Origin of the sequence: Paenibacillus macquariensis, assembly GCF_900156375.1 — a bacterium.
Lineage (GTDB): Bacteria > Bacillota > Bacilli > Paenibacillales > Paenibacillaceae > Paenibacillus_AQ > Paenibacillus_AQ macquariensis.
In genome coordinates, this window is the sequence record NZ_FTNK01000025.1 from 1 (window position 1) to 46,283 (window position 46,283).

The 46,283-nt window shown below is 41.8% G+C and carries 45 protein-coding genes, 1 tRNA gene, 3 rRNA genes, 1 other RNA gene and 2 riboswitches; of the genes, 15 read left to right on the plus strand and 35 right to left on the minus strand.

Annotation, left to right across the window (positions count from 1 at the left end; all coding sequences use genetic code 11):
• From BW961_RS26170 to rpoE, 15 genes are all read right to left on the minus strand, one after another.
• Nucleotides 1–178 (minus strand): 16S ribosomal RNA (locus tag BW961_RS26170); the annotation flags it as partial.
• Between the two features lie 315 nt (nt 179–493).
• Nucleotides 494–763, minus strand: a complete 270-nt coding sequence (locus BW961_RS26175; protein ID WP_068590971.1) for a pro-sigmaK processing inhibitor BofA family protein — start codon at nt 761–763, stop codon at nt 494–496.
• 6 nt (nt 764–769) lie between these two features.
• Nucleotides 770–1,105 (minus strand): DUF2508 family protein, encoded by a 336-nt coding sequence (locus tag BW961_RS26180; RefSeq protein WP_068590969.1) that lies wholly within the window; start codon nt 1,103–1,105, stop codon nt 770–772.
• A 128-nt stretch (nt 1,106–1,233) separates the two neighbouring features.
• The gene (gene recR / locus BW961_RS26185) at nt 1,234–1,833 is read right to left on the minus strand and encodes a recombination mediator RecR (RefSeq protein ID WP_068590967.1); all 600 of its coding nucleotides are present in this window, start codon (nt 1,831–1,833) and stop codon (nt 1,234–1,236) included.
• Between the two features lie 27 nt (nt 1,834–1,860).
• Complete coding sequence (locus BW961_RS26190; protein ID WP_068531547.1) at nt 1,861–2,172, minus strand: YbaB/EbfC family nucleoid-associated protein; 312 nt, start codon at nt 2,170–2,172, stop codon at nt 1,861–1,863.
• A 34-nt stretch (nt 2,173–2,206) separates the two neighbouring features.
• Complete coding sequence (gene dnaX, locus BW961_RS26195; protein ID WP_068590965.1) at nt 2,207–3,967, minus strand: DNA polymerase III subunit gamma/tau; 1,761 nt, start codon at nt 3,965–3,967, stop codon at nt 2,207–2,209.
• Between the two features lie 179 nt (nt 3,968–4,146).
• Nucleotides 4,147–4,414, minus strand: an RNA gene (ffs, locus tag BW961_RS26200) — signal recognition particle sRNA large type.
• A 301-nt stretch (nt 4,415–4,715) separates the two neighbouring features.
• Nucleotides 4,716–4,913: a 50S ribosomal protein L31 gene (rpmE, locus tag BW961_RS26205; RefSeq protein WP_068531551.1), complete on the minus strand. Its 198-nt coding sequence runs from the start codon at nt 4,911–4,913 to the stop codon at nt 4,716–4,718.
• A 132-nt stretch (nt 4,914–5,045) separates the two neighbouring features.
• On the minus strand, nt 5,046–6,320 hold the full coding sequence (locus tag BW961_RS26210) for a radical SAM family protein (protein WP_068590963.1): 1,275 nt from the start codon (nt 6,318–6,320) through the stop codon (nt 5,046–5,048).
• A gap of 96 nt (nt 6,321–6,416) precedes the next feature.
• Nucleotides 6,417–7,769 carry a transcription termination factor Rho gene (rho, locus tag BW961_RS26215; RefSeq protein WP_068590961.1) on the minus strand — a complete coding sequence of 451 codons (1,353 nt, stop codon included), beginning with the start codon at nt 7,767–7,769 and terminating at the stop codon, nt 6,417–6,419.
• A 170-nt stretch (nt 7,770–7,939) separates the two neighbouring features.
• On the minus strand, nt 7,940–9,193 hold the full coding sequence (locus tag BW961_RS26220) for a UDP-N-acetylglucosamine 1-carboxyvinyltransferase (protein ID WP_068590958.1): 1,254 nt from the start codon (nt 9,191–9,193) through the stop codon (nt 7,940–7,942).
• Nucleotides 9,194–9,360: 167 nt separating this feature from the next.
• Nucleotides 9,361–10,215, minus strand: a complete 855-nt coding sequence (gene fba, locus BW961_RS26225) for a class II fructose-1,6-bisphosphate aldolase (RefSeq protein ID WP_068590956.1) — start codon at nt 10,213–10,215, stop codon at nt 9,361–9,363.
• Nucleotides 10,216–10,539: 324 nt separating this feature from the next.
• Entirely contained in the window at nt 10,540–10,926 is a 387-nt protein-coding gene (locus BW961_RS26230; RefSeq protein WP_068590953.1) for a response regulator, read from the minus strand.
• Between the two features lie 222 nt (nt 10,927–11,148).
• Entirely contained in the window at nt 11,149–12,750 is a 1,602-nt protein-coding gene (locus tag BW961_RS26235; RefSeq protein ID WP_068590951.1) for a CTP synthase, read from the minus strand.
• Between the two features lie 423 nt (nt 12,751–13,173).
• Nucleotides 13,174–13,725, minus strand: coding sequence for a DNA-directed RNA polymerase subunit delta (gene rpoE, locus BW961_RS26240; RefSeq protein WP_068591011.1), 552 nt, complete (start codon nt 13,723–13,725; stop codon nt 13,174–13,176).
• 408 nt (nt 13,726–14,133) lie between these two features.
• On the opposite strand from rpoE, the gene BW961_RS26245 reads away from it, so the two are divergent.
• Complete coding sequence (locus tag BW961_RS26245; RefSeq protein ID WP_068591012.1) at nt 14,134–15,345, plus strand: S8 family peptidase; 1,212 nt, start codon at nt 14,134–14,136, stop codon at nt 15,343–15,345.
• A gap of 40 nt (nt 15,346–15,385) precedes the next feature.
• Here BW961_RS26245 and argS read toward each other — a convergent pair whose 3' ends face one another.
• The 5 genes from argS to speE form a co-directional block, all read right to left on the minus strand.
• Nucleotides 15,386–17,065 carry an arginine--tRNA ligase gene (argS, locus tag BW961_RS26250; RefSeq protein ID WP_068591014.1) on the minus strand — a complete coding sequence of 560 codons (1,680 nt, stop codon included), beginning with the start codon at nt 17,063–17,065 and terminating at the stop codon, nt 15,386–15,388.
• Nucleotides 17,062–17,487 (minus strand): YwiB family protein, encoded by a 426-nt coding sequence (locus BW961_RS26255; RefSeq protein WP_068591016.1) that lies wholly within the window; start codon nt 17,485–17,487, stop codon nt 17,062–17,064. The genes argS and BW961_RS26255 overlap by 4 nt, the downstream gene beginning before the upstream one ends.
• 265 nt (nt 17,488–17,752) lie before the next feature.
• Nucleotides 17,753–18,934 carry a beta propeller repeat protein gene (locus BW961_RS26260; RefSeq protein WP_068591018.1) on the minus strand — a complete coding sequence of 394 codons (1,182 nt, stop codon included), beginning with the start codon at nt 18,932–18,934 and terminating at the stop codon, nt 17,753–17,755.
• A gap of 157 nt (nt 18,935–19,091) precedes the next feature.
• Entirely contained in the window at nt 19,092–19,961 is an 870-nt protein-coding gene (gene speB, locus BW961_RS26265) for an agmatinase (RefSeq protein ID WP_068591020.1), read from the minus strand.
• A gap of 18 nt (nt 19,962–19,979) precedes the next feature.
• Nucleotides 19,980–20,807 (minus strand): polyamine aminopropyltransferase, encoded by an 828-nt coding sequence (speE, locus tag BW961_RS26270; RefSeq protein ID WP_068591022.1) that lies wholly within the window; start codon nt 20,805–20,807, stop codon nt 19,980–19,982.
• A gap of 250 nt (nt 20,808–21,057) precedes the next feature.
• Between speE and BW961_RS26275 the strand changes: the two genes are divergently transcribed.
• The 3 genes from BW961_RS26275 (at nt 21,058) to BW961_RS26285 (ending at nt 25,901) form a co-directional block, all read left to right on the plus strand.
• On the plus strand, nt 21,058–23,106 hold the full coding sequence (locus BW961_RS26275; RefSeq protein WP_068591024.1) for a transglycosylase domain-containing protein: 2,049 nt from the start codon (nt 21,058–21,060) through the stop codon (nt 23,104–23,106).
• Nucleotides 23,107–23,341: 235 nt separating this feature from the next.
• Nucleotides 23,342–23,740: an ArsR/SmtB family transcription factor gene (locus BW961_RS26280; RefSeq protein ID WP_068591027.1), complete on the plus strand. Its 399-nt coding sequence runs from the start codon at nt 23,342–23,344 to the stop codon at nt 23,738–23,740.
• The gene (locus BW961_RS26285) at nt 23,727–25,901 is read left to right on the plus strand and encodes a heavy metal translocating P-type ATPase (protein ID WP_068591029.1); all 2,175 of its coding nucleotides are present in this window, start codon (nt 23,727–23,729) and stop codon (nt 25,899–25,901) included. Before BW961_RS26280 ends, BW961_RS26285 begins: the two co-directional genes overlap by 14 nt.
• A 101-nt stretch (nt 25,902–26,002) precedes the next feature.
• Here the strand turns inward: BW961_RS26285 and BW961_RS26290 are convergent, their stop codons facing one another.
• Nucleotides 26,003–26,509: a YwhD family protein gene (locus BW961_RS26290; protein WP_068591031.1), complete on the minus strand. Its 507-nt coding sequence runs from the start codon at nt 26,507–26,509 to the stop codon at nt 26,003–26,005.
• A 153-nt stretch (nt 26,510–26,662) separates the two neighbouring features.
• On the opposite strand from BW961_RS26290, the gene BW961_RS26295 reads away from it, so the two are divergent.
• The 6 genes from BW961_RS26295 to BW961_RS26320 all read left to right on the plus strand — a co-directional run bounded on the left by BW961_RS26295 (nt 26,663) and on the right by BW961_RS26320 (nt 32,301).
• Nucleotides 26,663–28,645: a M1 family metallopeptidase gene (locus tag BW961_RS26295; RefSeq protein ID WP_068591034.1), complete on the plus strand. Its 1,983-nt coding sequence runs from the start codon at nt 26,663–26,665 to the stop codon at nt 28,643–28,645.
• Nucleotides 28,646–28,656: 11 nt separating this feature from the next.
• Nucleotides 28,657–29,487 carry a hypothetical protein gene (locus tag BW961_RS26300; RefSeq protein WP_068591036.1) on the plus strand — a complete coding sequence of 277 codons (831 nt, stop codon included), beginning with the start codon at nt 28,657–28,659 and terminating at the stop codon, nt 29,485–29,487.
• Nucleotides 29,488–29,684: 197 nt separating this feature from the next.
• A riboswitch (cyclic di-AMP (ydaO/yuaA leader) is annotated at nt 29,685–29,823 on the plus strand.
• A gap of 4 nt (nt 29,824–29,827) precedes the next feature.
• On the plus strand, nt 29,828–30,295 hold the full coding sequence (locus tag BW961_RS26305) for a C40 family peptidase (RefSeq protein ID WP_068591040.1): 468 nt from the start codon (nt 29,828–29,830) through the stop codon (nt 30,293–30,295).
• 265 nt (nt 30,296–30,560) lie between these two features.
• A riboswitch (cyclic di-AMP (ydaO/yuaA leader) is annotated at nt 30,561–30,695 on the plus strand.
• A 4-nt stretch (nt 30,696–30,699) separates the two neighbouring features.
• Nucleotides 30,700–31,170, plus strand: coding sequence for a C40 family peptidase (locus BW961_RS26310; RefSeq protein WP_068591042.1), 471 nt, complete (start codon nt 30,700–30,702; stop codon nt 31,168–31,170).
• 147 nt (nt 31,171–31,317) lie between these two features.
• Complete coding sequence (locus BW961_RS26315; RefSeq protein WP_068591044.1) at nt 31,318–31,818, plus strand: GNAT family N-acetyltransferase; 501 nt, start codon at nt 31,318–31,320, stop codon at nt 31,816–31,818.
• 126 nt (nt 31,819–31,944) lie between these two features.
• Nucleotides 31,945–32,301: a c-type cytochrome gene (locus BW961_RS26320; protein WP_068591046.1), complete on the plus strand. Its 357-nt coding sequence runs from the start codon at nt 31,945–31,947 to the stop codon at nt 32,299–32,301.
• 143 nt (nt 32,302–32,444) lie between these two features.
• Here BW961_RS26320 and BW961_RS26325 read toward each other — a convergent pair whose 3' ends face one another.
• Both BW961_RS26325 and BW961_RS26330 read right to left on the minus strand, forming a co-directional pair.
• The gene (locus BW961_RS26325; RefSeq protein ID WP_068591048.1) at nt 32,445–32,768 is read right to left on the minus strand and encodes a 4a-hydroxytetrahydrobiopterin dehydratase; all 324 of its coding nucleotides are present in this window, start codon (nt 32,766–32,768) and stop codon (nt 32,445–32,447) included.
• 105 nt (nt 32,769–32,873) lie between these two features.
• Nucleotides 32,874–33,167 carry a hypothetical protein gene (locus tag BW961_RS26330; RefSeq protein ID WP_068591050.1) on the minus strand — a complete coding sequence of 98 codons (294 nt, stop codon included), beginning with the start codon at nt 33,165–33,167 and terminating at the stop codon, nt 32,874–32,876.
• Between the two features lie 192 nt (nt 33,168–33,359).
• Here BW961_RS26330 and motA point away from each other — a divergent pair, with 192 nt between their 5' ends.
• Together motA and motB are read left to right on the plus strand one after the other, a co-directional pair.
• Entirely contained in the window at nt 33,360–34,160 is an 801-nt protein-coding gene (gene motA, locus BW961_RS26335) for a flagellar motor stator protein MotA (RefSeq protein WP_068591052.1), read from the plus strand.
• Nucleotides 34,144–34,965, plus strand: a complete 822-nt coding sequence (gene motB, locus BW961_RS26340; RefSeq protein ID WP_068591054.1) for a flagellar motor protein MotB — start codon at nt 34,144–34,146, stop codon at nt 34,963–34,965. Before motA ends, motB begins: the two co-directional genes overlap by 17 nt.
• A 79-nt stretch (nt 34,966–35,044) precedes the next feature.
• On the opposite strand, the gene rluF is transcribed toward motB, so the two are convergent.
• Nucleotides 35,045–35,746: a 23S rRNA pseudouridine(2604) synthase RluF gene (rluF, locus tag BW961_RS26345; RefSeq protein ID WP_068591057.1), complete on the minus strand. Its 702-nt coding sequence runs from the start codon at nt 35,744–35,746 to the stop codon at nt 35,045–35,047.
• A 403-nt stretch (nt 35,747–36,149) separates the two neighbouring features.
• Here rluF and tadA point away from each other — a divergent pair, with 403 nt between their 5' ends.
• The 3 genes from tadA (at nt 36,150) to BW961_RS31405 (ending at nt 37,112) form a co-directional block, all read left to right on the plus strand.
• The gene (gene tadA, locus BW961_RS26350; RefSeq protein ID WP_068591059.1) at nt 36,150–36,650 is read left to right on the plus strand and encodes a tRNA adenosine(34) deaminase TadA; all 501 of its coding nucleotides are present in this window, start codon (nt 36,150–36,152) and stop codon (nt 36,648–36,650) included.
• 42 nt (nt 36,651–36,692) lie between these two features.
• On the plus strand, nt 36,693–36,854 hold the full coding sequence (locus BW961_RS31400) for a hypothetical protein (protein WP_244556067.1): 162 nt from the start codon (nt 36,693–36,695) through the stop codon (nt 36,852–36,854).
• A 66-nt stretch (nt 36,855–36,920) separates the two neighbouring features.
• A complete protein-coding gene (locus BW961_RS31405) occupies nt 36,921–37,112 on the plus strand; it encodes a GNAT family N-acetyltransferase (RefSeq protein WP_326112441.1) in 192 nt (63 codons plus the stop codon).
• A gap of 235 nt (nt 37,113–37,347) precedes the next feature.
• On the opposite strand, the gene BW961_RS26360 is transcribed toward BW961_RS31405, so the two are convergent.
• The 11 genes from BW961_RS26360 to BW961_RS26410 all read right to left on the minus strand — a co-directional run.
• Nucleotides 37,348–38,418, minus strand: a complete 1,071-nt coding sequence (locus BW961_RS26360) for a hypothetical protein (RefSeq protein WP_068591061.1) — start codon at nt 38,416–38,418, stop codon at nt 37,348–37,350.
• 229 nt (nt 38,419–38,647) lie between these two features.
• Nucleotides 38,648–38,797, minus strand: coding sequence for a small acid-soluble spore protein P (locus BW961_RS26365; protein WP_068591063.1), 150 nt, complete (start codon nt 38,795–38,797; stop codon nt 38,648–38,650).
• 33 nt (nt 38,798–38,830) lie between these two features.
• Complete coding sequence (locus BW961_RS26370; protein WP_068591065.1) at nt 38,831–39,175, minus strand: hypothetical protein; 345 nt, start codon at nt 39,173–39,175, stop codon at nt 38,831–38,833.
• 101 nt (nt 39,176–39,276) lie between these two features.
• Nucleotides 39,277–39,365: transfer RNA gene (locus BW961_RS26375), tRNA-Ser, on the minus strand.
• Nucleotides 39,366–39,461: 96 nt separating this feature from the next.
• The gene (gene serS, locus BW961_RS26380; protein ID WP_068591067.1) at nt 39,462–40,745 is read right to left on the minus strand and encodes a serine--tRNA ligase; all 1,284 of its coding nucleotides are present in this window, start codon (nt 40,743–40,745) and stop codon (nt 39,462–39,464) included.
• Nucleotides 40,746–40,931: 186 nt separating this feature from the next.
• A complete protein-coding gene (pdxT, locus tag BW961_RS26385) occupies nt 40,932–41,516 on the minus strand; it encodes a pyridoxal 5'-phosphate synthase glutaminase subunit PdxT (protein WP_068591069.1) in 585 nt (194 codons plus the stop codon).
• A 20-nt stretch (nt 41,517–41,536) separates the two neighbouring features.
• Nucleotides 41,537–42,418 (minus strand): pyridoxal 5'-phosphate synthase lyase subunit PdxS, encoded by an 882-nt coding sequence (pdxS, locus tag BW961_RS26390; protein ID WP_068591071.1) that lies wholly within the window; start codon nt 42,416–42,418, stop codon nt 41,537–41,539.
• A gap of 114 nt (nt 42,419–42,532) precedes the next feature.
• Nucleotides 42,533–43,870: a D-alanyl-D-alanine carboxypeptidase family protein gene (locus BW961_RS26395; protein ID WP_082867662.1), complete on the minus strand. Its 1,338-nt coding sequence runs from the start codon at nt 43,868–43,870 to the stop codon at nt 42,533–42,535.
• Between the two features lie 203 nt (nt 43,871–44,073).
• Nucleotides 44,074–45,531 carry an IMP dehydrogenase gene (gene guaB, locus BW961_RS26400; protein WP_068591076.1) on the minus strand — a complete coding sequence of 486 codons (1,458 nt, stop codon included), beginning with the start codon at nt 45,529–45,531 and terminating at the stop codon, nt 44,074–44,076.
• Nucleotides 45,532–45,972: 441 nt separating this feature from the next.
• Nucleotides 45,973–46,089, minus strand: a 5S ribosomal RNA gene (gene rrf / locus BW961_RS26405).
• Between the two features lie 110 nt (nt 46,090–46,199).
• Nucleotides 46,200–46,283, minus strand: a 23S ribosomal RNA gene (locus BW961_RS26410); the annotation flags it as partial.

Genomic DNA, 46,283 nt, shown 5'->3' on the forward strand with positions numbered 1-46,283 from the left:
GTATTAGCTACCGTTTCCGGTAGTTATCCCAGTCTTACAGGCAGGTTACCTACGTGTTACTCACCCGTCCGCCGCTAAGTTGTTTTGAAAGCAAGCTTTCAAAACAACTCCGCTCGACTTGCATGTATTAGGCATGCCGCCAGCGTTCGTCCTGAGCCAGGATCAAACTCTCCAAATTGGTATTTAGAAAGAGCGAAATGCTCATTTTGAAACAAACTGGCGAGAATTTTCATTCTCTATCAAATGATTTCTCATTTGTTTTGATTTCACTTTCGTGAAATCTACTCACTCGTTGTTCAGTTTTCAAAGACCAATTTTTCTTTTTCGTCGACACCAGATGTTCTCGGCGACAACTTCTATATCTTATCATGCTACCCAGCATTTCGTCAAGCTCTTTTTTTGAGAAAGTTTATTTTCTCATTTTCGCCTTTCGGCAAGCTGTAATGCCTTTTCAAGGGGCGAGAAATAATATAACACGGTTTAATATCCCACGTCAACTCCCTATTAAATATATTTTCAATCCATACAGGAGTACGACTCCAGGAAGGCCTAATACCGTGACAGTTCCTATTGTTATAGGATTCAATGGAATATATACCGAAGCCATAAGTCCTGAATAATTAACTACGTATATCCCTAACGTCGCTAACACCAAATGCGTTCCAAACACAGTTAGCCACCCAAAGCCTAATTTCTTCTTAAGCACAATAAACAACAGAGTAAATAAAGATACAATAAGCACACCCGTTACAACCCATTTCATCAATGTTCACTCTCCTTTCATATGAGTACTTTTAAAACTGCCTAATACTGTTTCATTCACGAAGCTACCCTTTTGATTATTCGCTCCTAGATAATGATTCGCAACGACCCCTAGTTTCTTTGCTTGTTTCAGAAGCATTTGATATTTACGCTCGGCGGCTTCCAGCATGTAAATAGCATAGTCCACTTGATCCTCACCTAAAGCTTCTTCAAAATACATATACGCTTCTTCCCAATGCGCCTTTGACTGAAGAATTTCTTCAAAGAGCCCCCCGTGTAATTCTTGCTCTCTTCCCTTAAGCCTTTTGAGTGTAGTATCCGATGGTTTGTTTAATCTCCTCATAAGTAGCTCCTCCTTTATCTCGTATCTCCCACTTCCATACATATCGAGAAAAGGACAAACTTAGAACAAAAAAAAGAAGCCCTTCGCAGGACTTCTCTTTTTCATATAAAGATTATACAACCCTAGGATCAGCGAAGCTCTCTACGGCCTTCCAACGCTTTGGACAATGTAACCTCATCCGCATATTCCAAATCACCACCAACAGGTAGGCCATGGGCAATACGGGTCACTTTAATGTCAAAGTGGCGGATCAATCTAGAAACGTACATCGCTGTCGCTTCTCCCTCAATATTAGCATTGGTAGCCAGTATAAGTTCTTTCACACGTTCATCCGTAAGTCTATTCAATAATTCCTTTAGGCGAATATCATCAGGACCAATCCCCTCCATAGGTGAAATCGCACCTTGAAGAACGTGAAAGTACCCATTAAACTCCTTAGTACGTTCAATGGCCACGACATCCTTATGATCTTGAACGACACAGATCACAGATGAATCGCGGGTCTTATCCTGACAAATACGACAAGGGTCGGTATCCGTAATATTGCAGCAGACAGAGCAGTAGTGGAGATTTCTCTTCACACTAACGAGCGCCTTAGCAAAATCTATGACATCGTCCTCTTTCATCGTAATGACATGAAACGCCAATCGACTTGCTGTCTTAGGACCAATACCCGGTAATCGAGTAAATGATTCAATCAATTTTGCAATAGGTTCGGGATAATACAAAACTAAAAATCTCCTTCTGCTGAAAAATTAGAACAGGCCAGGGATTTTCATTCCGCCTGTGAATTTACCCATATCATCGTTGGCAAGCTCATCCGCTTTAGTCAGGGCATCATTCACCGCTGTCATCACCAGATCCTGCAGCATTTCTACATCTTCTGGATCTACCGCTTCTGGCTTAATCGTAATCGAGAGCAATTTCTTGTGTCCGTTAACTTCAACAGTAACTACACCGCCACCAGAACTTCCTTCTACTGACTTCGTAGCAAGACCTTCCTGTGCCTTTAACATTTGTTCCTGCATTTTCTTCACTTGTTTCATCATTTGGTTCATATTATTCATGAGTACCGCTCCTTTTTGGATGCACTTCTAAGTGCTATTCTTTTATGACTACAAGGTCTTCTCCAAACAATTGAAGCGCCTCGTCAATCCACGGCTCTGACTTCTCTTCACTATCTTCATGTTCGTGCTCTAACTTTAGTTCTTCTTTCGCCTTTTGTGTAGACCCTTCAATAGCCGACATCCAGTCTCGTTGCATAATGGTAACCAAATAATAAGCTTTCCCAAGCTTCGATTGCATCACATGCTCGATGACTTGTTTGTTAGCCGGTTTCTCCGTGGTCTCTCGGTGAATATTATTCTTAAAGGCCACAAGTACAGAATCCTCTAATACTGATACCGGCTCTCCATCCATAAACCAAGCATGGACGGTCACCTTCTCTTCTTTGACTCCTTGAAGCACTGGACCCCATTGCTTTTGAATAGCCGTAAACGTCTCACTATCCTTATGCGACAAGTATTGATCCAAATGTGGAGGAAGCTTGGTAGTCGAAGACACACGTGGTGCCGGCATCCCATTTCCTGAAGGTCTTGAGTTTGCATTGCCATCTCGACCATTCCCCGGAGCTGCACCTGATTGCATGAATTTTTCTATCTTCTTCTCAAGAGCCAATACCTGTTGCTTAAGTAAAGTTATCTCCCCTGAATCCGCAGGCGCTGCAGCGTTAGACCTTTCATTTGAAAGTCCTATCTTCGCAACCTCTTGCGACCCACCTGGTAAGTTACATAACTTAAGCAATGCCACTTCAAATAGCGTCTGTGGTTGTGAAGCATATTTCATCTCACTTTGGTAGTGATTCAAAATATCAATCATTTGGAACAACTGTTCACGAGAGAATGTGTCTGCCATCTCTTTGTATTCTTCCGGATTTAACACCCTGTCCGTCAGCTTGTCCGCGTGTGGAACCATTTTGATCATAAGTAGATCTCGGAAATAATACAACAGGTTCTCCATACATTTATCTGCACTTTTCCCCTCTTGCATGAAATCCTCAACCATTTGTAATACCAATCCTATATTTCCATCAAGCAAGCCTTGGGCTAATCTCCCGAACTGTTCAGAGGCAATACCCCCGGTCATGTTTAAAACCTGTTGGTAAGAAACAATATCCTCTGTAAAAGATGCGATTTGATCTAAAATGCTAAGTGCATCCCTCATACCGCCATCTGACAATCGTGCAATATATTGAAGTGCTTCGTCCTCAGCCTTAATGCCTTCTTCGTCGCAAATACGACGCAAACGTTCTGTCTGTTCATCTAGTGACACTCTACGGAAATCAAAACGCTGACACCTCGAAATAATCGTGGCTGGTAGCTTATGAGGCTCCGTTGTCGCAAGAATAAACATTACATGAGGAGGTGGCTCCTCTAACGTCTTCAATAAGGCATTAAACGCTTCTGTCGTCAGCATATGCACTTCATCAATGATGTAAACCTTCTGTCTGACTTCCGTTGGCGCGTATTTAACTTTCTCACGTAAATCTCGAATTTCATCTACACCACGGTTAGATGCAGCATCAATTTCTTGAACATCCATCACTGCTCCAGCCGTTATACGTCGGCAAGATTCACACTCATTACAAGGTTCCGGTTCAGGTCCCCGCTCACAGTTAACGGCTTTCGCCAGTATTTTTGCAGCGCTTGTCTTCCCGGTTCCCCGTGGGCCACTGAACAGGTAGGCATGAGAAACCCGCTGTTCGCGTATTGCGTTTTGCAACGTTTGAATAATATGCTGTTGTCCCACCATGTCCTGAAAAGACTGTGGCCGCCAAGCACGGTACAGCGCTATATGTTCCACTTTGCGTTACCCTCTTTCAACTTCCACTTCATGACGATTAGTCGCATCATCATTATACTATATTCACGTGTTCTGCAAAACTTGAATTCATAATTACACCAAATATTATTTTAAAAAGCAAAAACATCTTCGCCGAGTGGCAAAGATGCAGAATAGAAATACTCATATAAATAACAAGACCGTGCACCTGTTATTGATAATTGCGATCCAAGCGGCAATCCTGCGCAGCTACTCAGGCTAGGCTTCCCTTCGGCACAAGAGTAACTTGCTTATGGCTGCTTCCTTCCGGACCTGACCAGGTTCACAAGCACTCATTGCGAAGGACCCAACCGTCAACATAGCACACAGGGACCAAGACCTTACATCGACAATACCTCTAACAGGAATTCAACCTCGCTACAGCGGATTGCGAGTTACAGGGCACCGCTACCTCCCCGTCTAGCACGATGAGATAAAGTATATATCATGGATGTACATAAATCAACTACCTAATATTCCTTCGTCTTCAATTTGCTAATTCTCTTCATCATAATATCGATTCTGCACTCCTAATATAGAACAAATAGTATTCCAGTTTCTTTTATCTATGGGTATTTATCCCTTTATTTATTAGAAGCAAAACATCACTAAACGTCATAATGAGGTCTCACTCGGCATGTACTACGGTAATAAAAAAACCCCTAACTCTTTACAGAGTAGGGGTTTTCGTATGTTCGGTGCCTCATGCGGTCAAGCCGCACAGGTCCAATTAAACGCCGTATTTTTTCTTAAATTTATCAACGCGACCACCAGCATCCAGGAATTTTTGTTTCCCAGTGTAAAACGGATGACAGTTGGAGCAAATTTCTACGCGAAGGTTTTCTTTAACAGAACCTGTCTCGAATACATTACCACAAGCACAAGTAGCTGTAGTGATGTGAAATTTCGGTTGGATTGATTCTTGCATGACTTTCACCTCTTTCCGCCCTGAGCCTCATGTGGACACAGAGTTTTGTGGACATATAATAGCATTGTATCAGGTTACCTTAGCATGTGCAATATTTTATTTAATCATACTGACTTTCTAAAGTGCTACACGTTACAACGTAATTATTTTTTTAGGACGAGCCATTCCCTCTGGGGGAACATGTGTGAAGGAACCAATAACGACTTCCGGTAACTCCGCCTTAAATATATCAATCATCTGCTTCATACCTAATATTTCACCCTGAGCTTTCGGAATTAAACCTAGATAACTCTCTGGATCGATATTAAGATTTCGCATTTGAATCAATTTCAACCCGGTACGTCGGCAGAATTCAACCATCGCTTCAATCTCTTCTTCGCGATCCGTTACACCAGGGAATATCAAGTAGTTAATCGAGGTGTAGACACCTTGATCTGTTGCATAACGCAGTGACTTCTCTACATTAGCCAAATTATATCCTCTAGGCTTATAGTACGCATTATAATGATCATCGAGTGCACTTATCGTACTAACACGCATAAGATCTAGACCTGCATCTACAATTCCACGCATGTGATCGTTCAGTCCAGCATTTGTATTAATATTAATGTAACCCATATCTGTAACCGATCTAACCTCACGGATAGCATCGATAATGATCTTCGCCTGTGTCGAAGGCTCACCCTCGCATCCTTGTCCGAAGCTAATAATGGATTCCGGTGTCTTAAGATGCTCCAGCATCACTTCCACTAATTCATCTACTCTCGGACGGAAGTTCATACGAGTCTGCGGCGAAACAAATCCACTATCATCCGGTTGCTCAGAAATACAACCGAAACAGCCCGCATTACAAGAATGAGATACCGGAACGCCACCTTCCCATCGATTAAGGAACGTATTCGAAGATGTTAGACACTCATACCCCAAAGCACAATTGGATAAATGGGAATACAGTCTATTATCTGGGTATTTCTCCGTTAGACGCTTCACGCCTTCATTCAGATCATCCGTATCGCAATTCATCGGATTCCACTTCTCAGGATCATCCGTTAGTTGTGCAGCCACATAAAATTGACCATCTTTCCACACAACTGCGGAATACCCAAATAAAGGAAGCTTGTATTCTTTATCGGTCTTCACATAACCCGGAAGATATAATCTTGTAAATCCTTGTGGAAGAAGCGCTCCAACGGCTTGCGCGTTGTTAGGGAGTGGCTTCATCTCGCCACTGTCCGGATCCATTCCTACTGCACGAGTACTTGGTAGGCCTACTAGTGTAGCACCTTCAGGTAGTGGAATGAGCTCATCTTCCATCATTTCAACAATCATCTCTCCACTACGGGCAAGCCCGTAGAGCGAAGGGTGATCAAATACATTTCCTTGTTCATCTGCATATACCAGATACATGATGTTCCCCTCTTTGTAAATAAGCTTTATTTTGCCACGTGGGACTTTATATTTATACATTTTGTGTACATTAAGAAATCCTTTGTACATTAAGAATTATGACGACGAGACAGAAGATGTTGAAGGACGGGATGTTCTACGTGCTGGACTTGGCTTACTGCTACCACTACTATTGCTGCTACTGCTATTCGTGACCGGTTTTGTAGAAGCAACATCAAACGAAGCAATAAATTCATCATTCGTCTTACAGTCACGTAGTTTCTTGAGGAATCCATCCACAAATTCAAATGAATCATTCATGTTCTTACGAACAGCCCAGATCGTATCCAACTCTTCTTTACTCAGGAGAACTTCCTCACGACGCGTGCCGGAACGGCGTATATCAATCGCTGGAAATATACGACGCTCTGCCAACTTACGATCAAGATGCAGTTCCATATTTCCAGTACCTTTGAATTCTTCATAGATAATGTCATCCATCCGAGAACCTGTATCCACTAAGGCTGTTGCAAGGATCGTCAAGCTACCGCCCTCTTCCACATTACGTGCCGCACCAAAGAATCGTTTCGGGCGATGAAATGCTGCTGGATCTATCCCTCCACTAAGCGTACGACCGGAAGGCGGAATAACTAAGTTATAAGCACGCGCTAACCGAGTAATACTGTCCATCAAGATGACAACGTCCTTCTTGTGTTCAACTAATCGTAATGCACGCTCCAACACAAGCTCAGCCACTTTAATATGATTCTCTGGTAATTCATCAAATGTAGACGCAATGACTTCCCCTTTTACAGAACGTTGCATATCTGTGACTTCTTCTGGGCGTTCATCAATAAGCAATACAAAAAGTGAAATTTCAGGATTATTAGTGGAAATGCTGTTGGCAATTTCTTTTAAGAGGAGCGTCTTTCCGGCTTTTGGAGGTGCTACTATGAGTCCCCGTTGTCCCAATCCTACGGGTGCAAGTAAATCCATAATTCGTGTAGATAAATGCGTTGGGGATGTTTCAAGCACAAGTTTCTTTTGTGGGTATAGAGGAGTTAGTGCTGGAAAATGTAATCGTTCTGATGCTGTCTGAGGATTTTCTCCATTTACGGCGTTAACCTGAAGTAATCCAAAGTAACGTTCATTCTCTTTCGGTGTTCTACATTTACCTGATACCAAATCCCCAGTTCTCAAATCAAATTTACGAATTTGTGAAGCCGAGATATAAATATCTTGTGTACTCGGTAAATAATTTATAGGTCTAAGAAATCCATAACCTTCAGATAGAATCTCTAATACACCTTCCATGAACATCAATCCGCTCTGCTCCGCTTGCGCACGCAAAATAGCAAAAATCAATTCTCTCTTCTTTAGCTGCCCATAATACGCAATCTGGTATTGTTTCGCCAGTTTGTATAAATCGGTTAGCTTCATTTCTTCCAGATCAGAAATTTGAAGATCCATTTAATAACCACCTATTCAATTTTATAAGTCCATATATCTTATTCAACAATCTATAAAACTATGAAAGCTCTTCATTTAAGATAGCATTACCCAATTAACAAAGAGATATGCAAAATTTACCGAATTATTCCTCGGAAAAATTGCATCTCCTTGTGATTGGATTACAGAAATCACTCTGTTTCACGCCATATCTCTGCTCCCAAATGACGGAAATTCTCAACAATGTTATCATAACCACGGTCAATGAACTCTACACCACTTACTTCCGTAATTCCTTCTTCTACCGTAAGTCCCGCAATAACAAGTGCTGCCCCAGCACGTAAATCAGTTGCCTTGACCTTAGCAGCGTTCAATCTGCTTCCTTCAATAATGGCAGATCGTCCTTCTACACGAATCTTAGCTCCCATTCGAACCAGTTCAGGAACATGTTTGAAGCGACTACTATAAACAAAATCGCTAAGTACGCTAACACCCTCAGCTTGTGTAAGAAGACTCGTCATAGGCGATTGTAAATCTGTTGGAAATCCAGGATACACAAGTGCTTTTACATCGACAGCTTCATAGTTCGCCCGCCCAACAACTCGGATGCTTTCATCAAGCTCTTCAATGTGTACACCCATTTCCAGTAGCTTAGCAGTCATAGCTTCCATGTGTTTAGGGATAACATTGTCTATCAAAACATCTCCGCGTGTAGCAGCGGCAGCTATCATATACGTACCTGCTTGGATTCGATCGGGAATAATGGAGTGGCGACAGCCGTGAAGTTCAGATACGCCTTCGATACGAATAGTCTCTGTACCTGCGCCTTTAATTACGGCTCCCATGGAATTGAGGAGTGTTGCAACATCTATGATCTCAGGCTCTTTAGCCGCGTTTTCAATGGTAGTGGAACCTTTTGCACGAGCAGCAGCTAACATAATATTAATAGTAGCTCCAACGCTAGAAACATCCAGGTAAATCTTAGCTCCCCGTAGTTCCTTGGCATGCAAATAAATAGATCCGTGCTCATTCGTTACTGTTGCGCCTAGCGCTTCAAAACCTTTAATGTGTTGGTCAATAGGTCGGGGTTCAAAATTACAGCCTCCCGGTAGGCCAATCGATGCTTCATTGAATCTGCCTAACATAGCACCCATCATGTAATAAGAAGCTCTTAGCTTCTTAACAGGGCCATTTGGCATAGGAATAGATTTAATAGAGGAAGGGTCTATCTTCATTTGGCTGCCTTCCCTAGAAACGCTCGCACCAAGTTCCTCGAGTATTTCAGCATATACAGCTACATCACTTAAAATCGGCAGATTATCCAAAATAACTTCCGATTCTGCCAAGATGGCAGCAGGTATCAAGGCAATAGCGCTATTCTTGGCGCCACTAATGGATACTGTACCATGTAGCGGACGTCCGCCAGTGATCATCAATTTTTCCATAAGCTTAAGGGTCCCCCTACGTGTTTTGCAGCCGGCAAACGATACGCGCTGTTGGCTTTATATGATAAAAGTGGAAAGACACCGACTAAGCGGTGCTCTCCATATCAAACTATTCAACTGGACACCCCAAAGGACTTGTCCTGATTCATATATATTGTAGAAAGGTATTAAGCTTGGTTACTGGAACCGAACTCACGCATTTTACCGATAACAGTTTGTTTGATTGCTTCGCGACCTGGTACGATGAATGTACGTGGGTCATATGCTTCTGGTTTCGCAGCAAGCACTTCACGAACTGTTTTAGCAAATACGATTTGGTTCTCTGTATTTACGTTGATCTTGGAAGTACCCAAGGAAATTGATTTCTTGATGTCAGCTTCAGGAATACCTGTACCACCATGAAGAACCATAGGAATATTCGTAGCGTCACGAATTTCTTCCATTTCTTTGAACCCAAGGTTAGGCTCGCCAAGGTAAGGTCCATGAACGGAACCAAGTGCAGGAGCTAGTGTATCGATGCCTGTTTCTTTAACGATACGGATACACTCATCCAACTTAGCATACATAATTCCACCGATAACGTCGTCTTCTTGTCCGCCAACAGTTCCAACTTCAGCTTCTACAGAAACACCTTTTGCATGTGCATATTCAACGACTTTTTTAGTCATTTCGATGTTCTCATCGATCGGGTGGTGGGAACCATCGATCATAACAGATGAAAATCCAGCGTCAATCGCTTCTTTACATTTGTCAAAGCTAGAACCATGATCAAGATGGATTGCAACAGGTACAGTGATTTTCATATCGTACAATAGGCCTTCAACCATTTTAACAACAGTCGTGAAACCGCCCATATGACGTGCTGCTCCCTCAGAAACTCCAAGAATTACTGGTGATTTCTCTTGTTCAGCTGCACCAAGAATCGCTTGAGTCCACTCCAAGTTATTAATGTTGTATTGACCAACTGCATATTTCCCTTTAAGTGCTTTGTTCAACATGTCTGTCATAGATACTAATGGCATGGTCCAATCCTCCTAAAAAATGTTGTTTTTGTCTATATTATTATGCCGACACCTCATACAAACTATAGTATACCACATCAGATCAAAAATACTAACCAAGCATTTCAAAGTATATGTGGTACGTCTATGGTCAGAAGCCGCTAATATAGTATAAGTCAATATTACTAATCCCGCTATGCAAGATGACACAATCCCTATACGCAAGGATGAACGCATCCGTCCATTATGGACAAATGCGTTCATCTAGATGATTCAGAGAATAAAGTATGCAAATATACACTTTCTAATCATAAAAAAATTCTGCATTAAGCAGAATTTCATTCCTTAGGTACGCTTTTCAAGTACGTTCTTCTTCAGCTGTGTGTTAACGGCTACTCTCATTTCATCAATATCAAATGGTTTCGTAAAATGCATAAGTGCTCCGAGGTCAGTCGCCTCTTTTATCATATCAAGCTCACCGTATGCGGTCATCATAATGACTTTGATATCCGTATTGAGTTCTTTGATCCTTTTCAGAATCTCAAGTCCATCCATACCCGGGATTTTCATATCAAGTAACACTAAATCCGGTGACTCATTCACAACCAGCTCTAAGGCCAGTTTGCCGTTCGCTGCCTGAAATGTATCATACCCCTCACTACCAAATACTTCCGTCAAAAGAATTCGAATACCGTTTTGGTCATCCACGATTAATAATTTCTTCTTATCCACCCGTTAACAACCCCCAGACAATCAACTTAAAGTTCATTAAAGCGAGACAATCCCTCATTTCTGAAGGTAATCCATATTATGTTATTCTTCCTCTACAAACCAAATTCCTTCTATATGTTTAATTTAACATAAAAAAGGCCTCTCTAGGGAGAGCTACAAGAAGTCCTCTTTCTCAACTTCATGTCTATAGCTCTATTCTAAAGAGACCTTAACTAAAAGGGTTTACCCTTGATATTTCACAGTTGCTTTAACGAATTCACGGAACAATGGTTGTGGACGATTCGGACGAGATGTGAACTCCGGATGGAATTGCACAGATAAGAACCATGGATGTCCTGGAAGCTCAATAATTTCTGCAAGACGTCCATCAGGAGAAGTTCCTGATATAATCATTCCAGCTTTTTCAAGCGCTTCACGGTACTGATTGTTAAACTCATAACGATGACGATGTCTTTCATACACTAATTCATCATCATAGCAACTCATAGCTAATGAACCTGGTTGCAACTTACATGGATATAGCCCTAGACGCATTGTACCACCTAGATCTTCAATATCCTTTTGTTCTGGCAATAGATCAATAACAGGATACTCTGTCGAAGGATTAATCTCCGAGCTATTCGCACCTTCAAGACCTAGAATCGAACGAGCATACTCAATAACGGATACTTGCATACCTAGGCAAATACCGAAGAAAGGAATGTTGTTCTCACGTACGTATTTGATAGCCGAAATCTTACCTTCAATACCGCGATCACCAAATCCACCAGGAACTAGAATACCGCTAATGCCATGTAACATATCTGCTACGTTCTCAGGTGTAATCTCTTCTGCATTAACCCAACGGATCTTCACATCAACATCAGCTTCAAATCCAGCATGTGAAAGGGATTCTACAACACTTAAGTAAGCATCATGTAATGCCACATATTTACCTACAATGGCAATTTCCACTGTTTTGTCTAGCTTTTCAATACGGTGTACAAGACTTTCCCACTCTGTCATATCTGGTAATGGCGTAGTCAATTTCAAATGATTAACTACGATCTCATCAAGACCTTCATCACGCAAATTAAGCGGCACTCTATATAGCGTAGCAGCATCACGACATTCAACGACTGCATTTTCATCAATATCACAGAATAATGCAATTTTAGCTTTCATATCTGCGGATAGCTCATACTCCGTACGACATACAATCACATTTGGTTGAATACCAATGCTACGTAATTCCTTCACACTATGTTGTGTCGGCTTCGTCTTCACTTCACCGGCTGCCTTAATATATGGAATCAATGTCACGTGAATGTACATCACATTATCGCGACCGATCTCACTCTTGATTTGACGAATAGCTTCAAGGAATGGAAGACTCTCGATGTCCCCTACAGTTCCGCCAATCTCCGTAATAACAACATCGGAACCAGCTTCACGACCTGCACGGTATACACGTTCTTTAATTTCATTTGTAATATGAGGAATAACCTGAACCGTTCCCCCTAGATACTCACCGCGACGTTCTTTGCTGATAACTGAAGAATAAATCTTCCCTGTTGTAACGTTACTGTTCTTAGACAAATTGATATCAATAAATCTTTCGTAATGGCCAAGGTCCAAATCGGTCTCAGCGCCATCGTCTGTCACAAATACTTCACCGTGCTGATAAGGACTCATTGTTCCGGGATCCACATTCAAATACGGATCGAACTTCTGGATCGTTACTTTTAGTCCTCTATTTTTGAGCAGCCTGCCAAGTGAAGCAGCGGTAATCCCTTTACCTAAAGAAGACACAACTCCGCCCGTCACAAAAATATACTTTGTCACTGTAAAAAAACCTCCTATTATAAAGTCCAGAAATGCAGGCGACATATGATGTTATCGTAACCTATAAACGTTTCCTTACTCTTGATGGCCAATAACAATATGCGATTTATGTCCAAATGGCACAGTTTTTAACCCTATTCAAGTAGAAACCGCTATGCCGTCCTTTTTTCAAAGACGGCACCGTTTCAGCGGAAATATAAGGAATAGAGTATCAATTGAAAATAATACTTTCTTATATTTTAAAAAACAAAAAAGTGACACCCGTAGTACGGGGGCACTTTTTATCAATTCAAAATTATTCAAGTTCAATCATAAGCCCATGCAATAGTTTACTCTGTGCCATGTTCTGTGTCAAGTCGCGAATACATTATTCTCAACTTCAACATATTAAACTCTGATTCGTTCTCTGCAATAAATTAGTTATTACTTTTCGTCGGTATCTTCGGAGTCATCTGCGTCATCATCATCTGTTGAATCATCATCTGCGTCATCCAAATCTTCGTCTTCTAGCACAACTTCTTCTTCAGCTTCTTCCTCAGAATCGTCATCGCTATAAACATCGTCATGATCTTCATCAATTCTGTCGAATTCTTCTGCTTCATCGCCAACATATGTTTCTTCTTCATCAGCGAAGTCATCATCTTCCAAATCGTCATCGTCATCATTAATGATACGTGGGCGCTTGGCATTAGAAATTGGATCTTCAGCACGATCTACAGGATACCACCGTTTCAATCCCCACAGATTAGTTCCAACACAAGCAAACCGTCCGTCGATATTAATCTCGGTATATAGCTGTGCAATCAAATCATTCATTTCTTTTTCATTTAGACCACGCTGTTTAGCTACCTCTGACATTAGATCAAGATAATAGTACGGCGTATTCACGGTCTTTAAAATAGCAAAAGCAAGATCAACCATAGGCATTTCCTTGATTCTTTCAGGATCAAGTTTTAAATGGAGTGGGGCACTCACTTATGAACACTTCCTCTCACGCAATGTGCATATTTACACGTAATATCAATCAACATATCCATTAACACAAATAAGTAAAACCTATTTGGGATTAAATTGCAAGTTTTTATGTTCGCGGATTGTTAACTCAGGTACAAGGAGATTTAATAATTACTCTTCACGATTATCACGATAAAAAAGGCAGGGGGTTCCCTGCCTTTATGACTGTATCCATTCCCCGAGGAAGAAACTCCTAAATGGGAGTGTCGTAAGAGCCATCTCGGTCTCTTCTGTCTATATTATGTACGCCGCTTCACTTTGACAACAAATCAGTGCCCATTTACAAAAATAAGGGCAAGTTCCCACTCCCACAGGACTCCATGTTCATAGAATACCTCAGCATGGTTCTCAAGAGGGGGAAGGCTCAACATGGACTACACTCGATTTATCCAGATGTTGCTCGAAGAAACCGATCGTCGCAACCCAGTCGAAGAGAAACGTATTATGACCTTTCTCAATCCCCGACACTATTTTGCCTACCATCGGGAATTAAATAGGCTAAAAGCAAGCGGCATTAAATTACCCCATGTGCATTCTTCCCATTTAATTAAGTCCATTATCGCCCCCGTCTCAGCTCGAAGTAAGTTCGCCCTTAGATATAAAGATCTTCTGTTACTAGAAGACAATAGGTCAATAAAAGTTCACGCTGTTCAGAGTAAAATCGATACCAATCCAGGAATCCCTTATGGTGTGAAGCAGATTCATGCTCCCCGAGCTTGGTCCACATCAACCGGACATCGTATTAAAATCGGAGTCATTGATACCGGGGTAGATTTCCAACATCCTGATCTCCGACATTCGCTCTCCGGAGGTATTAATTTGTTGAACCGTAACATGTTACCCCTTGACGACAACGGTCATGGTACACATATTGCCGGAACCATTGCAGCAGCAAATAGCACAGAAGGAATGATAGGTGTTGCTCCACGGTCTATCATCTATCCTGTTAAGGCATTTGACCACAATGGATCGGCCTATGTATCTGATATCATATTAGGCATTGATTGGTGTGTTCGTAATCATGTCCATCTGATTAATATGAGCTTTGGAATGAAGACACGTAGCCGCGCCTTACAGGAAATTGTCAATAAAGCCTACCTCTCTGGCATTTCAATTGTCGCTTCTTCAGGAAACGACGGCAAACGACGAACCATTGACTATCCTGCTCGCTATTCACAGACCATATCCGTAGGCGCAACGGATCAGAACAGACGGATAGCACCATTCAGTAATCGAGGACAGTATATTGATATCTATGCTCCTGGAGATAAAATTATATCCTCATGGACACATGGTAAATATCATGAAATGAGTGGCACCTCTATGGCTACCTCTCATGTAAGTGGGGCCATCGCGCTTCTACTTGCACAAAACAGCAGTCTCCAACCGGCAGAAATCAAAACACTTCTTCAGCGCACTTCTACGCCTTTACGCTTACGTAAAGACCAACGCCTGGAACGAGACTCAGGAGAAGTTAACGCACTCCAATTACTAAGAGAAGGAATGAAATTGACTACCACGGGTGCAGAACCTGTAACTGCTAGCCTTAAAGCAAAGAAAAACCGCCCTTCCAAAATATAGAAGGGCAGTTTTTGTCGTTATTCAAGGGTTTAAGTTGTGATTACATTTTTTCTGGAGCCGTTACACCAATCATCTTCAGAACGTTAACAATAACCACACGAACTGCACCTAGCAAGGCAAGACGAGCTTGTGTTTGCATAACATCCTCAGTGATAACACGCTCTGCTTTGTAGTAGCTATGCAACATAGAAGAAAGTTCATAGACATAACGAACCATTCTGTGAGGTGCATAGTTTTCCGCTGCAGTTGCAATCTCTTCAGGCAATTCCCCTATTTTACGAAGAAGATCATACTCACGATCATTATTAAGCTTAGTCAAATCAATGTCTGACAGTGCCAACAACGTAATGTTCTGTTCTTCTGCTTGACGGAAAATGCTGCAAATACGCGCATGCGCATATTGAACATAGAATACAGGATTCTCATTAGACGTTGAAATCGCTAGATCCATGTCGAAATCTAGATGTGAATCCATGCTACGCATCGTAAAGAAATAACGAATAGCATCCACACCAACTTCGTCCATCAGATCTATCATCGTTACTGCTTTACCTGTTCGCTTGGACATTTTCACTTTTTCGCCGTCTTGGAATAAGCTCACCATTTGAGCAATCAATACGGTCAATTTCCTAGAATCATAACCTAATGAATCCATAGCAGCCTTCACACGTGGAATATATCCATGATGATCCGCTCCCCAAATGTTGATCATTTGGTCATATCCTCTACTATATTTATTGCGATGGTAGGCGATATCTGGTGTCAGGTAAGTATAGGTTCCGTCATTTTTCACCAATACGCGGTCTTTGTCGTCTCCGTAATCCGTTGTACGTAGCCATGTCGCTTCATCCAACTCATAGACTTCTCCTCTTGCTTTCAATTCGGAGAGTGCTACCTCTACTTGGCCGTTCTCATATAGTGACGTTTCACTAAACCATTCATCAAAGTGCACTCTAAACCTTGAAAGGTCACGTTTGATTTTAGCCAATTCTTTCTCCAAACCATACGTACGCAAGAAAGCAGTGCGCTCCTCTGGGCTCATAGACAGTAAGGATTCGCCCTTCTCTGCTACCAGTTCTTTCGCAAAGCCCTTTATATCTGCACCGTGATAGCCATCCTCAGGCATTTCCACGTCTTGACCTAATTCTTGAAGATATCGAGCCTCAATTGATTTACACAAATTAACGATTTGATTACCAGCATCATTAATATAATATTCCCGAGTCACTTGATATCCTGCAAAATCCAGTACATTACACAATGAATCACCTACTGCTGCTCCACGAGCATGTCCTAAATGTAGCGTTCCTGTTGGATTAGCACTAACGAACTCGATTTGCACTCTTTTACCTTGGCCTACGTTACTCCGACCATAGTCACTGCCATGTTCCTGAACCTGATGCAATACAGGATATAAGTAAGTCTTAACTAAGGTGAAGTTAATAAATCCTGGTCCAGCAATCTCTGCCTTCTCAATGTTCGCTTTCTTCAAATCTAAGTGAGCTATAATGCTCTCCGCAATTTGACGTGGGTTCCTTTTCGCAATCTTTGTGAGTTGCATTGCGATGTTCGTAGCTAGATCTCCATGAGTCTTATCCTTTGGCACTTCAAGTGTAATCGCTGGAAGTTCTTCAAGGGTGACTAATCCAGCAGCAATCACAGCAGCAGCAATCGACTCCGATACCAACTGATTAATCTGCTCTAATGGGTTTTGTGTCATAATTTAATTTCCTCCTGTATATGTAAATCTATTGCAAATTGTCCTGATAGATCATCGAATACATATAAATCATATGCAAATCTCACATGCCCGTACATTCCCTCAATCTTTATATCCATATCCGTGGTATAGGTTGAGAGGTTAAATGTCGTATATGGCGAGCGGTAAAAGCCAGGCAATCTCTTCTCTTGCTCAAAAGAGTGTTCTGACTGAACTTCGCCGTGGCGAATTATTTTGACTTCATTAGGTGTGATCTTGATTGTGGTTCTAGTGGCTCCGCCCTGTGGACTTGCCTCTGGCTCCTCATATCTCACATACAGTACCGTGCCCTTCTGAATCAATTCAGCAGGCAGTTCCTGAACCACTTCTTCCCCATCTACGCGGCTGACTAGCCGTATCTGGGCTTGTGTTTTGTCTGACATATATCTAACAATCTCCAATCTGTACATTCCTATTGTACTACTATAGCCAGTTCGCCGATTCAATTCAAATAAAAATAATGACTACGTATGACCGCTACGGTAACGGATTGTCCTTCCTATCGCTGTCACCCTCTGATTTCCTGATTGTACTGCACAACCCGTTATGTTCTGCAAACACTGAGAACTTAAACTTATAGCTTCTTAAATTAGTTCAATAAAACGGCTACCCGCTCCGTGTATAGGGGTAGCCATCTTATAGTCATTACTATTTCTTCAATGAGAACTTCACATTCCAGCTAACGCCGCCATCTTTAGTCATATAGACTGCTGATTTGTCAGAACTGTTTACGACAGCTAGCCAGCCTTTTTTACTATCCGCAAAAGAAATTCTTGCATCATATCCTTCAATGGATGGTGTAATATTGGTCCATGACTGTGCCCCATTAAATGAACGCCCTACAGATACTACTTCTCCAGCAGGTGAACCACCCGCTAAGAATGCAGTTCTGTCTCCGATAAGTTGCATGTTGCCTGGATGTCCACCAGGGGAAGCTGGACCTTTTTGTGTTATGGCCTTACCGCTGCCTGGGGCAGGGCCCCCTCCCGCCGTATCCTGTGCGATAACACGATTCCAATGCGATCCCCCATCTGTACTACCATAGAGGGAATAGGATACTTGTGACATCCCTGCCTCTCCGTATAGTAAAGCCCAGACTTGATTACCATTGCTGTATATCTCTCCGCCATTATTACTGTCCGCAGCCACCTTCAACTTAAGCGACCAGTGTTCACCTCCATCTACCGTCTTCATGACCTTATAGCCTCCGCTTGGAATAACTATGATAGACCAGCCCGTTTTCATATTACTAAATGAAGCGTATCGGTTATTCACAGGCGTTGGAATTGGGGCGAAACTTTTACCTCCATCAACGGTTTTGTAGGCCGAAGTGGCTGTATAGCCGAGCCCTTCTTTGTCATTCAGTATATCTATCCGATCAAATGTAATGGCTGTGTCGACGTTCTTCCAGTGGGCTCCCCCATCGGATGTCTGAATTAAATGTTTCTTTTGTTCAGAAGGCAACGTCGCTAGCGCCCACCCATTTTTATTATCGGAGAAGTCTATTTGGGCAATTTGCCATTGCCCTGTATATATTTCCTGCCAGTGACATCCCGCATCGGAAGTGCCTATGATAAAGCCATTACCAGAAACTCTACCTATCCGATCATTCAGAAACTGAATATCCGTAAAAGAGAGTACACTCTGATGACCCTCCCCCTGATGTTGCTTCTGTAACTGTTGCAGCAGTCCATGGTCCCCTTTTCCACAGCTTGTGTCAGATGTAGCGGTTGCTAGAGAACCTGACCCGATACCCCCTAAAGGAAGAAGTAATACCATTATTACAAGGATCCGTAGTGAACGATTAATACTCTTTTTCTTCAAATTCATAGATCACACCCCCTGATCTTAGTTATATACCCTTAACTCATGATTCATCCCCATTTGCAATTCCCTATTTGCTATAGAGAAAAGAAACCTTTAGAAGCTCTACAGAGGCATATGCTCTTGAAGCGATTCTAAAGGTATCTATGTGTTGAGCTTTATATTATTTTACAAATCCTAGCAGCATTTCACGAATAAGTTTAGCGGCTACAATCTGTGTTTGTTCGGACTGATCATAAATAGGTGCAACTTCTACTAGATCGCAACCCACAACGTTGACTTCGGAATTTGCAATAAGATGTACAGCTTCCAGCAATTCCTTGGAAGTGATTCCTCCCGCTTCTGCTGTTCCTGTACCTGGTGCTGCAGAAGGATCCAATACGTCAATGTCGATCGTAACATAAACAGGGCGGTTACCCATCTTAGGCAAGGCTTCCTTGAGGGGAGCCGCTACTTCAAATGGATAGAAATTAATGTTCTTATGCCCGAATTGGAATTCTTCACGTGATCCAGAACGGATACCGAATTGATAGATATTACTTCCGCCCATAAGCGCTGCTGCCTTACGTACAGGTGTAGAGTGGGACAATGGTTCTCCCTCATAATTCTCTCTAAGGTCAGCATGTGCATCGATATGAATGAGTATAAGATCAGGATATTTAGCAAATACCTGTTGAATAACTGGCCATGTCACTAAATGTTCCCCACCAAGACCAATTGGAAATTTATCATCTGCTAGCAACTTACCTACATATTCGCTGATGACTTCAAGACTACGTCCTGCGTTTCCGAAAGGTAGCATGAGATCGCCTGCATCAAAGTAAGTCATGTCATCAATACTTTTGTCTAGATAAGGACTGTACTCTTCCAAACCAACGGAAGCTTGACGTATATGGGAAGGGCCGAAGCGAGAACCCGGACGGTAACTAACGGTGTAATCCATTGGCATCCCGTAGATAACGGCTTTAGAACCTTCGTAATCTTCAGAGCTACAAATAAATACATTTCCTGAGTAAGATTGATCTAGTTTCATCGTCTATTTATGTCCCCTTTATTTCGTAAGATCTTCAACGAATTTCGGCAATACAAATGCAGCCTTATGCAGACGGGATGAATAATACTTTGTATCCATTTCTGGAATAGCTGTTTCATCTACTGCTAGCGGATCGTGAACTTTACTTCCCATTGTAAATGTCCAAAGACCACTTGGGTACGTAGGAATGTTCGCAGCATATACGCGCACAATTGGGAAAATTTCTTTCACATCACGGTTAACTTGTTGGATAAGATCTGCCTTAAACCAAGGGTTGTCCGTCTGAGCGACAAAAATTCCGTCATCTTTCAAAGCTTCAAAGATACCTTGGTAGAATCCACGTTCAAACAATGGCGCAGCAGGACCTACAGGTTCTGTGGAATCAACCATGATTACATCATATTCATTCTTGTGTTCTAGAATATGCATGTATCCATCGTTCACCAAAACTTCCACACGAGGATCTTCTAATTTACCTGCGATAGACGGCAAATACTTCTTAGAGTATTCAATAACTTTACCATCGATCTCAACCAATACAGCCTTCTCTACGCCTGGGTGCTTGAGCACTTCACGAATTACGCCACCATCTCCACCACCTACAACCAATACATGCTTAGGATTAGGATGCGTATTTAATGCCGGATGGGCAACCATTTCATGATATACGAACTCATCCTTCACGGTAGTCATAACCATACCGTCAAGTACGAGCATCGTTCCGAATTCTTCAGTCTCAATCATCGCTAGATCTTGAAACTCAGTTTTTTCTGTTACATATGTTTCTTTTATCTTTGCTGTAATTCCAAATACAGGGGTTTGTTTCTCTGTGTACCATAATTCCATGGAGTGATCCCTTCTTTCGCTAGTTTATATGTAAATCTTATCATTTCGAAAGCGTTACACGAAACAATTGCCTCGTTTGTTTAATTGTAACAGACAAATCACATTATAATAAATCAACATGAAAATGCAACTACTTTCATAATACATTACCCTTTTTTCAATATTTGTACCCTATCCCCGTGAATATCTAATCCCTTCTATTCCCATAATGGAAAGAAAAGAAACGTAAAAGAAAGGGAGCTCCTCTGTCATGTCACATGCATCCCACAAATCACCTAAGCGAAAAAGACGCTTCATCACTATCGTCAAGCTGCTATCTGGCATGGCAGTACTCGTCCTTCTGGCCTGTGCTACTCTGCTCATATACTTATACAATACAAACCTACCTGTAGCCGACACGGACCATAATTCACGTATTTTGGACAACCAGGAAGGAATCATGTCTACTTTTTCAGTTAGTGGACGTAGTTACGATCCTGTAACGTTAGACGAAATCTCACCCTACCTGATTCAAGCTACGCTATCGGTGGAGGATCGGAAGTTCTACGACCATTTGGGATTCGATATCAAAGGCATGGGGCGAGCCATACTCGTCAATATTGAGAAAATGAATCGTTCACAAGGTGCCAGCACTCTCACACAACAACTCGCTCGGAACTTGTATCTTTCTCATGCCAAGACCTGGACACGTAAATTACAAGAAGCCTTTTACACGACACAATTAGAAATGAAATACACCAAACAGGAAATTCTTCAAATGTATCTGAACGAAATTTACTATGGACATGGAGCCTATGGCATCGAAGCGGCATCTCGTATGTATTTCGGCAAATCTGCCAAAGATCTGGACCTAGCAGAAAGTGCATTGCTTGCAGGGATTCCTAAAGGACCGACCTATTATTCACCCTATAACCATTTAGACAGCGCATTACAAAGGCAAAAAATTGTTCTTTCAACCATGATCGAGACTAACAATATTACGAAGCAAGAAGCGAATACCGCCGCGCGAGAGAAGCTTGTATTTCAGCCTCAAGGTGAACAAAAAACAGTCGCTGTTGCACCCTATTTCCGAGATTATGTTCGCCAAATTGTAACGAGTCAACTTGGCATTACCGAAGAGCAATTGGATCATGGTGGATTGAACATCTATACCACATTAGATCCCCATGCCCAACAAGCAGCCGAAGATGCAGTAGCAACAGGAATGGACCCAAACAGTGATCTTGAGACAGCGCTCATCTCTGTCGATCCACGAACAGGATATATTAAAGCCATGGTCGGTGGCAAAAATTATCAAGCCAATCAATATAACCATACACTAGCAACAACTCGCCAACCTGGTTCAGCATTTAAGCCTATTATGTATCTGAGTGCTCTTTCTTCTTTAAAGATGACCGCGCTTAGTACGTTCAAAAGCGAACCAACGCTGTTTCACTATGATGATAACCGCAAAACGTATCAGCCAAGTAACTTTGGTGATAAATATTTAGGTGAAATTGATATGCGCAAAGCAATTGCAGCCAGTGATAACATTTATGCGGTCAATACCATTATGAAGGTAGGCCCTGAACAAGTCCTGGAAACGGCACGAAAGATGGGCATCCTAAGTCCACTCCAAGCGGTTCCTTCTCTCGCTCTAGGTACATCTCCCATTAGTCCAATAGAAATGGCCTCTGCCTTTGGTGTGATAAGTAATGCCGGTATGCGCATGGCTCCTGTAGCCGTGTTGAAAATAACCGATGCATCAGGAGAGTTAATATATGAAGCAACGCCAAGTCCAGGCGAACAAGTCGTGGACCCCGCTGCTGCTTATGTTCTAACACATCTTATGGAAAGTGTCTTTGAGACAGGCGGTACGGGTAATCGGGTATCCTCTATGATCAAACGGCCCGTCGCTGGTAAGACAGGCACAACCAACACGGATGCATGGCTCGTAGGATTCACGCCCGAGTTAGCAACCGCAGTCTGGGTCGGCTACGACAAAGGGCGTAATATTGAGAGCGCCGATGGACGTCGAGCTGCACCTATTTTTGCCCAATATACAGAAAAAGCACTGGAGAATGTTCCACCCAAAATTTTCCCCATTCCAGATGGTGTCGTCAGCGCCTACATTAATCCAGAATCAGGATTACTGGCAACGAAGGACTGCCCGAATAAAACCTTAGAGGTGTTCATTAAGGGTACAGAACCCACCGTATACTGCACACTACATGGCGGTGGACCTGAAGAGCCTTCTAAAGAAATTCAGACCAAGGATCAATCCTGGTGGTCCAATCTTCGACAATGGTGGATGGATTAATTGATTGAGTGTACATGATTACATTAAAGAGATGCATCAAAAAGAGCTGATCATCAGCTCTTTTTTCTATGAGATCATGTTGCCCATTACAGCCTTCATTTTTTTATTAAAAAACAATCAAACATTTGTTTGATTATTATAGTGTGCGGGTGTATATTTGAGTAACAATCAAACACTTGTTTGAATATGAATGTTTATACCCTCATCAAACGGTGTAAGAGAGAGGAGCGTACAAATGAAGAAATTAATAGATAAACCTACATCTAGCGACGATATATGCGAAGTTACCTGCGTCAACCCAGACACCATCACTCACCTTCAAACTGTCATACAAGAGGATGAAATCCTTGGAATGGTTGATATTTTCAAAGCGCTCGCCGATCCAACACGCATGAAAATCGCCTTCATGTTAGATCGAGCTCATGAACTATGTGTATGTGATGTAGCCGCTGTCCTTGGCAGTAGTATGGCAACAACCTCACATCATTTACGCACGTTGAAAACCATGAATATTGCAGCATCACGTAAAGAAGGTAAAAATGTGATCTATTCTTTAAAGGACGATCATATCAGAACTCTTATTCAGATGACTTTAGAACATCAGAGGGAGAAGATAGAAGATGAGCACAAATAACAATACCCCTAAAGTTCCCGCTCCATCTTACGTTGAATACCCTGTCAAAGGCTTGTCTTGTGCCAACTGCACGAGAGAAATGCAAGAAGAGATTCAGAAATTGGCGCATGGTTCCGATGCGAAGCTGAACTATGTGAGTAGTAAATTGACCCTAAACCCCGATGTCGATATGGTACGTGTTGAACGTATTCTGAAGAATGATGGAGCAAGTCTCGTACAGAAGAAGGCCGACCATCACGGGCATGATCACGAAAATGGTGTTGGCCATCAGCACGACCATAGTCATGAAGGCAATCGTCTAATCAAGTGGCTACTTGGAATAGCAGCTGTAGTCTATTTATTTACTTTCGTCTTGAATGGCATCATACCTCAACCGATACTGATTACCTTATATGTCATTGCTATCGCACTTAGTGGTTACTCTACCTTTTGGCGTGGACTGAACAATCTTATCAATTTGAAGTTCAACATGGATACACTGATGACCGTAGCACTCACAGGTGCCGTCGTTATTGGTGAATGGAAGGAAGCCACACTTGTTGCCATTCTGTTTGGTGTCAATGAGTTGCTTGAAGGGTATGGTATGGGACGTGCGCGCAAATCGATGGAGGCGTTGCTAGCTAATGCACCTAAAGAAGCTTCATTAGTACGTAATGGAGAGGTTACAAGCGTTCCTATTGCCAGTCTTCGTGTAGGAGACCTCGTACGTGTTAGATCAGGAGAGAAAATCCCTTCGGATGGCATTATATATGAAGGTAGTAGTGCAGTGAACGAGGCCGCCATTACAGGCGAATCCTTACCGGTTACCAAAGGCAAAGGTGATTCTGTCTACGGCGGCAGTGTAAATGCAGAAGGATTACTGGATATTAGAATAGAGAAAGCTTACGAGGATTCTTCATTATCTAAAATCATGCATTTGGTACAGGAAGCCCAAGAAAGTAAAACACCTACAGAGTTATTTATAGATAAATTCGCTAAATACTATACTCCTGCCATTATGATTATTGCTCTCCTAGTCATCGTTGTGCCTCCATTACTATTTGGGGAGACGTGGATGAAATGGGTATACCAAGGCCTCGCCATTCTTATCGTTGGATGCCCCTGCTCACTCGTACTCTCCTCGCCAATTGCTTTGGTAAGCGGAATGACACGGAGTGCTCGTAACGGCATTCTAATCAAAGGTGGCGTACATCTGGAGCAGTTAGGCAAGATAGATGCAATCGCCTTTGACAAGACCGGTACCTTAACCCAAGGTGTACCTTCTGTTAAGGAGGAAGTCATCTATGATGAGAAGCGATTCTATGATGTTGCAGGCTCTTTAGAGCAATCCTCTCTTCATCCCTTGGCTAAAGCAGTCGTAAGTCATATCACGAATCAACGGAAATCGAATATCTTTCCAGATTCACTTCATTTAACAACCTTACCGGGTTCAGGAATACAAGGCGAAGTAGAAGGTACGACCTTCTGGATGGGTAACGAGGAGATATTAACGCGTGTCGTAGCATCCCATTCAGAACATATGGACAACGTGAAACGTGACGTTCTCCGTATGAAGGAGCAAGGCCTCACATTGATCATTACTGTAGATGAGAACCACGTACTTGGTCTGCTTGGACTTGCGGATAAGATTCGACCAGAGACGAAGGAAGTCATCCACCAGCTTCATCAAGCAGGCATTAAGCAGACAGTCATGCTGACAGGCGATCATGAGCAATCAGCGAAATTAATTGCCACCGAAGCAGGCGTCTCAAGTTATAATGCTGGTCTCCTACCAGAACAGAAAGTAGACCAGATTAAGCGTCTCGCTTCGCAATGGAATGTCGCGATGGTTGGTGATGGGATCAACGATGCCCCTGCGCTTGCTACTGCACAATTAGGAATAGCCATGGGTAAAGGAACTGACAGCGCGATGGAGACAGCTGACATCGTTCTTATGCAAGATCATCTTGGCAAGCTACCAAGTGCCATTCATATGGCGCGTCGTGTAAATCGTGTCATTGGTTGGAATATCGGCATATCGCTTACGCTAAAAGCCATTGCACTTCTACTCACGATTCCCGGCTGGCTGACCCTTTGGATCGCCATATTATCCGACATGGGTGCCACCATTATTGTGACGCTACTCGGGATGTCCATTCTACTAGGCAAAGATAAATCATAATAGAAATTTATCAGTATATGAAAAAGGCATTCTAAGACCTCTTATTGAGATCTTAGAATGCCTTTTTTCAATTTTACAAGAAGGATGCATTTCGAATTACCCTAAACCTCTAACGCCTTCTTCAATTCCTCAGGTGTAGCTGCCCACCATTCCTCATTACGAGTCATCAGTAGATTCTTAAGAGCTGTCTTATCTTCCGCGTTCATTCCATCTAATATAATCTTGCGCTTCAATGCACCATCCAGCTTATTTACATGATCAGCTAGAATCTTATACCCTCTGCGAGCTTCCGTATCAATCCACATCTCGGATGCTGTAGCTCCTCCGTAGAATTGCCCTTCCGCTGTGCGATCCACGGCTACCCATACTACCCATACTTGACGCCCATTCGGCACATCTTCGCGATTGGCAGAGAACTTAATACCTTTCTCCACTTTACTCTTCGCATGCATTGCACCGACATCGACCTTGGCTTCCCCTTGGTCAACGATAATAGGCGATACATTATTCAGATCAATCGAACCCGATCCAAACCCCGTATGTTTACTTTTGCTACTTACAATATTAAGGGCAATTTGTTTCTTGCCGCCTTGTTCTTTGTTATCCATTTCTTCATTGTCCTCCCACTACAAAACAGAAATAAAAACCCATATTTCTGACTCCAGTTATAAATAACTGTTATTCATTTTATTTTAACTAATAATTGGCGAATTGCAAACATATACATGCTGTAGATGCTTGTCAACGGGAGGTATTCATGTATGGCCCCAACTCGATCCAAAATGATTGTAATAACGATTGTCGCCCTATTTCTCCTTAGTGGAACCTGGTGGACACTACTTCGGGTTTCACCAGAATCAGAATCCGTGTATGCGCCTAATAAGGCCAAGCCTTCAGACAGCATCGCTCAGCTCCCTCAGAAAGAAAGCGTGCAGAACCCCACGGCAGAAGTACTGAGTAAACGCGTTGTAGAGTATCACCTGGATGTTTCATTAGACCCTAATGAAAAGGTGCTTAAAGGTTCTGAGACCCTAACTTGGACTCATCCTGGAAAAAACACCGTCACCGAACTTTATTTCCACCTTTATCCGAACGCATTCTCTTCCACGGACACCACCTTTATGAAGGAGTCTGGTGGTAAACTACGGAACGACGTTATGCCTACGGATGGTTTCGGCTCCATGACCCTCACAGGACTTGAAACAACAGATGGACTCTCATTGATGCACCGTATCCAATATGTACAACCTGATGATGGCAATAGCAAGGATACAAGCCTAGTCAAAGTAAGACTCCCACGACCTGTCAAAGGTGGCGAGAGCATCACCCTTAATATGAAGTTCGAAGTGAAGCTCCCTCAAATATTTGCCCGAATGGGAACCGCTGGTAACTTCGTGATGGCTGGACAATGGTTTCCCAAGATCAGTGTCTATGAACCCGCTGGCTTAAGAGGTAGAACGACGGAAGGTTGGAATCTTCATCAATACCATGGTAATTCTGAGTTCTACGCTGATTTCGGCATCTACAATGTTCGTATTCATGTGCCAGAGAACTATATTGTCGCTGCGACAGGATTTCCAATTAAGTCTGCTCAGATTGTCAAAGGTCAGAAAATCTATCAGTTCTACGCGGATGATGTACACGACTTCGCTTGGTCAGCATCTCCTGATTTCATTGTAGCTGAGAAGCCATTCTCATCGCAGGAGGTACCCGGTGTACGAATCAAGCTATATCTAGATCCTGTCCATAAGGATATGAAGGAACGGTATTTCTATGCCGCTGAAGTCGCGCTCAAAAACTTCAGTAAATGGTATGGTCCCTATCCTTACTCCACTCTTTCTATTGTTGTTCCTCCGGAAGCAGGAAATGGGGCGGGGGGAATGGAGTATCCGAACCTGATTACAGCGTTTGGAGCTAAGAACGATTCACCGGGGTATGAACTAGAGCGGACCGTCATACATGAAATTGGTCACCAATACTTCTATGGCATGATCGCGAGCAATGAATTTGAAGAGGCTTGGCTTGATGAAGGGTTTACTTCTTACGCCGAAGATAAGTTAATGGAGCAGGAATTTGGAATCATTCCTAACCTACCGGTACAAGCAGCGATCATATCACCCGCTACACTCACACAAGAAGCATGGAAATACGGTTCTCAGGATCAGTATGCGCAGAATGTGTATTACCGTGGCAAACTCGTGTTGAAAGGCATTGAGCGGCAGGTAGGCAACCAGATGATGAATAAAATCATGGCAGCCTATACCAAGAAATATCGGTTCGGACATCCTACAACACACGATTTCCAAAAAGTTGTGGAGCAGGTCACACACACCTCATGGAAAACCTATTTCAATCAATATGTATATGGCAAGCAGATGACGGACTTCTCCATTGATAATATTACTGTACAGGAAAAAATCAGTAGTTCGGGGACCGTATTTGAATCCAACGTAACCGTAAGTCGAAAAGACGGTAATTACCCCAATATCCCGCTGTTATTTACATTTGCGGACGGTCATACCCTCCAAAAAGTATGGAATGGCGCCGGAGATAGCACACAATTTAGACTCCAATATAAATCTCCATTATCATGGGCCATGATTGATCCACAATACAGCCTTGTGCTCGAGAACAAATATATCAACAACTATTTAAAGGCGGATCTCGACGTCAAGAAGGTATCCCGCTGGAATATAAGTGTCACCAAGCTGATGGAAACACTGCTTGGAAGTCTATCCTGGTGAGGTGAGAGACGGTGAGGAGCAATATCGCCCAAGGTTGGAAAAGTCTAAAGAATCAATTTTATGTCGTCATCATTCTATTTCTGTACCACCTGTTGTTTGGTTACTTTCTATATCGTTTGGTGAACTCAGCGGTAGTGCCGTTACTTCAGCGCTATCCTGATCCACCTCCCACTGAATTAAGTCAGATCCTATTCTATATTGAAGGGCAATTGGATCTAGCCCATAGTAGTACCGTTCACAACTATCTATGGATTCTGCTCGGTATGCTACTTTTGCGTATGCTTATTACCCCATTTATTCATTCAGGCATATTCTACGGCCTTCACCAAGAACGTAAAGGAGAGATGGGGGCTTTCTTCTTCCAAGGCATGAGACGTTGCTGGAAACCAGTTATGTTATGCTACTGGATCGAAACACTCTTTGTTCTTGCTCCCGCTTATTGGTTACTACCTAAGCTATATACGATTGCCATGAACGGATTTATGTCTCCTTCTACATTAATACAAGCCATTCCCTGGATAGTCGGATGGTTTCTATACCGTTATGTTATCCACCAGATCATTCTTTACATGCAGTTTGGCATAACCGATGATGAATCCCTCTTCTCTTCTACTTGGATATGTTTACGTCATGTTCTATCTGTTATAGGAATTTCTCTCATCTTAGGTGCGTTAAGCCTACTGCTATTCTGTCTATTCACTGGCCTATCACTCTTCTGGACTGGAATACTTGCACTCATCTTGCAACAGGCGTACCCACTGATTACTTGTCTATTCAAAATGTGGAACATCACATCACAATTTAATGTGTGGGCTACCAAGCTATCAAAAAATAAAAAATAGTGGTCATTTATCTCTTTAACCCCTTGATACAAGAAGAACCCTACCCCTTTCGAACGAAAAGGGCGGGGTTCTTCTTGTTCTACTATGCTTTTGTGGTTTGCCAAAGTGTAAAACCTCTGTTAAAATAAATTAGTAACAACTTTGTAATATCTATGATCTAGTCTTTTCATAAAGCATTGTCGATTGTCACTTTCAGGTGTACGAAACGGCCTAATTCCTAAACACCAGGAAGCGGGGGATCCATTACATGGGTGAATTGATCTCGCAACAAAGAGATCATAGGGGACCTTCAACCGAATCCTTAAGCTAACCTCGCAGGCATTGGAAGGGGAAAACGTATTTGAAGAAGAAACTAACTGCTACAGCCTTGAGCATGGCTCTTGCGCTGACCATAGGAACAGGTAGCGTATTTGCCGACTCAAAGATGAATTCCGTGATTGACCGTACCATTGGCGTCACTTATAAAACCGGTGGAACAACCACTAATGGATTCGATTGCTCTGGATTCACTAGATATGTATTCTTGAAATTGGGCGTAAACTTACCACGTCAATCTGGATCTCAGTACAATATGGGTACTGCCGTATCCAAAAGTCAGCTACGACCTGGCGACCTCGTGTTCTTTAACACATTAGGTAAAGGCGTATCTCATGTTGGAATATCCGTCGGTAATGGAAAATTCGCACACGCTTCTACTTCGCGTGGTGTCATCGTTAGTTCGCTTTCAGAAAGCTACTATGCTAAACGCTACGTTGGTGCTAAACGAGTAATGAGTACTTCAAAATACCAAGCAGCAGCTTACAACTAAAATTAAATATGGTAATGAATTTTAACCCGAAGTTGAGCCCCAATCTCACTGCGGGTTTCTTATATATATAGACGTACGAAATTAGAAAAAAGTTGACTGTTTGGAAAAATAAATTCGGTTATTCTATGATTCTAGCTATCTCCCAAAAAAATATACGTATTTCTCATTAAAAATGATAGAAATAATTGCCAAATGGCTATTCCTTTTGCTATAATAATCCCAGTGAGTTCTTAGTAACAACTTTGTCATAAGTATAACTATTCGTTAATCATATCTGCCGAATTCCCGAAAGGGAAGTGGGGGAACCAGTCATGGGTGAATTGATCTTGCAACAGAGGGATCATAGGGAACCTTCAACCGAATCCTTAAGCTAACCTCGCAGGCAACGGAAGGAGTTAACTTTTTTGAAGAAGAAATTAACGACCACAGTATTAGGATTAGCATTATTATTTAGCATTGGCACTGGAAGCGCTTTCGCAGACTCTGCACTGGACAAGGCAATCGCTCCAGCGATTGGTTCGCCTTATGTGGCATCTGGAAACGATACGAGTGGATTTGATTGTTCTGGATTTACAACGTACGTGTTCAACAAACTAAGTATTGATTTACCTCGCCAATCAGGTTCACAGTACAGTATGGGAACAGCCGTTAGCCGTAATGATTTAAGAGAAGGCGATTTGGTATTTTTCAATACTACGGGTAAGGGTGTTTCACACGTTGGGATATTTGTAGGTAATGGTAAGTTTGCACATGCCTCTTCATCTAATGGTGTCATCATCAACTCTCTTAGTGAATCTTATTATGTTAGCCGCTACGTTGGTGCTAAAAGAATTATGAGTAACGATACATATGAATCTGTCGCAATCGATAAATAGATTATTCATTACCGACCTGCATCTGAGATTGTATAAATCTCAAATGCAGGTTTTTTCATCTGTGCGATCGTCCATACTGATTATTACCCTCCCTACTGAAAATTAATCAATGCTTTAGACATATACCCAACAGAAAGGATCCTCTATATGATAACTCCACGCTTTATCGTTACACCTATGACAGTTGAACATGCGCGTACTATATCTGAATGGGATTACCCCGCTCCTTATAACATATACGGATGGATGCCATGGAAGCAGATGGAGGATCTTCGAGTTGAATTTGGCGATCCCACCCTTCGTGCGGAGCAGTATGCTTCTATTACCAATGAACATGGAGAATTATGCGGTTTCACACAATTTTTCCCCTTAGTCGGTGTAACTCGCCTCGGCATTGGTATGCGCCCTGATTTATGCGGACAAGGAATGGGTAAATCTTTTGTGCAATCTATCGTTTGCGAAGCAGTAAGACGAAAGCCACAGGATGAAATCGATCTAGAGGTCCTCACATGGAACAAGCGTGCTATCCAGGTATATCAAAAATCTGGATTTGAGATTACAGATCATTATGAGCGAATGACTCCAGATGGTAACCAACCCTTTTATTGTATGGTTTTTAGAAAAATCTCTGATTTCCATGATAAATAGCATAAAATTATCTATTTTTCGGAACAAATATTGGAATATATATCTCTTTTTTGACACAAATACTATGCTGTGCGTTCAGCATCCGTTATAATATAATCATCAGCTTACATAGAAAGGAAGAAAAAGATGCAAAAATATATCATGAGTGGGTTATTTTTTACTGCGTGTATTGTAGCTATTGTCCTAATGTTTACATTACCTGGTAAAGACCAAGTAGCAGAGGAAGCAAAACCTAGCATGCCAGAAGTTGTATTAGATGCTGCTTCAGCTGAGACAGTGGTTACAGCAAATTGTATTACTTGTCATGGTGATCAGCTACAAGGTGGCGTAGGTCCAAATCTACAAAAGGTAGGTAGCGAGATGACTCCTGAAGAGATCTATTCTCTCGTTAGTAAGGGTAAAGCCATCATGCCTTCATTTAAAGGAAAATTAAAAGAAGAAGAGATTGCCAACGTAGCACAATGGTTAGCAGCAAAAAAATAAATCCATAACCAAGGGTAACTGTTGTTACCGAACATCAAGGATGAATGCATTTACCTATCAATGAAAGTAAAAAGGGTACCCTCCATATGGAAGGTACCCTTTTCTATGAGGAATATATCATCGCCCATTCCTCTGTTGGTTCTTTAAGACCGCTGCCTTACATTCTTTCTCTCACTTGAACACATTTTTTCAAATGCTTCGTTATACTGTTGTGCTTCTTTCATATCAATTGCAGTAAGGTACCCCGCATCCCAAGAGGTTAGACGAAGAGTAACCGTCTTATAGTTAATGGTAATCAGAGGATGATGGTTAAATGCTTCGGAAATCGTTGCAACTTCGTCGACGAAAGAAATACCCTTCATAAAACTATAAAAGACATATTTACGTTCTATAAAGCGCTCCTCAACCAATGTCCATCCCTTTAGCAGATTCAAATGTGCGTCCACTTGCTCTTTTGTATATGACACTCTTGATTGCTGCCCCCTTTCCACAACTACAATGTTTGCCTCTGGATTTACAGATATGACTCATTGTATTCTTACACTAATATAATCATGCGCACCGTTTAACTTTTAGACTAACGCTACAAATGCAAGTTCTGTATCCCCAATAAGAATATTGATACGGTGAGTTTCAGGATCATGCATGACAATCCCACTTCCTACCGTTATAACAGGATTTGTACCCAGTCCGTAGAACACATCCTCCGCTAAGGCTTCCATAACCTCGTTCTTATCCTCTTGCGGTAACTGAATCCATTCCTCTTCTTCCATCTCAAAAAAAACATAACTATCTGAAATTTGACCTACAGCCACCGTTAATTCTTTATGAATTTCACTATACTCACGACCATGTTTAACGCCCATCTTGTACCCCTCCATTTCTTATGTTAAGTGAACTTTTACGATTCATTTCATTATACAGGAAAATAGCCCTTAAATAAAAAGCCCAATCTGACGATAAATACTATAATGCTTCTCTTGTGCGACAGTCCATCTTTAATTTTCATCTGGTAGCATGAAAGGATTCAATTCTATTTCTCATGGATGAGGTGTACAATGGAAATTTCAACGATTATTGGATTAATTCTAGGTATTGTCTCTGTACTGGTAGGTATGATTCTCAAGGGATCACCATTGAGTAGCCTTATGGTACCCGCTGCTTATGTCATTATTTTGGGGGGTACTGCAGCAACGCTCTTCATTGGATTTCCCATGTCGGAGCTCAAAAAAATACCTAAACTGATTAAAATGATTTTTATTAAGCAGAAACTCATGAATAGAACAGAAATGATTACTCTCTTTATGGAATGGGCCTCCATTACAAGACGTGAGGGACTACTTGCACTAGAATCCAAGGTTGAGGAAATCAATGATGATTTCTTGCGCAATGGTATGCGGATGATTATCGACGGTAATGATCAAGATTTCGTTCGTGATGTCTTAATGGAAGATATCAATGCGACGGAAGATCGCCATAAAGTGGGAGCTCTTATTTTCTCCCAAGCCGGTATGTATGCTCCTTCACTTGGGGTGTTAGGTGCTGTTATTGGTCTTATTGCTGCATTGTCCCACATGGAAGACATGGCGGAACTTGCTAAAGCGATCGGGGCAGCCTTTATCGCTACTATGCTTGGTATCTTTTCTGGTTATGTATTATTTCACCCCATTTCTAACAAGCTCAAACGTCTGTCTAAGACCGAAGTAGAACTTAGACTTATGATGCTTGAAGGACTATTGTCCATTCAATCTGGTGTATCTACCATTGCTATTAACCAGAAGTTGTCCGTCTTCTTAACCCCTGCTGAACGTGCACAGATGAAACCGAAGGAGGATGGTTCAGGTGAGCAAAAAGAGTAGACGACATGAGCACGAAGAACATGCGGACGAGTCATGGCTACTCCCTTATGCAGACCTTCTCACTCTCCTTCTAGCTCTTTTTATTGTTCTATATTCAATGAGCGCATCCGATGCCAAGAAGTTTGATGAGATGAGTGAAGCCTTCAATGCTGCTTTCACTTCTGGAACAGGTGTCCTAGACTACCAATCACCCGTTTCAACTAATCAGGTTACTTCTAAAGATGAAACCGTGAAGAATAAAGACGATGTTACTTCCAAGAAGGACAAACGCAATGAACAACAAGCGCTCCTTAGCAAGCAGGAACAGATCGATTTAGAAAAGCTAAAAAAACAAATTGATCAATATATCCAAAAGAGTGGGCTAACAAATCAACTCGAAACCAAGCTCAATCAGTCTCAGTTAATGATCACCATTAGTGATACTGCATTGTTCGCATCTGGTAAAGCTACTGTAAAGCCTGAATCCAAACAATTGGCTGCTGCCATATCAGACATGTTACAGAAGTTCCCTGACTATGATATTGTCGTCTCCGGACACACAGACAATATTCCGATCTATAACATGGATTATGAATCGAACTGGGATCTAAGCTCTGCTCGGGCACTAGAATTTTTAAAAATATTACTGCTGAACACCAATCTTGATCCTAAGAAATTCACGCCTGTTGGTTATGGTGAATATCATCCGATTGTAGATAATAGTACAGCCGTAAATCGAGCTAAGAATCGCCGTGTAGAAGTTTCCCTTATTCGTAAATACCAAGATAGTACCCAACTCCTGAATGTAACTGATGTTAAGGAGTAATAACAATAAAACGCCCATTCACATGGGCGTTTTTGTTCTTCTATGAGGACTAACAGAATCTGTTCACTTGGATGATCGCTTATTCCAACTTATAATCCAGCAAAGTTCCTAGACCCTGCTTCTCTTCAGCTGTTAAGTCCCACCAAGTTCCGACTGGATGATCTCCTAGTTCAATATTCATAATTCGTACACGTTGCAGATCCGTAACTTCAAATCCAAACGCTTGACACATCCGACGAATCTGACGATTCTTGCCTTCGGTTAGAATGATACGAAATCTCCGTTCTGATAATTGCGTTACTTCGCAAGGTTGCGTCATCTCACCTAGTATTCTTACACCAGATGACATCCCTCTTAGGAACGACTCCGTAACTGGCCGATCTACACTCACCAAATACTCTTTCTCATGTTTGCCTTCTGCGCGCAATATTTTGTTTACGATGTCTCCATCATTCGTTAAAAGAATTAAACCCTCCGAGTCCTTATCCAATCTTCCTATCGGGAAAATCCGTTCTGAATGGTTTACAAAATCAACAATATTACCTCTAATATGCAGCTCTGTCGTACAAGTAATACCAATAGGCTTATTTAGGGCAATATATATATGACTCTTCTTAGAAGCTAAAGGCTCGCCGTTAATACGAACGTCATCACCTTCTTCGGCTTGACTACCGAGTACTGCTAACTCTCCATTAATGGTAACTTCGCCATTCTCTACTCTTTTGTCCGCTTCTCTACGAGAGCAGAACCCAGTCTCACTGATGTATTTATTAATCCGCACAGTTCCATTCACCTCTATGTTTAGTTATACTAATCGATGACTTTTGCTTAATCCTTGATAAACGTATTATACATATATGGGTTTATGATATAATTTCGTTTGCGGTCATCATCATATCCCCACTTATTCATGTTAACCGGATATGAGGAAGAATAATCAAATGGCTAGTCCAGAAAATGATCAAGCATATGATCTCATTCATATATCATACCGCTAACCTATGATTTTGAAAAGCGTATAGAATTCTTGCGAAGTTATGCACATATTAACAAACGCTTATCATTTATGTGTATAACTTTGTTGATACTTTATAACTTATGCACAATGTTATGCACATCATGTTAACAACCGAATATTTGTTCGATGAATAAACCATTATTTATGTAAGGAGGTCATTCCGAAAATGAGTTATCCACACAATAATCCCCCATTTGATTTATCTATAGATCAAAGCGTACATGAACAATGGATGCGCGAGGCCATCCTCTTAGCAAAAGAAGCTGAAAAGATAGGTGAGGTTCCGATCGGAGCTATCATTGTCCGAGGTGATGAGATCATCGGGCGCGGTTATAACTTAAGAGAACAGACAATGGATCCTACTGCACACGCAGAAATGATTGCGATACGTGATGCTAGCAAACAGCTTGATGCTTGGCGACTTCTAGAGTGCAGATTGTATGTTACGCTTGAACCTTGCCCTATGTGTGCAGGAGCAATCGTACAATCCCGCGTCCCCCAGGTTATCTATGGTACAACAGATCCCAAAGCCGGATGCGCTGGTACACTAATGAATCTTCTTCAAGAACCACGCTTTAACCATAGAACAGAAGTCATTTCTGATGTATTGCAGGAAGAGTGCTCTCAACTGCTAACGAATTTCTTCCGCCGGCTTCGTAATAAATAATATATTTAATCATCCCTATTACTACAATAGGAGGACTTTCCTGTGACCCTTACCTTTTATGATACGATTGCTGGGATTTATATACGTCCATTACAAATGGGCGATAGTGATTCCTTATTAGACCTACGAATACGTACACGAAGTGTATATGCCGATTTTGAGCCCAGACAGTATGGAAGCTTCTATACGCTCCGCGAACAATAGCAGCTTATTCTACGCCGTATATACGAAGCTGAGCAGGACCGTGCCTATACGTTTGGAATTTATAATCTGAACGATAAACTCATCGGACAAATAACACTTTCTAATATCGTTCGTGGTGTAGGTCAGTTCGCCGATATGGGTTATTTCATAGATCTTGGAGAACAGAATAAAGGATATATGACCGCTGCGTTAAGATTGATCCTCAAATATAGCTTCCAGTCTCTTGGGCTTCATCGCATCCAGGAGCCATTCTACTAAACAATCCATCATCGCGTCGTGTGCTAGAGAAAACGGGATTTCAGCCCGAAGGCATTGCACGTCAATTGATTAAAATAAACGACCAATGGCAGGATCATCAGACATTTGCTATTCTTGTCCATGACTATGCCACTTAGTGAACGAATACCCCAAGTAAGAAAACACCGCCACAATATAAAAATAGCCCCGCACATTAATTACATGTGCGGGGCTATTCGTTTACAAATACATATGATTAGTTTCCAATCGCTTGTTGAAATTGTTCCATCGTAAGAACGTCTTCCTTAGCAGGAATACCAATTTTGAACGTTTGTTTTTCATTAATCTTACTGTACTGAGATGAACCCTTCAGTGCAAGTTTAACGTCTTGTTTCGTTTCAGGATCGTTAAGTTCAATATTCATCACTAAATCCTGATATGTGGCAAAACCTTTTTTATTAATCGCTGTGTTTACGTTAAAGGTATTCACCTTCAAGTAACTCTTCAATTCTTCAAGGCCTTTATTGAATTCATCTTTATTAGATGTATTCAATTCGTCCTTAACTTTCTTGATATCTTCAGCAGTCAATCCAAGCATTTCACGATATTCTTCTTTATCAACAATAGTAAGGATATTAGGCAATACTTTCTCCACTAGAATCGTGATTGCTTCTTTTACATTATCATTCGTAACATTAAATTGTGCGACTTGTTTAGCTTCTACACCTTCAGGAAGATTCGCATCCTTAACTGCAATATCTTTGAAATACTTAGCCCCATCATATTCTGTAAAGAGCGCACTCGTAATTTCATTAGTTAACTTCTGTGTTTTCTTAGGGTCAATAGCATCTAAATTGAAACTTGCACCCTCCTCTGCAGCAAGTTTTTTCAGATCCAATTCTATATATTTACCTACTACAGTCTCTGGGATAGGTAGCATAGGAATACTAGGAACTTTAACATATAGCTTTTCCTTAGTCATGACCATTGGAACGGTAAAAGTCATAGCCATATCACCTTTAAGATTCAAAGCCAATGTTAACTCTGTTTGCATCGGATCCAATTGATAAATACCATCAACCGTTAATTCAGCATTCTTGAGCATGCTCATAACCGTCCCAGAGAGACTTCCCTCTGCATCAGGCGTATTAACTTTCAAATCCTCAATAACTAGCTTACTTTTCATTTCATACGAAGTCATCGTCATCGCATTTCCCGCAGCGCTTTGTAACGCCTCTTTCGGGCCCTGCTTACTGCCACAACCAGATAGTACGACTGTCATCGCTAAGAGCAATGTCAGTACGATGGCTGTAAATTTCTTATTCATTTTGTTCTCTCCCCTCGGTCTGTAACCATAGTCACTTTCATAATCATAAACTAAATCTTCTTCACGCGAAACACATTATGGAAAATAATTGATGGAATAATGTCATTTCTCACGAAATTTTCAGATTATAGTGAATTTAATATTCATATTCCATTTTAACGTAAATAACACCTTAGCAGTAGCACTAAGGTGTTATCAAATAAACCCATCTTACATAACAGACACATATCTAGCCCTGTTTATTCAAGTGACCCACATGGTTGCGGTTCTTTACTTTCTTAGACCCTGAGAGCGGCTCTTGCATCGCATTAGAATCGTTATCATTCCGCTGGTGTTTCTCTTGTGCCTCTGGAACAGGAATCGCTTTTGGCTTACTCATCTTGTTCACCTCATTTAAAGGATGCCCTCATTCTTATGAAGGGTCTGTTACATCATGTAGTGATTGGGCACATTCATGGATGTGTCGTGTATAATCGCCAGCTAAATTCTGAATAACTTCTGTGTGCTCGTCTACCGAGCGACCATCGCGCTCCACATCAACGAGTTGCACACCAACCTCACGTGAATCCTTATACGTACACTGAAAGTCAAAAGAGTATGCTTGCCTGCCTGCTGTATCAATGTTGATTCTAATGCTGTTAGCGTCGGCCTCATCGGCAACGACCAAAGCTCGGTCCGACGGGTGAAGAACACTTGGCAATTTAGACTGCCACGCATCTACAAGCTGATTTTGATTCAATTGAAAATCTTGGCTCATGATGAACACCTCCCCTTCACTATAAGTTGTGGAGAGAGGCATTATTTTATACAAAAAAACCACTCTCAGTTACTGAGAATGGTTAGTAAGTTTAATTATAATGGCGGAGAGGGTGGGATTCGAACCCACGTGGAGTTGCCCCCTAACGGTTTTCAAGACCGCCCCGTTATGACCGCTTCGGTACCTCTCCAAAAGTTATTCAGTTGTTTGCGATAAGTAATTAATCTCTAACAACAAAAATTATCTTATCACAACTGAACACTAAAAGGCAAGCTTTTTTTAAAAATTATTTTTTTGCAGTAATAACTTTGACGTTTCCCATGTAGGGTTGAAGTACTTCTGGGATGACAACACTGCCATCTGCCTGCTGATAATTCTCAAGAATAGCAGCAAATGTACGACCAACTGCTAATGCAGATCCATTCAATGTGTGCACGAATTCTGGCTTAGACTTCGCTTCTGGACGGAATCGAATGTTTGCACGACGAGCTTGGAAGTCCTCAGTATTGGAACATGAGGAGATCTCACGGTACATGTCGCTCTCTGGAAGCCATACTTCAATATCATAGGTCTTCGCAGCTGAGAAGCCCATATCTCCCGTACTAAGAGCTAGGACACGATACGGCAACTTCAGAAGCTCTAGAACACGTTCTGCGTTCGCAGTCATCTTCTCCAATTCTTCATAAGAGGAATCTGGATGTACAATTTTGACAAGCTCAATTTTGTTGAATTGATGTTGACGAATAAGCCCGCGCGTATCTCTACCTGCAGATCCAGCTTCTGAACGGAAACATGAACTATACGCCACGAAATTCTTCGGTAAATCATCCAAAGTCAGAATCTCATCGCGGTAATAGTTAGTCACTGGCACTTCAGCTGTTGGAATAAGATAATATTCCGAATCTTGAATCTTGAATAGATCCTCTTCAAATTTCGGAAGTTGCCCTGTGCCACGTAGACTATCCCCATTTACGATATAAGGAGGGAGGATTTCTTCATAACCGTGTTCACTGCTGTGCAGATCCATCATGAAGTTAATAAGCGCACGCTCTAAACGTGCTCCCATGCCTTTATAGAAGGTAAAGCGTGAACCTGTTACTTTAGCTGCTGCTTCAAAATCAAGTATCCCTAGGTCCTGCGCAATGTCCCAATGTGCCTTCGGTGCGAAATCAAATGCAGTAGGTTCCGACCAACGACGTACTTCTACGTTATCAGCTTCTGATTTGCCCAAAGGTACGGATTCATGCGGAATATTAGGTAGAGCCATCGTTAAGTCAGCAATACTAGCTTCAAGTTCTCGAACTTCCTCATCAAATGCTTTAATCTGGTCAGATACTTCACGCATCTCGATAATTAGCGCCTCTGCATCTTCACCATTCTTTTTAAGCTTTGCTACTTCACCCGATACCGTGTTTCTACGGCTCTTTAGGGTTTCGCTTTCTTGCAATAGTTCTCTACGGCGTCCATCTAGTCTAGGGAAATCTGCAATCAGTTCCGGAGATTTGTTCCGCTTCTTCAGTGCTTCTTCTACCCTAGCGAAGTCGCCACGCAATATTTTTACATCTAACACAGGTATACCCTCCTCAAGAAAAACAACCTCGACCCCTTTGTTAGATAAATATTCCCCAAGCATCCACTTGTAAAAGGATCCTCATACCCGGAAAAGATTTATCTGAAGTTCATCAGTCATATTCATCAAAGAACAATAACTGATATCCAATAAAGGTCAAGGTGTTCTTATTTACACTCTTTAAATTTAACTTATTGAACCTTGGTATGCTCTAACCATATCCGCAAAATATTGATGAAGACGATAGTCATCCGTCAACTCTGGGTGATACGAAGATACTAACAAGTGTCCTTGCCTTGCTGTAACGATCTCATCTTGATATGTGGATAGAACTTCGACTTGATTACCCACGCTTGTTATTAATGGTGCCCTAATAAACACCGCTCTAACAGGTTCATCAATACCTTTGATGTTCAGGTCTGTCTCAAAGCTCTCACGTTGACGACCAAATGCATTACGAGCAACTGTGATATCCATCAACGCTAAGTGTGCCTCATCTTGACCTTCAATTTTCTTTGCAAGAACAATAAGGCCTGCACATGTCCCAAATATAGGCTTACCCGCCTGGGAGAACTCACGAATCGCTTCAATAAAACCATACTTATGCATAAGCTTACCGATCGTCGTACTTTCACCACCAGGAATAATAAGGCCTTGAACATCCGCTAGTTCTTCAATCTTTTTCACGGCCACTGCTTCAACACCCGCAAGTTCAATACTACGAATATGCTCAGTGACTGCTCCTTGTAATGCTAATACTCCGACTTTCATATCCCTTTAAACCTTCTCTCTTACCAGCCGCGATCTTGCATACGCTCGGAAGGTTTTAAAGATGAAATCTCGATACCCTTCATTGGGGCACCTAAATTCTTAGATACTTCAGCAATTAATTTATAATCACGGAAATGTGTTGTAGCTTCAACAATCGCACGTGCAAATTTCTCTGGATATTCAGATTTGAAAATGCCAGATCCTACAAACACGCCATCTGCACCTAAATGCATCATTAACGCTGCGTCAGCTGGCGTAGCAACACCACCTGCTGCAAAGTTAACGACAGGTAATTTACCTAACTTTTGAACTTCAAGCAATAAGTCATGGGCAACACCCAAGTTCTTAGCTTCAGCATACAACTCGTCCTTAGACATGTTCTGTACTTTACGAATTTGACCGTTAATGTGACGCATATGGCGTACAGCTTCAACGATATTTCCCGTTCCAGGCTCACCTTTGGTACGAATCATGGAAGCACCTTCGCCGATACGACGTAAAGCTTCTCCAAGATCTTTCGCTCCACATACAAAAGGAACCGTGAAATCCCATTTATCAATATGGAATACTTCATCTGCTGGTGTTAGTACTTCACTTTCGTCAAGATAATCTACACCAAGTGACTCTAATACTTTTGCTTCTACAAAATGTCCAATACGTGATTTCGCCATAACTGGAATAGATACAACTTTCATAACTTCTTCCACTATAGTAGGATCTGCCATACGAGCAACACCACCAGCTGCACGAATATCAGAGGGAACTCGTTCCAAAGCCATGACAGCTGTTGCGCCTGCCGCTTCTGCAATCTTAGCTTGTTCTGCATTCATGACGTCCATAATGACGCCGCCTTTTTGCATTTCTGCCATACCTCTTTTAACTCGAGATGTTCCCGTTTCCATGTTTAATCCCCCTGAAATATATATGGTCAGTCCATTCGCCTCATATACTAACGTAGCCTAATGATTGGAATAGACGGTAACTCCTACACCCATGGACCCTTATCTATATTGATATTAAAAAAGATTCTTGATTCCGTCAAACAAATCAACGAATAAATCTTTAATAGCTCGGAACATTAAGCGGAACCATCCGCCTTTTTCCACTTCATCAGCAGTTACCAAGTTAACCGTCTTCTCCTGCGCATTCATACCCTCTGCTTTATAGGTATAAGTGATAGTGCCTACTTTCGTACCTTTAGCCAAAGGAGCTACAAGCTCGTCCTCATTCAAAAGAGTAACCTTAGATGTGATTGCAGGATTTTGTGTTCCTTTTGGAACCATGAACTTAACATCTAAGTCCGATACTACGCCTACAGTTGTTTCCACAGCCTTCTTCACAGGTACTGTTTCAGTTCCCACTACGACTGACTTTGGTGCAACCACTTGTTTGCTCTCGAAGTTATTAAATCCGAAATCAAGTACTTTCTTCGTCTCTACGAAACGTGCGGCATTCGTATCAGCTCCCATAACAACACTGATCAATCGCATGCCATCTCTTTCTGCTGTACCCGTGAAACAATTTCCCGCGGCAATCGTATGACCTGTTTTTAATCCATCTAACCCTGGATATGCAAAAGCCTTAAAGTTCGTAATATCTTTATTGGCTTCCAACATCCAGTTATAGTTAATGATTGGCTTAGTATCACGATCGCGGAATTTAAAAGATTGTAACGCCGTAAATCTTGAAAAGTCAGGATGATCTTGCACGATGAACTTCGCAAGGAGAGCCGTGTCCATAGCAGACATTACGGTCTCCCTATCTTCACTCGGTCTGAACTCCTCTGGCATGTCTGCCCGACTTAGTCCCGTGGCGTTAATGAAGTGTGCTGTCTTCATACCCATACGTTTAGCCGTGTCATTCATTATTTGAACAAATGCTTCTTCAGAAGTAGCTACGCGTTCAGCTAAGGCCACAGAAGCATCATTGGCAGAACCAACAGCCATAGCTATGTATAATTCCTCAACCGTATGTTGATCTCCTTCTGCCAAGAAAATACGTGATCCAACTTGTTTGGCTGCATTTGCCCCCACTGTAACGATGTCATCCCATTTGAGCTTCCCTTGCTTCACTTGGTCTGCCACAATGTACTCCGTCATCATCTTAGACATGCTAGCAGGTGGCAATGCCACGTCACTGTTTACAGACAACAGAATTTCACCCGTTGTAGGTTCGATGAGTACCGCTGATTTCACTTGTAATCCTAGACTCTTCACATCAGGAATCTTTACAGCCTTAGATGGGGTAACCGCCTTCGTAGCCTCGGTTGTTGTTCCCTCTGTCTTCGTTGTCGCTTCCCCTTCTGCTAACACCACGAGCGGTAATGAGGACATACATAACATATTTATAAGCATAACCGAAGCTATACTTTTCTTAAGCCATTTGCGTCTACTTATTCTAACTACTTTGTATTTCAAAGAATATTAACTCCTCTCTATCCATAACAATCCACTGCTTATTCTATTCTAACACAGCATATTCAGCAAAAAAAGACAGACAGGACGAAATTCGCCCTGTCTCTTGTAAGAAAATTGTATTTAATATCCGAATTTGTACATTAAACCGAGTAATTCGGTGCTTCTTTAGTGATTTGAACATCATGTGGATGACTTTCACGTAATCCAGCACCTGTAATACGAATGAATTGTGTATCATTACGTAGTTCATCTAATGTTTGAACACCGCAATATCCCATACCGGAGCGAAGGCCACCGATAAGCTGTAGAATTGTATCAGAAAGTGGTCCTTTATAAGCAACACGGCCTTCAATACCTTCAGGTACCAGCTTTTTATCGTCATCTTGGAAATAACGATCTTTACTTCCTTGTTTCATTGCGCTGATTGATCCCATTCCACGGTACACTTTATATTTACGCCCTTGATAAATTTCTGATTCACCTGGACTCTCCTTAGTACCTGCAAACAAGCTACCCAACATCACAGCGTGTCCACCAGCAGCAATTGCTTTTGTAATTTCGCCGGAGTATTTAATACCACCATCAGCAATAATCGGAACACCATATTCCTTAGCTACCAATGCACAATCATAAATTGCCGTAATTTGTGGAACACCAATTCCAGCAATCACTCGTGTAGTACAGATAGATCCTGGACCAATTCCCACCTTAACAACTGATGCTCCAGCTTCAATTAGATCGCGTGTTGCATCTCCTGTTGCTACATTACCAGCAATAATTGTGAGTTCTGGGTGATTGCCACGCAATTCGCGTACAGCATCAATAATGTTAATGTGATGTCCATGCGCAGAATCTATCGTAATCACGTCTACACCAGCTTTAACCAAAGCCTCTGTACGTTCTAACGTGTCTTTGGAGATACCAATCGCTGCACCAACCAAAAGGCGACCTTGAGCATCCTTAGCTGCGTTAGGGAACTGGATAGCTTTCTCAATATCCTTAATTGTGATAAGACCTTTAAGAATATTGTTAGCATCCACTAATGGAAGTTTCTCAATCTTATGTTTCTGCAATAGAACCTCTGCTTCTTGAAGCGTCGTTCCTACTGGTGCAGTAACCAAATCTTCCTTAGTCATCACATCACTAATCTTAATGCTGTAATCATGTATAAATCTCAAGTCGCGATTCGTCAAAATACCGACTAATTTATTATCTTCATTCACGATAGGTACACCCGAAATACGGAACTTCGCCATCACGGCCTCCGCATCAGCTACCAAATTATCAGGTCTTAGTGAAAATGGATTTGTAATAACGCCACTCTCAGAACGCTTAACACGGTCTACTTCCTCAGCCTGTTGTTCGATGGACATATTCTTATGGATGATGCCGATTCCGCCTTCTCTAGCGATCGCTATAGCTAGAGCAGCCTCCGTCACCGTATCCATACCCGCACTAATAAGTGGAATATTCAACTTAACATGCTTACTTAATCTTGTGGACACGTCCACTTCCTTAGGTAGTACCTCAGACTTACGTGGTACTAGTAGTACATCATCAAAAGTTAATCCTTCTTTACCAAACTTATCTTCACGCACCTTGTGTGGCCTCCCCTAATTTTCATAAATAAACCAAATAAACCCTTATAAATAATGCTAAAAATGCATTTCCTGAAAATATATTATTGCCATCTTAGCAAAGGGGGTTGGGGCTGTCAAGAATTACAGTAAGGTTTCCCTTATATATCATTCCCAAGTCTTTGTGTAACTAACACTGTCCACTGGTAGAGGACAAACCTTATAAATGAAAGGGTTTACATCTACTTATTTAAGTATAATAGTATAAAATGACCCATCCTCATTGCGTATCCAAGGGAACCTTTGGTCAAATTAGTGATCCTAATATTTACTTTTCCATAAAAACATTTACTTTAAAACATTTACTTTCTCAACCGATTACCTTCTATCTCATAAATGAAAAAATTATAAAAACCAAAAAAGAACCACCATTGATATAAATCAACGGTAGTTCTTGTGTGTGCTTGGCGACGTCCTACTCTCCCAGGACCCTGCGGTCCAAGTACCATCGGCGCTGGAGGGCTTAACGGTCGTGTTCGGGATGGGTACGTGTGGAACCCCTCCGCTATCGCCACCAAACGGTATTCAGCTCTATGCTGTTATTCAAGGTTTAATCCTTGAAAACTAGATACGAATGAATTTGCAGTTCGAAACTTGCATTTGCTTCTAAAGCCTAAACTTTAGAATATTAGGATAAGCCCTCGACCGATTAGTATTGGTCAGCTCCATGCATTGCTGCACTTCCACCTCCAACCTATCTACCTCGTCGTCTT

Excerpts from the sequence above, each read along its gene's own strand:
- BW961_RS26175 (WP_068590971.1), bottom strand. The coding sequence starts at position 763 with ATGAAATGGGTTGTAACGGGTGTGCTTATTGTATCTTTATTTACTCTG.
- BW961_RS26180 (WP_068590969.1), bottom strand. The coding sequence starts at position 1,105 with ATGAGGAGATTAAACAAACCATCGGATACTACACTCAAAAGGCTTAAG.
- BW961_RS26190 (WP_068531547.1), bottom strand. The coding sequence starts at position 2,172 with ATGAATAATATGAACCAAATGATGAAACAAGTGAAGAAAATGCAGGAA.
- rpmE (WP_068531551.1), bottom strand. The coding sequence starts at position 4,913 with ATGCAAGAATCAATCCAACCGAAATTTCACATCACTACAGCTACTTGT.
- BW961_RS26210 (WP_068590963.1), bottom strand. The coding sequence starts at position 6,320 with ATGTATCTGGTATATGCAGATGAACAAGGAAATGTATTTGATCACCCT.
- rho (WP_068590961.1), bottom strand. The coding sequence starts at position 7,769 with ATGGATCTTCAAATTTCTGATCTGGAAGAAATGAAGCTAACCGATTTA.
- BW961_RS26220 (WP_068590958.1), bottom strand. The coding sequence starts at position 9,193 with ATGGAAAAATTGATGATCACTGGCGGACGTCCGCTACATGGTACAGTA.
- fba (WP_068590956.1), bottom strand. The coding sequence starts at position 10,215 with ATGCCATTAGTATCTATGACAGACATGTTGAACAAAGCACTTAAAGGG.
- BW961_RS26245 (WP_068591012.1), top strand. The coding sequence starts at position 14,134 with ATGGACTACACTCGATTTATCCAGATGTTGCTCGAAGAAACCGATCGT.
- argS (WP_068591014.1), bottom strand. The coding sequence starts at position 17,065 with ATGACACAAAACCCATTAGAGCAGATTAATCAGTTGGTATCGGAGTCG.
- BW961_RS26255 (WP_068591016.1), bottom strand. The coding sequence starts at position 17,487 with ATGTCAGACAAAACACAAGCCCAGATACGGCTAGTCAGCCGCGTAGAT.
- BW961_RS26260 (WP_068591018.1), bottom strand. The coding sequence starts at position 18,934 with ATGAATTTGAAGAAAAAGAGTATTAATCGTTCACTACGGATCCTTGTA.
- speB (WP_068591020.1), bottom strand. The coding sequence starts at position 19,961 with ATGAAACTAGATCAATCTTACTCAGGAAATGTATTTATTTGTAGCTCT.
- speE (WP_068591022.1), bottom strand. The coding sequence starts at position 20,807 with ATGGAATTATGGTACACAGAGAAACAAACCCCTGTATTTGGAATTACA.
- BW961_RS26275 (WP_068591024.1), top strand. The coding sequence starts at position 21,058 with ATGTCACATGCATCCCACAAATCACCTAAGCGAAAAAGACGCTTCATC.
- BW961_RS26280 (WP_068591027.1), top strand. The coding sequence starts at position 23,342 with ATGAAGAAATTAATAGATAAACCTACATCTAGCGACGATATATGCGAA.
- BW961_RS26285 (WP_068591029.1), top strand. The coding sequence starts at position 23,727 with ATGAGCACAAATAACAATACCCCTAAAGTTCCCGCTCCATCTTACGTT.
- BW961_RS26290 (WP_068591031.1), bottom strand. The coding sequence starts at position 26,509 with ATGGATAACAAAGAACAAGGCGGCAAGAAACAAATTGCCCTTAATATT.
- BW961_RS26295 (WP_068591034.1), top strand. The coding sequence starts at position 26,663 with ATGGCCCCAACTCGATCCAAAATGATTGTAATAACGATTGTCGCCCTA.
- BW961_RS26315 (WP_068591044.1), top strand. The coding sequence starts at position 31,318 with ATGATAACTCCACGCTTTATCGTTACACCTATGACAGTTGAACATGCG.
- BW961_RS26320 (WP_068591046.1), top strand. The coding sequence starts at position 31,945 with ATGCAAAAATATATCATGAGTGGGTTATTTTTTACTGCGTGTATTGTA.
- BW961_RS26330 (WP_068591050.1), bottom strand. The coding sequence starts at position 33,167 with ATGGGCGTTAAACATGGTCGTGAGTATAGTGAAATTCATAAAGAATTA.
- motA (WP_068591052.1), top strand. The coding sequence starts at position 33,360 with ATGGAAATTTCAACGATTATTGGATTAATTCTAGGTATTGTCTCTGTA.
- tadA (WP_068591059.1), top strand. The coding sequence starts at position 36,150 with ATGAGTTATCCACACAATAATCCCCCATTTGATTTATCTATAGATCAA.
- BW961_RS26360 (WP_068591061.1), bottom strand. The coding sequence starts at position 38,418 with ATGAATAAGAAATTTACAGCCATCGTACTGACATTGCTCTTAGCGATG.
- BW961_RS26365 (WP_068591063.1), bottom strand. The coding sequence starts at position 38,797 with ATGAGTAAGCCAAAAGCGATTCCTGTTCCAGAGGCACAAGAGAAACAC.
- BW961_RS26370 (WP_068591065.1), bottom strand. The coding sequence starts at position 39,175 with ATGAGCCAAGATTTTCAATTGAATCAAAATCAGCTTGTAGATGCGTGG.
- pdxT (WP_068591069.1), bottom strand. The coding sequence starts at position 41,516 with ATGAAAGTCGGAGTATTAGCATTACAAGGAGCAGTCACTGAGCATATT.
- pdxS (WP_068591071.1), bottom strand. The coding sequence starts at position 42,418 with ATGGAAACGGGAACATCTCGAGTTAAAAGAGGTATGGCAGAAATGCAA.
- BW961_RS26395 (WP_082867662.1), bottom strand. The coding sequence starts at position 43,870 with ATGCTTATAAATATGTTATGTATGTCCTCATTACCGCTCGTGGTGTTA.